This is a genomic window from Lentimicrobium sp. S6 (assembly GCF_013166635.1).
Classification (GTDB): domain Bacteria; phylum Bacteroidota; class Bacteroidia; order Bacteroidales; family UBA12170; genus UBA12170.
The window spans coordinates 1-49,802 of the sequence record NZ_JABKBZ010000040.1 but is presented as its reverse complement, the minus strand read 5'-3'; the positions used below and the strand labels follow the sequence as shown (position 1 = coordinate 49,802).

The 49,802-nt window shown below is 35.4% G+C and carries 31 protein-coding genes; 20 read left to right on the top strand and 11 right to left on the bottom strand.

Annotated elements, in window-relative coordinates:
- Positions 1 to 227: 227 nt before the first annotated feature.
- The 3 genes from HNS40_RS13630 to HNS40_RS13620 are packed head-to-tail and all read right to left on the bottom strand — an operon-like array spanning position 228 to position 3,646.
- On the bottom strand, positions 228 to 2,672 hold the full coding sequence (locus HNS40_RS13630; protein ID WP_172281721.1) for an ABC transporter permease: 2,445 nt from the start codon (positions 2,670 to 2,672) through the stop codon (positions 228 to 230).
- Between the two features lie 30 nt (positions 2,673 to 2,702).
- Positions 2,703 to 2,957, bottom strand: a complete 255-nt coding sequence (locus tag HNS40_RS13625) for a hypothetical protein (RefSeq protein WP_172281719.1) — start codon at positions 2,955 to 2,957, stop codon at positions 2,703 to 2,705.
- 2 nt (positions 2,958 to 2,959) lie between these two features.
- Positions 2,960 to 3,646, bottom strand: coding sequence for an ABC transporter ATP-binding protein (locus tag HNS40_RS13620; protein WP_172281717.1), 687 nt, complete (start codon positions 3,644 to 3,646; stop codon positions 2,960 to 2,962).
- Between the two features lie 246 nt (positions 3,647 to 3,892).
- Between HNS40_RS13620 and HNS40_RS13615 the strand changes: the two genes are divergently transcribed.
- The 3 genes from HNS40_RS13615 to HNS40_RS13605 all read left to right on the top strand — a co-directional run bounded on the left by HNS40_RS13615 (position 3,893) and on the right by HNS40_RS13605 (position 9,654).
- Positions 3,893 to 5,269 (top strand): sigma-54 dependent transcriptional regulator, encoded by a 1,377-nt coding sequence (locus tag HNS40_RS13615; protein WP_172281715.1) that lies wholly within the window; start codon positions 3,893 to 3,895, stop codon positions 5,267 to 5,269.
- On the top strand, positions 5,259 to 6,596 hold the full coding sequence (locus HNS40_RS13610; RefSeq protein WP_172281713.1) for a PAS domain-containing sensor histidine kinase: 1,338 nt from the start codon (positions 5,259 to 5,261) through the stop codon (positions 6,594 to 6,596). The genes HNS40_RS13615 and HNS40_RS13610 overlap by 11 nt, the downstream gene beginning before the upstream one ends.
- 61 nt (positions 6,597 to 6,657) lie before the next feature.
- Complete coding sequence (locus HNS40_RS13605) at positions 6,658 to 9,654, top strand: PAS domain S-box protein (RefSeq protein ID WP_172281711.1); 2,997 nt, start codon at positions 6,658 to 6,660, stop codon at positions 9,652 to 9,654.
- 83 nt (positions 9,655 to 9,737) lie between these two features.
- On the opposite strand, the gene HNS40_RS13600 is transcribed toward HNS40_RS13605, so the two are convergent.
- The 4 genes from HNS40_RS13600 to HNS40_RS13585 form a co-directional block, all read right to left on the bottom strand.
- Positions 9,738 to 10,889 (bottom strand): glycosyltransferase, encoded by a 1,152-nt coding sequence (locus HNS40_RS13600; RefSeq protein ID WP_216664174.1) that lies wholly within the window; start codon positions 10,887 to 10,889, stop codon positions 9,738 to 9,740.
- Positions 10,890 to 11,047: 158 nt separating this feature from the next.
- Positions 11,048 to 12,448: a hypothetical protein gene (locus HNS40_RS13595; protein ID WP_172281709.1), complete on the bottom strand. Its 1,401-nt coding sequence runs from the start codon at positions 12,446 to 12,448 to the stop codon at positions 11,048 to 11,050.
- Between the two features lie 44 nt (positions 12,449 to 12,492).
- The gene (locus HNS40_RS13590) at positions 12,493 to 13,551 is read right to left on the bottom strand and encodes a hypothetical protein (RefSeq protein ID WP_172281708.1); all 1,059 of its coding nucleotides are present in this window, start codon (positions 13,549 to 13,551) and stop codon (positions 12,493 to 12,495) included.
- Positions 13,552 to 13,567: 16 nt separating this feature from the next.
- A complete protein-coding gene (locus HNS40_RS13585) occupies positions 13,568 to 16,159 on the bottom strand; it encodes an SPOR domain-containing protein (RefSeq protein WP_172281707.1) in 2,592 nt (863 codons plus the stop codon).
- Positions 16,160 to 16,374: 215 nt separating this feature from the next.
- On the opposite strand from HNS40_RS13585, the gene HNS40_RS13580 reads away from it, so the two are divergent.
- On the top strand, positions 16,375 to 17,574 hold the full coding sequence (locus HNS40_RS13580) for a hybrid sensor histidine kinase/response regulator (protein WP_172281706.1): 1,200 nt from the start codon (positions 16,375 to 16,377) through the stop codon (positions 17,572 to 17,574).
- Here HNS40_RS13580 and ligA read toward each other — a convergent pair.
- Positions 17,571 to 19,616, bottom strand: a complete 2,046-nt coding sequence (gene ligA / locus HNS40_RS13575) for an NAD-dependent DNA ligase LigA (protein WP_172281705.1) — start codon at positions 19,614 to 19,616, stop codon at positions 17,571 to 17,573. The genes HNS40_RS13580 and ligA overlap by 4 nt on opposite strands.
- A gap of 154 nt (positions 19,617 to 19,770) precedes the next feature.
- Between ligA and HNS40_RS13570 the strand changes: the two genes are divergently transcribed.
- The 11 genes from HNS40_RS13570 (at position 19,771) to HNS40_RS13520 (ending at position 33,038) form a co-directional block, all read left to right on the top strand.
- Entirely contained in the window at positions 19,771 to 20,865 is a 1,095-nt protein-coding gene (locus tag HNS40_RS13570) for an AI-2E family transporter (RefSeq protein WP_172281704.1), read from the top strand.
- A gap of 41 nt (positions 20,866 to 20,906) precedes the next feature.
- On the top strand, positions 20,907 to 21,167 hold the full coding sequence (locus HNS40_RS13565; protein ID WP_172281703.1) for a YtxH domain-containing protein: 261 nt from the start codon (positions 20,907 to 20,909) through the stop codon (positions 21,165 to 21,167).
- Complete coding sequence (locus HNS40_RS13560; RefSeq protein WP_172281702.1) at positions 21,157 to 21,738, top strand: hypothetical protein; 582 nt, start codon at positions 21,157 to 21,159, stop codon at positions 21,736 to 21,738. Before HNS40_RS13565 ends, HNS40_RS13560 begins: the two co-directional genes overlap by 11 nt.
- Positions 21,735 to 22,745 carry a radical SAM/SPASM domain-containing protein gene (locus tag HNS40_RS23730; RefSeq protein WP_172281701.1) on the top strand — a complete coding sequence of 337 codons (1,011 nt, stop codon included), beginning with the start codon at positions 21,735 to 21,737 and terminating at the stop codon, positions 22,743 to 22,745. Before HNS40_RS13560 ends, HNS40_RS23730 begins: the two co-directional genes overlap by 4 nt.
- Before the next feature lie 135 nt (positions 22,746 to 22,880).
- Positions 22,881 to 26,039, top strand: a complete 3,159-nt coding sequence (locus tag HNS40_RS13550) for a S41 family peptidase (RefSeq protein WP_172281699.1) — start codon at positions 22,881 to 22,883, stop codon at positions 26,037 to 26,039.
- A 143-nt stretch (positions 26,040 to 26,182) separates the two neighbouring features.
- Entirely contained in the window at positions 26,183 to 27,397 is a 1,215-nt protein-coding gene (locus HNS40_RS13545) for an OmpP1/FadL family transporter (protein ID WP_172281697.1), read from the top strand.
- Positions 27,398 to 27,411: 14 nt separating this feature from the next.
- The gene (locus HNS40_RS13540; RefSeq protein ID WP_172281695.1) at positions 27,412 to 28,854 is read left to right on the top strand and encodes a G-D-S-L family lipolytic protein; all 1,443 of its coding nucleotides are present in this window, start codon (positions 27,412 to 27,414) and stop codon (positions 28,852 to 28,854) included.
- A 169-nt stretch (positions 28,855 to 29,023) separates the two neighbouring features.
- Entirely contained in the window at positions 29,024 to 29,977 is a 954-nt protein-coding gene (locus HNS40_RS13535) for a glycosyltransferase family 2 protein (RefSeq protein WP_172281693.1), read from the top strand.
- Between the two features lie 7 nt (positions 29,978 to 29,984).
- Entirely contained in the window at positions 29,985 to 31,199 is a 1,215-nt protein-coding gene (locus tag HNS40_RS13530) for a glycosyltransferase family 2 protein (RefSeq protein ID WP_216663628.1), read from the top strand.
- A 1-nt stretch (position 31,200) separates the two neighbouring features.
- Positions 31,201 to 32,409: a glycosyltransferase gene (locus tag HNS40_RS13525; protein ID WP_172281691.1), complete on the top strand. Its 1,209-nt coding sequence runs from the start codon at positions 31,201 to 31,203 to the stop codon at positions 32,407 to 32,409.
- Positions 32,410 to 32,420: 11 nt separating this feature from the next.
- Entirely contained in the window at positions 32,421 to 33,038 is a 618-nt protein-coding gene (locus tag HNS40_RS13520; RefSeq protein WP_172281689.1) for a DapH/DapD/GlmU-related protein, read from the top strand.
- Between the two features lie 91 nt (positions 33,039 to 33,129).
- On the opposite strand, the gene HNS40_RS13515 is transcribed toward HNS40_RS13520, so the two are convergent.
- The 3 genes from HNS40_RS13515 to HNS40_RS13505 all read right to left on the bottom strand — a co-directional run bounded on the left by HNS40_RS13515 (position 33,130) and on the right by HNS40_RS13505 (position 35,952).
- On the bottom strand, positions 33,130 to 33,726 hold the full coding sequence (locus HNS40_RS13515) for an HD domain-containing protein (RefSeq protein ID WP_172281687.1): 597 nt from the start codon (positions 33,724 to 33,726) through the stop codon (positions 33,130 to 33,132).
- Positions 33,727 to 33,782: 56 nt separating this feature from the next.
- Entirely contained in the window at positions 33,783 to 34,622 is an 840-nt protein-coding gene (locus HNS40_RS13510; RefSeq protein ID WP_172281685.1) for a universal stress protein, read from the bottom strand.
- A 118-nt stretch (positions 34,623 to 34,740) separates the two neighbouring features.
- On the bottom strand, positions 34,741 to 35,952 hold the full coding sequence (locus tag HNS40_RS13505) for a serine hydrolase (protein ID WP_172281683.1): 1,212 nt from the start codon (positions 35,950 to 35,952) through the stop codon (positions 34,741 to 34,743).
- A gap of 135 nt (positions 35,953 to 36,087) precedes the next feature.
- Here HNS40_RS13505 and HNS40_RS13500 point away from each other — a divergent pair, with 135 nt between their 5' ends.
- From HNS40_RS13500 to HNS40_RS13480, 5 genes are all read left to right on the top strand, one after another.
- Positions 36,088 to 37,257 (top strand): hypothetical protein, encoded by a 1,170-nt coding sequence (locus HNS40_RS13500; RefSeq protein WP_172281681.1) that lies wholly within the window; start codon positions 36,088 to 36,090, stop codon positions 37,255 to 37,257.
- A gap of 47 nt (positions 37,258 to 37,304) precedes the next feature.
- The gene (locus HNS40_RS13495) at positions 37,305 to 38,255 is read left to right on the top strand and encodes an MBL fold metallo-hydrolase (RefSeq protein ID WP_172281679.1); all 951 of its coding nucleotides are present in this window, start codon (positions 37,305 to 37,307) and stop codon (positions 38,253 to 38,255) included.
- Positions 38,256 to 38,265: 10 nt separating this feature from the next.
- Complete coding sequence (locus HNS40_RS13490) at positions 38,266 to 39,717, top strand: aminoacyl-histidine dipeptidase (RefSeq protein ID WP_172281677.1); 1,452 nt, start codon at positions 38,266 to 38,268, stop codon at positions 39,715 to 39,717.
- A 299-nt stretch (positions 39,718 to 40,016) separates the two neighbouring features.
- Positions 40,017 to 43,121, top strand: a complete 3,105-nt coding sequence (locus tag HNS40_RS13485; RefSeq protein ID WP_172281675.1) for a right-handed parallel beta-helix repeat-containing protein — start codon at positions 40,017 to 40,019, stop codon at positions 43,119 to 43,121.
- A gap of 388 nt (positions 43,122 to 43,509) precedes the next feature.
- Positions 43,510 to 49,802: PKD domain-containing protein (locus HNS40_RS13480; protein WP_172281673.1), on the top strand; the 6,293-nt coding region annotated here is incomplete at its 3' end.

The following is a 49,802-nucleotide window of genomic DNA, read 5'->3' as shown; positions in this document are numbered from 1 at the left end:
TAATAGTAAAAATTAAAGGGGAAATGATCGAAAAACAAGAGTATATAACACGTTAGAAATACAAATAATAGATAAAAAGCTAAAAAAACTGTCCATTTAAGGAATCCTTACGTTATGCAACGGTCTTGAAGTTTGAAGTTGGAAACGGATTAACCCAGCTAAGATCAGCATTGTTGAACGAAGTAAAACAAAATCAAGCTTATCATTTCTTAAGGTCTCAACTTTCACTACAAAATATCTGCCGGATTGGATTTGGTAGCGACCCATGTTTTTATGCTGATAGTGAATAAACCTATTAAAACAGAAATAATGGCAGTAGAGATAAATGGCCAAATAGAAACATCAATAGTGAAGGCAAAATCCTCTAGCCAAGTATTGATAAAATACCAAGCTGGAATCCAAGCCAATACATTAGAGAATAGGATTAATAACACAAATTCTTTAGACATGGTGAACATCAATCGGCCAATGGAGGCGCCCAAAACTTTTCTAATTCCTATTTCCGCTTTTCTTTGCTCTGAAATAAATGCCACCAAACCATACAATCCTAAAGCTGCTAAAAATAGCGCAATAAAAGTGAAGAAATAGAATATCCTACCTAACCTATTATCGGAGCGATACATTGATTCATAAGCATCATCGAGGAAATAATAATTAAATGGAGTACGAGGCAAATGTTTATGCCATTTTCGCTCCACCTCAGAAATAAGACTGGCATGTTGCTGCCTTTCAATTTTTATAATGACATAGCGATAAAATGGAGGAAATATGTGTATCATTAAAGGGTCAACCTCTTGGTGTAATGAAGCGAAATGAAAATCTTTAACCACTCCAATAATCTTACCAACCTTAGGCTCCTTTACAGCATAATTAAACACCACTTCTCTTCCTATAGGATCCTCAATTTGGTATTTTCTAACAGCGGCTTCATTCAATATAAAAGCATTGCTGTCAGAATACACATCAAAAGAAAAAGTTCTCCCTTGTTTGATCTCAAACCCAAAAGAACCTAAGAAATCATGATCGGCACATAACATTCTTACCCCTAACCATACCTTATGTTTCTTCTCGTCTGGCAAACTATCATTATCGCTATTCAACGAAGGCATGTTTATTCCATAATATCCAAATCGCTCACCAGGAACATTGGAACTTCCAGTTACAGAAACCACTCCTGGGATTTTCAAGAAATCCTCCTTCAAGTCCACTAAATGTTCGAGACCACTATCACCACTCAATGGAACCACTACTACTTTATCCCTATTGAAACCCACATCACGATTCTGAATAAAACGAAGTTGTTGAGCTACGATTATAGATGCAATGGAAAGAAATACTGCTATACTAAATTGTGAAATCACTAAAAACCGTCTCAGAATCAAGTTAATTTTATTGTTTTTTTGCGCATTCAAGCGATTTGACAATACTGTTAAAGGGTTAAATGTAGACATTAACAAACTAGGATAAAGCCCTGAAAGGAGGGTGAGTGAAATGGTGGTTACCATAAGAAAACTAAGAATCTCGTATGACCAAATCATATTAATAGACAAACTCTTTCCCACAAAAGCGTTAAAAGTAGGGAATCCTAGTTCCACAATTACTAGAGCCGTAATGGTTGAAGTGAGTACTAATATAAAAGCTTCACTAATAAAGTGGAAGAAAATATTTTTCTGATGTGCTCCAAGCACTTTTCTGACTCCAATTTCCCGAGCTCTGATTACAGAACTAGCGGTCGCCAAATTAATATAATTGATACTGGCCAGAAGTAGAATAAATATTGCTATGGTAAGATAAATGAGGATATATTCGTAATTCCCATTGGTCTGATATTCTTTTTCAGCATCGCTTTTCAAATGGATGTCTGCTAATGGAACAAAAGCAATCTCTGCTTTTAATTTGGTAAACTTTTCTTTAGTCTCTTCACTTTTTGCCATGAGTTTTTGAATCTCATTCTGCAAATCATCCTGAAGGTATTTTTGCAATCGTATTTTTGAGTTCAAGTCATGGGTTCGCACATAGGTATAAAATACCATCGGTCCTGATGAATCAATTCTAGCATAAGACTCTCTCATTAACTCCACGGAAAAGACCACATCAAAATTTAAATGTGAATTGGCTGGAACCTGTTCAAATATGGCGGAAATCTCAAATTGTTCACCATCAGCTTCTATCTGTTTACCTAAAGGAGAAACCTCTCCATATAATTCCTTGGCTATATTTTCGGAGATCATAATCTGGTTGGCAGAACCCAAAACGCTCCCTGTCACTCTTTCCACTACGGGAAAAGAAAATACATCGAAGAAAGTGGAGTCGGCAAAAATCACCTGACTATTTTCAGCGGAGCGAGCATTGGCAAACAGAAAGGGAGGATTATAATAACTCATGATTCTACAGGTTGAAACATCCTCTGGCCCATGGGCCATACGCAAGGCAATATTTCCATCACATGTAGCCCAAAACTGGGTATAATCGCCCCAATCGTATTTTTCTTGAACCCGATAAATATGCTCATAATCTTCATGAAACTTATCGTAGCTTAGTTCATCGGTGATATACAAAAATATAAGTATACTAGTGGCTAAACCAAGTGCAAGGCCCAATACATTAATTAATGTATAAACCCTATTCTTGCTTAAAAACCTAAAACTAGTTTTTACAATATTTTTCAGCATATCTTGTATAATTCTCTCCTAATTTAATCTCTATTGTCTTTTTCTTCGCAGCAACACAGGAATTTTCACTTCCCCTTCCAGTCCTACTTCTAATACTTCAAATTGTGGGTCTATATTTTCTATGCTTTCTTTTACAAACTCTGCCCTTGTACTTTTTGTTGCACCTTTGGGGTACACAAAAACCTCTAAACGGTAGGTCACCATCTCTTCTCCTTGGGAAACCACTTTAATGTCTACACTTTCGTTGTTATCGGTATCTGGTATCAAAATTTTAACTTCTCTCATGATTAGGAAAATTTTTGGAGGATGTTTTCATTAATAATCTGTCCGTCGAACAAACGCAAAACCCTATTAGAATAGGAAGCATCTCTTTGGGAATGGGTCACCATAATAACTGTAGTACCAGACTTGTTCACCTCATCTAATAATCTCATCACTTCTTCGCCATGAGCTGAATCTAGATTTCCTGTTGGCTCATCTGCAAAGACAATTCTAGGCTTACCAACAACAGCTCTAGCAACTGCTACACGTTGTTGTTGCCCACCACTCAACTGGGTTGGAAAATTAAATTTACGATGAAGAATTTGCATTTTTTCCAAAATCTCGTGAACTCTTTCTTTACGCTCCTCGGTTTTTACTCCCATATAAATTAATGGAAGCTCTACATTTTCATAAACATTAAGTTCCTCAATTAAGTTATAATTCTGAAAAACAAAACCCATATTATGCTTTCTGATTTTTGAGCGCTCCTTCTCGGACAACTTTGCTACAGCGATTTCCATAAAAGCATACTCTCCATCGGAAGGTTCATCCAATAGACCAAGCAAGTTTAATAAAGTCGTTTTTCCACAACCCGAAGGTCCCATGATAGCTACAAACTCGCCTTTTTTCACTTCTAAATTCACATTCAACAGCGCCAAGGTTTCCACCTCACTACTTCTATAGACTTTTGTTAAGTTTCGTAACTTTATCATAATTTGGGCGTCTTAATAATATTGAACCGTCTCATTTGGCTAAGATAATCAATTAGTCATTTTTAAGAAATTGATAATAAATTAATTAAACATGAAACATTCAGTATGAAATTTTGCTCAAAAGTAATGCCAGTAGATATAAAAGTCTGATTAGCTGAATATCATAGAATATTTATTCAGAATATAACAATAAATATTGTTCGCTGGCGTTCATTTTTTTGTACATTTACGAACAAAATAATTAGTATGACAAAATCAGAAGCCAAACTTTTAGTAGTAGACGACGATAGAGATGTTCTATTAGCAGCAAAGCTATTTTTACGTCAACACTTCACCATTGTCCACACAGAAAGCAACCCTGAACGCATTCCTGATTTAATGAGGAATGAGAACTACGATATATTTTTATTGGATATGAATTTTTCTAAAGACGCCACTAGTGGTAGAGAAGGATTCATGTGGTTAAATAAGATTTTGGAAATAGACCCTGCGGCGGTAGTTATCTTTATCACAGGATATGGAGACATTGAATTAGCTGTTCAAGGTATTAAGGAAGGCGCTACTAATTTTATATTAAAGCCATGGGATAATAAAAAATTATTGGCGGAAATCACTGCCAATATTCAAATTAGAGAATCCAAAAAAGAGCTAGAAAACCTAAAGAATAAACAACAACTATTAATCTCTGATGCCGATTCTTTATTTGGTGAAATTATAGGAAACTCATCAGCAATTCGTCAGGTTTTAAATACCGTTCAAAAAGTGGCTAAAACAGATGCCAACATCCTTTTATTGGGCGAAAATGGAACAGGAAAGGAGATGATAGCTAGAGCCATACATCGCGCTTCTATGCGCCAATCAGAAGTATTTGTGACCGTAGATTTAGGTGCTCTTACTGAAACCTTATTCGAGAGTGAATTATTCGGGTATAAAAAAGGTGCTTTTACTGATGCGAAGGAAGATAGAGCAGGAAGGTTTGAAGCTGCTAATCAGGGAAGTCTTTTCCTAGATGAGATCGGAAATCTATCCTATAATTTACAATCAAAACTACTTTCTGTATTACAAAGCCGAAAAGTAGTCAGGTTAGGCTCACACAAAGAAACAGATATTGATGTGAGAGTAATATGTGCCACAAATATGCCATTATATCAAATGGTAGAAGAAGGGAAATTTCGTCAAGATTTATTATACAGAGTAAACACAGTTGAGATTCAAATTCCACCACTTAGAGATAGAACTGACGATATTCCTGATTTGGTAGATCATTTCTTAAAAATGTATTGTAAAAAATACAAACTCGATACAAAAAGGCTAAGTGTTGCCGCAGCAAAAAGATTAAAAAAGCACAGCTGGCCAGGAAACATAAGAGAATTGCAACATACAGTTGAAAGAGCAGTGATAATGAGTGAAGGAAACACCCTACAAGCTCACGATTTCTTTTTAAGCAAGCCTATTCATAAGAATGCACTTCTGAATGCGGATAACTTAAATTTAGAAGACACAGAAAAAATCCTGATCAGAAAAGTGATTGACAAGCATGGAGGAAATATTACTAAGGCAGCACATGAACTTGGACTTACTCGAGCTTCATTATACAGAAGAATAGAAAAATATGATCTCTAATACTTTTCGAACTTCAGTAGTTATTCGATTGGTATTCATCGTTATTAATACCTTTCTATTTATTTGGCTTTTTGAAAGCCATAATTACATCACTTCTACTATTAGTTTTGTGGTGATGATAATACAAATGGTATTATTGATAAAATACGTAGAACAAACCAATAGAAAGCTGACGCGATTTTTCGATAATGTAAAATATAATGATTTCACCAGTAGCTTTGTTTCTGAGAATAAGGGAGAAAGTTTTAATAAACTTAATGAGAGTTTTAATCAGGTTATTCAACAATTTGTAAAAACTAGAGCCGAAAAAGAAGAACATCACAATCAGCTTCAAACTATTGTCCAGCATATCAGTATTGGAATTATTACCTACCGAACTGATGGCACCATCGATATCTATAATAATGCGGTAAAACAGCTCTTCAAAATCAATAATTTAAAACATATAAAAGAGTTGGGATCTATTGATCCAGATTTACCAGAGAAACTGCTGCAACTTCGTCAGGATGATAGCAAACTGATCAAAATCTACCAAGAAGATGAATTGATGCAATTGTCGATTCAGGCTACAGAATTTAAGAAAAAAGGGGAGGAATATTTATTAGTCAGCGTAAAGAATATTCACTCAGAATTAGAGAGGAAAGAGATAGAAAGTTGGCAGAAGCTGATACGAGTATTAACACATGAGATCATGAATTCCATCACTCCTATTTCATCTTTGGCTTCTACAGTACAAGAATTACTTCCAGAGCGAGTTGACCATGCCATGGACGAGGATGATTTAGATAGCATGCATCAAGCCTTAAGTACAATAAGCCGCAGAAGTAGTGGTTTATTAGGCTTTGTTGAGGTTTATCGGGACTTAACTCGAATTCCTATGCCTAACTTCCAAAGAGTGGTAGTAAAAGACTTACTCTTTGAAGCCAAGCTTATGCTACTCCACAAAACGAAAAATGCTAATATTGACATTCAAATAGAAACTACACCTGAAAACATTGGTATCATGGCAGATCCCAATTTGATTGAACAGGTTTTAATAAACCTCCTCATTAATGCTTTTCATGCTCTTGAATATCAAGAAAATCCGCAAATCATCCTCACTTCTCGATTCAATAAAAACGAACATATTATTATTGAAGTGGCGGATAATGGGAAAGGTATAAAGCCCGATATTTTGGACAAAATATTTATGCCTTTCTTTACATCGAAAAAAGAAGGCTCAGGAATTGGATTAAGCTTAAGCCGACAAATCATGCATTTGCATAAGGGAAATATTTTTGTGAAATCCATTCAAGACAAAGGAAGTGTCTTTACACTAGTTTTCTAAATTGTATTTATTGATTTTTTTCGTATCTTCATGATTGCAAATTAATCAAAGAATACTAATAATGCCAAATTCTAACAAGCAACTTCAAAGAACTTTAGAGAAATCAAAGAGTATACTATTCTTCACTCTAAATCAAGAAATGATTATAAAGTCTTATAATCAAAAGTTCCGTAAGCTTTTCGATCTACCAAATTGCTCCGACCTTTTAAATCCATATACATTTTCAGAACTAATAAATGCGGATAAAAACAATATCCTCATTGAGAATATCCAACAGTTTCTACTTGATAAAGAAATTCCAATTCAACTTGTTCTTAAACATCCTAAAAACGATTTTGAACTTGAAATAAATAAAATTGAGGGATGTTCAGGTCATCATTCAGAATGGATGATTATTGGCCATCAAATCGATAACTTAGAAATATTAGAATCCTCTGAAAACAATTCAAGTATTAATGAAACCGATCTATTTGATTTGGCGGGAGATGGCATCATCATAGGCAATCATCAAGCAGAAATCATAAAGGCCAATCAAAAAGCCTATGAAATGACAGGTTATCAAGCTTCCGAATTATTGGGCCATCACATTAGCTTCTTATTTGATCAACATCAACTAGAAAAAAATCCGCTTCTTTTTCACAAGGTAAACAAAGGAGAGGATGTTAAAAAGGAGAGGCTGATCAATAGGAAAAACCAAGAACCTCTAACCATTGAAATGGTTTCAAATAAAACCAACAAGGGATATATCAGTATCATGCGTGATATTCAGGATAGAAAGAATGCAGAAAACACCTTAAAGGAACTTAAAAACAGACTGCTTTTTGTTACTCAAATGGATAGAATAGGAATTATTGATATTAATACTTCAACACTCAACATACGTTTCAATGATGAAATGAAAGAGATTTTTGAGAAATCTACAAAAGAGAATAATAAATTAGAAGATTGGTTAAATCTGATTCACCCTGAAGATGTTACTAAAATAAATCAAGGGTTTGATGAACTAAGAAAAACAGGAAAAGTTTTTGAATTTATCTATAGATTAAGATCTGTTGGAGACAAGTACAAAACGATAAAAGCCTCTGCAAACCTTTCTAATTTCGATAGCAAAAGTGAAAGTTTAATCGTAAGCTCCATAGATATTACCAACTCTAATTGGATCAAGTCAAGATTAGAAGAATCGGAACAAACTTTCAAAGCATTAACAAACGCAGCTACTGCAGCCATATTTATCTATAGCCACAAGTATTTATACACTAATCATTCTTTCGAGAAAATTACGGGTTATTCTTTTGCAGAAGTTAAGAACAAAGCATTTTGGTTTTTGGTCTCTCCTGAGCATATTGAAGTGGTTAGAAATCGAGGTCTTAATCGACTTGAAAACAGCTCTCCATCTGATAGTTATGAATTTAAAATCATTACCAAATCTGGAATTGAAAAGTGGGTGGAATTTGCAGCCTCCCCGATTAATTATATGGGAGAACCTGCCGCTATTGGTTCCGCGTTTGATATTACAGAAAGGAAAAACTTAGAGATAGAATTAAAAACGAATATTGACAAGTTGACCATTGAGCGTCAGAAAGTAATTTACTCAGAGAAACAATTTAGAGATTATCTGGAACAGAATTCAGCCGCCATGTTGGCCATAGAACCTATTACAAAAAACATCACCTTTGCCAATTATGCTGCTGCAAAACTCTACAAATATAATAGGCAGGAATTAATGGAGATGAAAATATACGACATTAATACACTTAGTAAAGCCGAGCTTGATGAAAAAATAAATAGCGTTTCTGTAATTGAATCGGAAGAACATAGTTTTGTACATAGGACAAAATATGGCTCGGAGATCAATGTACATATCAACCAAAGTTTCATCATTTCCAATCAAGAACCAAGTTTATTACAAATTATCCATGACATCAGTGAGGAGGTCACAAATAAAAACAAACTAATAGAATCGCATAATACCTATAGAAACATATTAGCGAGCATTTCGGAGATGATATACATTTTAGATGAGGATGGGAATTTCAAATATGTTAATGACTCGGCCATTAAAACTTATGGTTATGAATTCTCCTATTTTATTGGGAAGTCACCTGCCTTTTTATCGGCTCCCGGAATGAATGACCTGAATATGGTACAAAATGCAATAGAGAAAGCTTTTAATGGTGAACAAAACACCATTAGTTTTTGGGGACTAAGAAAAAACAAAACCATATTCCCAAAAGAAGTAGTTCTATCTCCTGGGCAATTCTTCGGTGAAAAGGTTACCATTGCGGTGTCAAGAGATGTGAGTGAGCATATTAAAATTACCAATGAGTTAACTGAGGCCAAAAACAAAGCAGAAGAGAATGACAAATTAAAATCATCTTTCTTAGCCAATATGAGCCACGAAATCAGAACTCCAATGAATGCCATACTTGGTTTTTCTGAACTTGTAAAAGACCCAAGTACCGATGAAAACGAGAGAACCCAATTCCTAAACATCATCAACAAAAGCTCTCATCACCTATTGCACCTAATTAACGATATAGTAGATATTTCTAAGATTCATGCCAATCAATTAAAAATTAATCATAACCAATGTCACTTAAATGCTTTACTTCATGAGAAATACATCTCTTTTAGAAGTGATTTGGATTTACTAAAAAACAAAGACATAAAACTTGAACTACAGTTTGGGCTGACAAATGAAAATGATTTAGTGATTACTGATACCAATAGATTGGAACAAATATTAAACAATATCATAGGCAATTCGATTAAGTTTACCCATAAAGGCAAGATCACTATATGTTATGAGTTAATAGACCAAGAAATCATTTTCAGCGTTACTGATACAGGAATTGGAATAGATCAAAAACAAAGAGAAATCATCTTTGAGAGATTTATGCAAGCAGATACATCCATTGGCCGAGAGTTTGGAGGAACTGGACTTGGCCTGGCTATTTCAAAGGCTTGCACAGAACTATTGGGCGGAGAAATCTGGCTAGAATCTGAGTTGGGAATTGGCACCAAAATGAGTTTTAGTATTCCATATATCACTAAGTAACTATCTTCCGTATTGAGAATTGTTTAATTAGTTTCTGTAATCAAATGTAAGATATTAGAATTATTAACCGCTTATTGAAAATGTTACAATCCAAACTCCTGAGCCTTCTGAGAAGACTTGCTCGGATTCCATGGGTCTTTATATGATGAAAGGAAGAATATTTCTTTAATATATGCCATAGTTCTAATAATTCTCATATAATATCCATTATAAATCATCATTAATGGAATAAATACAATCAGTTTAATTTCTTGTCGCCATCGCTCTGACAAAATTAAAACCACAAAGAACTGAAGCAAACTAGCAGTACCATAAAGCATAATTTTCAATGGAATGATGAAAGCCAGAAACTCTGCATTCACAACAATTATATTGATGATATAAAAGAACCATACAATATCAAGAATTAGGTTAAAAAAGATATTCTCAAAGAGTGCAAAGAAATCACTGAAATTAAACCGAGCATCTGGCATAAAAACATCCTTATGCTTCCTCAACCTAAAACGGATTAATGATTTATTCCATCTAAGTCTTTGCTTGGATAGTATTTTGAATTTTTCAGGAACATTTGTTAAGCCAATTGCAGTATGTTCAAAGTCGATCTTATAACCAAGCTTTCTAATCTTAACAGTAATATCCCCATCCAATCCTGGTCCAATATCCCATCCTCCAATTCTATCAAGGATATCTTTTCTAAAGGCACCAAAAGCACCAGAGATAATTTTGTAGATACCTAAATAAGAAGTAACCATTCGTCCAATAGAAATGGTTTGAAGGTATTCGATAGCCTGAACTGAGGTACATATATTGGTATTATAATTTCGAACCTTAATATTTCCTCCTACCGCTCCTACTTTTTTATCCAAATAAAAAGGAAGAATTATATTTTCGATTGCAGCAGAATCAAAGGAGGAGTCCGCATCTAAATGCACTATAAATTTACCAGTGGCATAACGCAGTGCCAAATTCGCAGCAGAAGCTTTACCACCTCTATCATCATTTCGTAAAAAGATATCAATATACCCATTTTCGTATAAACTTTTACAAATGAGATAGGTATCATCATCGGAGCCATCATCCACAATTACAATTTGAATATTTCTATATGTCTGTTCATTTAGAGAGTTCACTAACTTGTAGATGTGCTTACCTTCATTCTTGCCAGGAGCAATAACAGAAATTAATGGATTTTCCATTAAAAATTCCCTTCGGGCATTTTCTCTGGCCACCTTCATGGAACTGCGTTTTCGCAAATAAACAAAAAGCACAACAAAGTCCATCAATAAAAACCGAGGTGCTTCCAATAAAAAGAAATACCAGAAGATATTGAAAACTTTCTCAAAACCATTTGAGTACCAATACCAAAAAAACTCATCCCAAAAGGTATAAATCATCAGCCAGCCCCATTATTAGTTAATAAGCTATTTATAAGGTCATTATGGTTTTTAGTACTGTCTATGTTTTCAGCTTTAATCTTCACCATGATATTGGCTTCATCAATATTACTATCTATCAGCTTCTGAACAGAATGGCGTATATTGTTTAACAAACTTTCCAAACGAAATTTATCATTGTCAGGAGAAATAATTAAAAAAGTATTACTATTGATGAAAGTAAGTATATCAGTAGCTAAAGTTGCATTTTTAATAAACTCAGCCACTTCTGTAACAACCGTATTATATTTCACTCCCAAAGAATTGCTGAGCGCTGCAGGAGTTCTTAAACTCAAACTACCTGCACTACTAGTTTTACCACTGTTTTTGATTCTCTCAATTTCGTATTTTAAAAAGATATTAAAAGTTGAGAATCCTATAAACCCAGCCATTTCAGCATCTTGCTTTTCACTTGGAACTAGACCTCCTATTGCAGATTCTTCACCTAAAGCTGTTAACTCATAATTATATATCTTTCTTTCGAGAAGACTATCTACATTATGAACAGACTCACAACTCATACAGAGAGCCTGCATTACGGATTCTTGAAAATGATGTCCACAATTATTACAAGTATATATTAGACTTGGCTTGTCATAATCAACTCCAATATGGCGCAGCATCCTATTACATTTATTGCAAACCATTTGATCACCATTGATAAAATCGCTTTCGGGAGCCACGTTTGCACAGACAAAGTGATGAATCAAATTCTCGGTATATAAATCTGAAGTACTACATTTTGGACATACTTCTCTATAATTTAAAAAACCAGAGTAGCAATTATTACAGAGATGCACTAAATCTTCGTAACGTGGTCGTAAAAATTCTTTACTCACCAACTTATCGAGTATTGAAAACTTTTCCTCAGTATTTACATTTTGATAATGCAGAGAAAGTAATGGAAATGAATACCCAGTGTGTGATTTAGCAGAAATAATAGGCTTCATTCTACTTTGTCGTGTATAATAATAACGTAGTATTTTATTTAGAATTTTTATCTCTTGATCTTGATTATTTGTGGATTGTAGTTGTCTAATTCTCTGCTCAATGGCTTGAAAAGGACCAATAAAAGCTTCTTCTTGAAGACTATGAACTGTTCCATCAGTCAAAGATTTCGTAAAAGAATCAACATCTTCGTTAATGGACAGGATAAAAACAGGCGTTAAATAAATAGATTCAACAAAAGAAGAACGTATCTGATTTAAAAACCCTCTGCAACCCTCTTTATTCGAGTAATCCAAAATAATCACATCAGTAATCACCACTTTCTTAATATCCAGATTTGAGAAATCCGAAATAAAGAAAACTTCTTTATTACTCTGCGTTTGTACCTTTTTTCCAAATTGATCGTTAGCCATAATTCATTAATTTGAGAGTGATAGAAATATACTTAAAAAAGCATCTAGAAGTATCTGGTTTTAGAAATCCGTACTTCATAAAGATGGCGTTTTTTCCACTCATCTGCTACTTCTTCATTCTCTGGTACCAGACGAACCACTACTTTTCTTGAAAATCTAGCCTTATCTTCCACAAAATCTAGCGGTAACTCTTCTGTATTTATATAAAATTTATCTATGATTCCTTCACTCATGTCTCCATCTGCAAAGTTAACTGTTAAAGACTCCCCAAGTTCAAAATATTTAATGTCTTTTTGGTCTATATATCCTAGAATAAAAATTTCTTCAAAATCGTTGATCAGCATGACTATATCTTTCTTATAGGTAACCTCCTCCGCATCTTGATAGATCTTGCTTACTACACCATCCACAGGACTTTCATAATAATTCCAAAGCAGAACATCACCATCACCAGTATTTATAATTGGTTGATTCAATTTAGCTTGCTGCTCATAATAATTTAGGAGACTTAAATATTTCTTCAAATAGGTAATTTCACCCTCTGTTTTTTCAATATTCACATAAAGCTTGTCTATCTCCAAAATTGATTTCTTCAATTCTGCTTGAGGATAAACATCTAGATAAACTTCTTTTCGGGTTTTTTCTAATTCTTTCTCAATTCTTGCGATATTATTTTTAAAATCGCCAATTTCAATATAGCTTAGGTTGATCTTTTTCTGGGTTTGAAGCCGCTCTTTCAAATACCAGTCAGCACTGTTATTAGTAATAACAGCAGCAACTGCTGCATTAGCATTATCATCTTCTAAAAGATTCAAGCGATAATAAAACAAGGTATCTCCCTTATCAACTGTATCATGTTCTTGAACAAAATAATCAAAAACTGAAACATCTTCAGGAAATCCCACACTAAACTGTTCAGTGTGAACATGGCCCAACACATTCACATAAAAACTTTTACTAATGGCATAGTAAATTATTGAAATGAGTATGACGATAAACAGAATTAAATATATAATTCTATCCCAATTTATTCTTTTTTTAGGTGCTTCTTCTTTAACCCCTTTAAGAACTGTTGCTTTCGTTTTAAATTTAAACGGCTTCATGCGGCTAGGTTTTAATTTAATAAGTAACTATAAATGCTCCAACATTGCCCGATTCAGATCTATATCTGTCTAGAGCTTTTGTTGCATCATCTTCCGATGTATAGCTACCAATTGTGTATTTATAATAACCATTTATTGCTATTTCTCGAATATCTTTAGCTTTGAATTTCTCCAATTTGCTTTCAGTAAGTTTTACTTTACTTGCTGCTATCTGTATGCGATAAAAATTGATAGCCTCATTTTTATCTTGTGTTTTTTCTTCTTCAGTACCAGCTAATACTTGGCTTTTGGATTTCAACTGCAATTCTTGTTTTGCTATCACTTCCTTATCTTCTATATGGTAAATTTGAGCTCTAACACTCGCAACTAATTCCTCAGGTTGCAAGTCTATTTCATATCCTTTTTCGAATGTTTTAAAATCAACACTCATCATACTTTCATAATCAGAGAATGCAAAATTAGTAATACCTGTATTTTCAAATAAATCAGCCATATAATTCTCCAAATGCATTCGGTCAACAAAATCATTTCCCCTTAAAGAAAGTACCAACCTGTTTTTATCAAGATTCAATTCTGAAGCATAACTCTGCTCTACTCTATTTCTATTTGGAACGCCTAATTCATGAACATAAACTAAATCGAATTTATCGAAAATCCTATTCAGTAAACTCACATTTAAACCAGATGGAATACCAATACTTAATCTTACTTGTCCACTACTTGCTTGGGGAGTAATACTATTTACCCAATCACTCACAGCTACTTCGCTAATCTCGTTTAAACTGTCTTGCAGTAATTCCATTTCGTAATGCAAACCAATAATACGAGGATGGTTCCATTCTAATATTCGATTAACATCCTGGTTGACATTTGGGTATTCGCTATTAAGAGGAACTCTTTTCATAACAGAGAAAAATGTATTGGCCAGTTGAGTCTTCTCTAGTAATGTTGTAAGGTATAAAGGGATAGTGTCCTGTTCAGATTCTATCATCACATCAACAAACTCGTTTTTCCAAAGGTAATTGGCGATAGCAACTGGGCTGTGCTTTTCAACATCTTTTGTAGTAACAAACATTTTTACATTGCCATTATATCTTCCAGTGAAATCTTGAGGTGTTAGTACCGTAATAAAATCTGTTGGAGTTCGGTCTTCAAGATAAAAAGATAAGCGCACCAAATTAATGTACATTCGTTTTTTTAAATCAATGATTTCTGCTTCAATAGCTTTCTTGTCATCAATTAATCCCAAAGTAATAACCGGATTAAAAGCTACATCTCTATATTCTTTCTTCACTAACTCTTTACGAATCAACTCATCATTAACCATCTTTCTATAATAAAGGTCTTTGATTTGCTTAAGTTTAAATCCAAATTCAGCATAAATATTAACTAACTCATTATCGCCACCTTCTAATTCCTTCATTTGCTCAGACTGATAAACATTCTGTTGAGCTTTAATGAGCTTACCTTTATTATGAAATCGCAAAGGCACCCTTAAGGTAACTCCAGCGGAACCATAATTCTTAAAAGTATTAAACTCATCCATATACATATTGTATCTAACAAATGGTTTAAGTGTAATATCTTTCCACCATTTTAGATTATCCTTATATATGGCCAGTTTAATTTGAGTCACTGTATCTTCCGCATGATGATTATAATATATTCTCATCAAACTATCCAGGTTAACATCAAACAAAGGCAAATCATCAGCGGTCATAGGATTCGCTAATAAAGTATCAGGAATATTTGCTGGGATATGTTTATTAAAATTCTGCAATTGAAAAACCTGTTGATCTATATCTTCTAACTTAGCCTGATATTGGAGTACTTTTTCCCAACCCACATAGCGCAAATGATATAATTCCTTAGTAAACTCCAACTGTTTCTTCACTAGGTTTTTTCTCTCCTCAAGCACCTTTACTTTTCTAACATTAAATATATAGTTGATATAATTAAATAGGTAGCGGTAGTTTTCTTGCTCAGCATATTCCAAAGTTTCATACTCCTTAAGAATGGCTTGCATCTTCATTTGATGTATTTGATTATTGGCATCGAATAAACCACCTTTTATAATATCCCATTCCAAACCTACATAAAACCTTCTTTTAAAGGTAAGATCTTCGTCAACGGATATCCCTGGAGTAAAATTTTCAGTATAATCACCTCTCATATTTAAGCCCACATCACCTCTCTTGGCTTTAATCTGCTGATTCAAAGCTTCCTGATAAGCCTGCCCTACATCATTGGAAGTATAATTTGAAATAAAAATTGAATTTAATAGAGTTACATCGCCATGAACATCATGATAAACTGAGCCATTGATCGCATTCATAAATATTTCGCTTACGTCTTTTGCAATATGAAAGACATTAACAGTATCTGGAAGAAAATCACCATCATCTGGCATCAGGCTCTCAAGGTTTGGATCCTTATCAAAATCTGATTCCTTAGCCCATGTTCCTTGAATAGAAACAAAGGTTAACAGAACAACCAAAATAATATATTTTTTCAACTCAATCATAGCTTCAGTTTTCTTACCATCTATTTGTTTACTAGATGGTACTATTTCGCATGTATCAAATCTACTTATTCCATTTCTTAGCATTAAAGAATCTTCAATAGAGTATTAACAAAGTTTTAAACACAGAAATAGGTTATATGGCTGATTTTATGCGCCTTACATATTTTTTAACATTTTTCACTATTCAACATCAACAAGCATAAGTGACTATTAGCCAATCCACAAATAGATTTAATTAGTACATTCTTAAATATAATTCAATCAAAATTATTAGTAAATTTGGACCAAAATAAAGGCAAATGTTCGAGAAAAAAATATCCATATACGTAGCTGAAGATGACCCATTATCTGGAAAGATGATGAACATCACCGTCAAAAGAATAGGTTTTGAAATGGTTGGTCTTGGAACCAATACCGATACCGTTATTAAGGAGGTTGGCGAATTAAGACCAGATATGGTACTCATGGATATAGATATGCCGGGTTCAACAGACGGTATCGGAGCTGCTGATATCATCACTCGAGACTATAACATCCCAGTGATATACGTTACAGCTAATTCGGAAGACTCTGTTTTTGACAGAGCCTTGAAAACCGCACCTTTTGGCTATGTATTAAAACCCGTAACCCGAGATACATTGAGAACCGTTGTCCAAATGGGCTATTCAAGGCATTTGGTTGATGTAGAATTGAAAGAAAAGCAAGAGGAACTGGCTCAATTAAATGACGCCTTGGAAGTTAAAGTTCAGGAGAGAACCAAGGAAATTGAAGATAAGAACAAGCAGTTAGAAAAGTCTCTATCGAGGGAAAAAGAGCTCAATGAGTTTCAAAGTAGAATCGTAACCACCATATCTCACGAGTTCAGAACCCCTATGACCACTATCATGAGTTCTGCTGAAATCATGGAAAGCCTGATCAATCGTGATAAACCTAAAGAGAAAGTATTTCGCCATACCAAGCTCATTAAAACAAGTGTTCATGAATTACTAGAGTTATTGAACGATGTCTTAATCATCGAAAAATTTGACTCAGGCCGCTATGAAGTAATGAAAGATGAATTTAGTCTCGATAGCTATTTTGAGGAATTAAAATTCAAACTAGAAATTGGAATTGGTAAGAATCACGCTATAGATCTTCAGGTACAAGAGAAAATGGATGATATCTCGACAGATAAAAAGCTATTCTCTCAGGTATTAAACAATATCCTCTCTAATGCCTTTAAATATTCCGAAAAAGAAACTACTGTTCATATTCATGCCCATGTAGCCAATGGATTATTCCACTTTAAAGTTACCGATGAAGGAATTGGAATGACTGAAGAAACGCTACAGATGATATTTGATTCATTCTACCGCGCTAGAAACGTGACCAATATAGAAGGTACAGGAATGGGCCTATCCATTCTTAAAAAATCGGTGGATTTACTGAAAGGAGAAATCAAAGTCAGTAGTACACCAAATATTGGAAGCACTTTTGAAGTTACTATTCCAATGAATTAAGAAATCATGGCATTAAATTCTTCTTCTGTGAGGATTTGAATCCCTAACTTTTCCGCTTTTGTTTTTTTGGCTGGCCCCATTTTATCACCAGCTAAAAGATAATTGGTCTTACCTGAAAGTGCTGAAACATTCTTTCCTCCAAATTCCTCTATAAGAGATTTGAGCTCATCACGGTTGCGAGAAAACACACCACTCACTACGAAAGACTTCCCGTCCAACTTATTATCACTCACCTCAAAAACCTCTTCAACTTGTTCCATCTGAAGACCTGCAAAATCCAGCCTACCAATTTCATACACATGTTCCTCGTTCTCGAAATACTTGACTAATGACTCCGCAATTTTCTTTCCAACCTCCTCTACTTTAAGCAACTCTTCCAAATCAGCTTTCATTAAAGCTTGCATACTTCCAAAATAATTGGCTAGCTTTTGAGCAGTGGTAGCTCCTACATATCGTATTCCTAGGGCAAATAAAACACGACTAAAAGGAACCTCTTTTGATTCTTCTATTCCCTTCAATATGTTGGTTACTGTTTTTTCTTTAAAGCTCAATCGTCTAGATTTACCATCCTCCGTTTCCATTACTTTTTCCAAACCAAATAAACTTTGATAGTTCAAATCATATAAATCGGCCACATTGGTCAATAGTCCTTTATCAAAAAGCAATTCTATCTTTCCTTCTCCCAAACTATCAATATTCATAGCTTTTCGACCAATAAAATGCTCTATCCTACCTTTAATTTGAGGAGGGCAGTGATCAATATTTGGGCAATAATGATGAGCTTCTCCTTCGTTTCTGGTCAATTCAGTATCACATTCTGGACAACGAGTAATATAATCAAATGGAGTAGCATTGGCAGGTCTGCTATCCAATTCTACACCTACAATCTTCGGAATAATCTCTCCTCCTTTTTCCACTTGAACCATATCCCCAATTCGTAAGCCCAATTGCTCAATGATATCAGCATTATGTAATGAAGCTCTTCTCACAATAGTGCCGGCTAAGGCTACGGGATCCAATTCCGCAACCGGAGTAATCGCTCCGGTTCTTCCCACTTGAAAAACAATATCAATCAATCTAGTTACACCTTGCTCTGCTTTGAATTTATATGAGATGGCCCAACGAGGGCTCTTTGCAGTAAAACCCAATTCTTCTTGCTGAGAATAATCATTTACCTTAATTACAATACCATCCACATCATAAGGAAGCTGATGTCTGGCTTCGTCCCACTCTTCGATAAATCCAAATACATCTTCTATATTGGAATATCTTCCCATCTTATCTGCTACGTTAAAACCCCAGCTTTTTATCAATGCGAGACTATCGTAATGAGTAGTCACATTTGGCAAATCTCCTAGCGCATAATAACAAAAACACTCCAAAGGACGCTTGGCCACCTGTCTACTGTCTTGCATTTTAATACTACCACTGGCCGCATTTCGAGGATTAGCAAAAGCCTCTTCTCCATTGGCTATTCGTTGCCTGTTAATCTTTTCAAATCCCGCATGAGGCATCACAATTTCTCCTCTTACCTCAAAATTTCTTGGGAAACCCTCCCCTTTCAATTTCAATGGAATAGAATGAAGAGTTTTAATATTGGCCGTCACCACATCTCCCTGAACCCCATCACCACGCGTCACGGCTTTTTCTAATTTACCATCTTCATACCAAAGAGAAATAGCTACGCCATCAAATTTCAATTCACAAACATATTCCACTTCTTCTTGGCCCAGCATCTTCTTCACTCGCTGATCAAATTCAGCCAACTCTTCCCTATTATAGGTATTCCCTAGGGAGAGCATAGGATATTGATGTTTTATTTGAACAAAATTCTTGGATATACTCCCTCCCACTCTCTGACTTGGACTATCCATCCTTAAAAGTTGAGGGTATTCTTTTTCTAATTTGATAAGCTCAACAAGCAGTTGATCATATTCCAAATCAGAAATCTCTTGTTTAGATTGATCATAGTATAATTGATTATGATGTTCTATTTCATAAGAAAGTTCTGATATTCTTTGCTTTGCTTGCTCTTGAGTCATTGAAAATATTTTGTGATTTACGCTGCCAAATATAATACCAAAATCTCTATTTTCACTCCCCATAATAAAGAAAACGGTATAAGGTTTCGTTAAATTCGGCTACTATCAGTATTATTTATAAATTAGCTTTCTTTTAATAAGAACAATTAATTCTATGAGCAAAATTACTCGTATCGTCGTTACTGTTGTTTTCACCCTACTCTTGGCACTATCTCTTTGGTATTTTAGTAGTTTAGTGACATCTTTAATTATTTCACTAGTATTATCACTCATTGGAAGACCATTAGTGAGAGCCCTAAGGAAAGTAAAAATCGGAAAACATCGAATATCAAATGCTTTAGCTGCGGTTATGACCCTAATCACACAAGTCGTTCTCATGGTTTCTATCATTCTCATTTTCATACCTATAGTAAGTTACCAAGCCACAGTAATCTCCAATATTGACAACAAAAGAGTATCCAATAATTTGAACAAAACCATACACAATATCGATAAGAGACTATTGGAATATGGTCTTATCCAACCCGACGAACAATTGGAGCTACTTATTGATGAAAAGATTACACAAATAGTAAATGTGGCCACTTTTTCTAATATCATCAAAAACCTATTGAGCTTTACGGGAAACTTTTTCATTGGATCCTTTTCTGTATTGTTTATGACTTTCTTCTTCCTAAAAGATGAAAATCTCTTCGTTAATATGGTTTTAGTTCTCACTCCCTCTCAACACTCTAAAAAGATAAAAAACATACTCCGAAAAACTAGAGAATTGCTAGCTCGATACTTCATTGGGTTAATGATAGAAATAGCGTCTATGATTACACTCCTCATCTTAGGACTTACCTTCCTAGGAGTTCCAAGCTCTGTGTTAATTGGATTTTTTGGAGGCACCATGAATGTCATCCCCTATTTAGGACCAGTGATTGGAGCATCAATAGGAACAGTATTAGGCGTTTTAGGCGAACTGGGTGCGGGTAATTACTTAGACTTTTATTTGGTAAGCGGAAAAGTAGTTTTGGTTTTCTTGGCCGCCAACTTAATAGACAATATTATTCTACAGCCACTCATCTATTCCAACTCAGTGAAGGCCCATCCTCTCGAAATCTTTATCGTAATTATGATGGCTGGTTCTTTAGGTGGTGCCATAGGAATGATTTTAGCCATCCCAACCTATACCGTGCTTCGTATTATTGCAGGTGAATTTTTAGGTGAATTTAGGCTGGTACAAAGCCTCACAAAAAAAATATAACTTATTTTGGTTTTCTGCGTATAAAAGTCAAAACCGAAGTTATGAGCGAAAATTCTTCAACAACAAAAGTATTACTAGCCCTATTGGCAGGAGCGGGAATTGGTGCAGCAATAGGAGCGGGAGCAGCTTTATTATTGACCCCAAACGATGGTAAAACCAATAGAAAAAAGCTAAAGAATAAAATCAATCAAATGTCTTCTGATTTTCATGAAACTGCCGAAAACATTATGGATGAAATAGAGGACGGGATTGAAGAATTGACCAAAAGTCAAACTGAAAAACCAGCTGAAGATGGACAATAATCCTGCTTTTAAAACTGCCGATTTAATGAAGAATTATGTGAATCTTAGGATTGACATTACTCTTCTTGCTATAAGTAATAAAATGAGTCATGCTGCGGGATACTTTGTATTCGCTATCATCATGGGTTTTTTAGCGTTATTTGTAAGTCTATTTTTATCTTTAAGCCTTTCTGAATGGTTAGCAGACGTTCTGAACATGCCCGGCATGGGAAACCTCATCGTCAGTCTTTTTTATATCATTCTTGGATTCATTCTCTTCATCTTTAAGAAGCCATTGATTTTAGATCCCATCCATAAGAATATAGGAGGCTTGGTAGATATGAGTGATTTAAATAGTGCCAGTGCTATTCAAGAAGATCTAGGCTTAGAAGGAACCCTAGAGCATCTAAAACAAAATTTAAGAGATACAGAATCCTCTTTCGATCAAAACATTGTAGACATTAAGGATTATTATTCTTTTGAGCAATTGAAAGATAGATTTATCACTTCCATAACATCAAATCCTCAGAATATCTTAAATGGCCTGCTAATTTTGCGAGAAATTATTGTTAATCGCAAAAGAAAGAAGTGAGAAAAAAAATAGCCTATTATTTTGGTTTTATAAGCGTATTAAGTTTTGCCAAAATTAAAAACTTAGCCGTCTTATATTCTAGCTATTATATTTCCCTATTAAAGAAAACCCCAATTCATAAAGGAGAACCCTGGAGTTTATCCCTAGAAACTGGCACTTTCTGCAACCTTTCCTGCTTGGAATGCCCATCCGGACAAAAACAATTTACTCGTCCAACAGGCACTATGAATTATGATGATTATAAATCCATCATCGAAAAGCAAAAGAAATATCTAATATGGCTTATCCTCTATTTTCAAGGCGAACCATATTTGAATAAGCAGTTTTTTAAAATGGTGGAATATGCTCATTCACAAAGAATATTCACCTCCACCTCTACCAATGGCCATTTCTTAAATCATGATAATGCCATAAAAACCGTAAATTCGGGATTAAACAGAATCATTATTTCATTGGATGGCCTCGACCAAGAAACCTACGAAAAATATAGAGTTGGCGGACAGTTTAAACAAGTTATCCAAGGCATAAAAAATCTAGTCCAAGCTAAAGAAGAACTCAAATCTGCCACTCCTTTTATCGTGCTTCAGTTTATTGTTTTTAAAACCAATGAGCATCAATTAAAGCTTCTTCAGCAATTCAAAGCTGATATAGATGCCGACAAAATTGAAATCAAAACCGCTCAAGTTTATTCAAAAGAAGATAAAAACCATTTGATTCCAAAGGATTCCAAACACAGAAGATACCAGCAAAATAAAGATGGAACATGGGCCATCAAGAAGAAACTACCCAATAAATGCAAAAGGATGTGGCGAGCTAGCGTTATCACCTGGGATGGACAAGTGGTACCCTGTTGCTTTGATAAAGATGCGGACCATCAAATGGGCAACCTATTAGAGGATTCTTTCCAAAACATCAAAAGCAATAAAAAATACACAAACTTCAGAAATCAAGTTTTTTCTAATCGTTCAACCATTGAAATTTGCAAAAATTGCTCGGAGGGATTATAAAATTACTATTTTTGAAGCTTCAAAATGAGATTTCCTGTAAAACCAAATATATCATGAAATAGCTTTGAGCTCATTTGATGATCATAAGCCGGAATAAGCCGCAAAAATCAATTCAAAAATTTAATCTTTCTTATCATGAAGAAATGGTCATTATTAGCATTACTTTTTATTACAACTTTTACCTTTGCCCAAAGCAGCTTACTTCGCTTTCCCGCTTTAGATCCCAGTGGCGAAAACATAGCGTTCACCTATCAAGGTGATATCTGGGTAATGAATTTAAAAAATGAAATCCCCGTCAGGATTAGTATCCACGAAGCCTACGACGCTTATCCAACATGGTCTCCTGATGGTAATCAAATTGCCTTCTCATCTAATAGATATGGCTCGGAGGATGTCTTCGTCATCAACAAAAATGGCTCCGGATTAAAACGTTTGACATTTCACCCTTCAAATGATAAAGTAAATTCTTGGGCTATAGCCGATAGAATTGTATTCGAGACTAGAAGAATTTCAGCTCAGGTAGAAAGAGATCAAGAAATATTCTATGTTTCACCAGAAGGAGGAAATCCAACAAAACTGATGGAAGCATTAGGAAGTAATGCTATTGAATCTCCAGATGGTAAACAAGTAGCTTTTGTAAGAGGTAGTTGCAGAATAGCTCGTCAGGCTTATCAAGGATCTGCTAACAGAGACATTTGGATTTTCAATAAAAAAGACAAGAGCTATACTCAAATCACCGCAGAGAACTATAATGAGTTTTATCCTATTTGGGAAAATGACGAAAGCTTATTCTACATCAGTAGCAACGGAGCTCAGATTTACCAACTCAACCACATTTTCCTTCCAACAATGAAAATAGAAACCAAAACTTCATTTAAAGACTTTGGTTTACGCTACTTCTCTTATGCACCAGAGAAAAAATTATTGGCATTGGAAAGCGGAAACCATATTTATCTGCAAGAAAGCAATTCCACTAAAGCCATGGCTTTAAATTTGAAAATGGATTTTGAAAACAGAAAAAACAATATTAAACACGAAACATTTACTGGCGAAGTAAATGCTTATCAAGTATCTCCAAATGGAAAATATTTAGCATCCAGTATCAAAGGAAATATCTTTATCACACAAGCCAAAGATAAAGACAACTTCACCAAAACATTAAGCAACGATTCATTTATTAATTCTGATCCTGTATGGTTAAATGATACTTGCTTACTATTTATCAGCAATAGAAATGGTGTAAATGAAGTTTTCTCTTTAGCATCCTCTGATGAAAAAGAAGTAAACTTATTTAAATCTTTGAAGCACGAAATTAAGAAAGTCATCTCAGCTGAGGAAGACATAAATAAACTCGTTCTATCTAATGAAAAGACCAAAGTAGCCTACCTTATCGGAGATGGCCAATTAGTTGTAGCCGACATCAATGAAAAGGGATCGACCAAAAACGAAATTACACTACTAGATACTTGGGCAGAGCCTTCAGGAGTTTGCTGGAGTCCTGACGATCAATACTTAGCTTATTCAAAATCTGACTTGGATTTTAATAGAGAAATTTACATTCACAAAGCTGACAACAGCATGGCCCCAGTAAATGTGAGTATGCACCCCAGAACAGATGCCAGTCCGTCTTGGAGTCCTGATGGTAAAAAGCTAGCCTTCTCCTCCATCAGAAACTATGGCAATTATGATATTTGGTATGTTTGGTTGCAAAAGAAAGACTATGAAAAAACCATGACAGAATGGAAATTAGAGGATTCTGAAGACGATGATAAGAAAAAAGACGAAGATAAAGTAGAAGTAAAAATAGATTTCGATCAAATTTATAATCGATTGTTTCAATTAACCTCTCTTCCTGGAAACGAAGGAAGCCCTATATTTTCTGAAGATAGTGATTTCATCTATTTCACCTCTAATAGCAATGAAGATGGCAAAACCGACCTTTACAAAATCCGTTGGGACAAAAAAGAAGTGAAAGCCATTACCCAAAAAGGGAAGGCTGGAAGAGGAATGCAATTAAGTCCAGATGGCAAATATCTTTATTTATTGAATAAAGGAGGAAAACCAGGGAGACTAAAACTCACAGGTGATAAGATGGAAAACATTCCTGTTAAAGCAGTTGTGGATGTAGATTTACAAGCCCAGAGAGCACAAGTTTTTGAACAAGGATGGAAAGCCATCAACCAAGGTTTCTACGACCCTAAATTCCACAGAAGAGATTGGAATCAAATAAAAGACATTTACCAATCCATAGCTTTAAGTGCTAGCACCGATGAGGATTTCAGAGAAATATTCAATTGGATGTTGGGTGAAATTAATGCCAGCCATATGGGCTTATATGGACCTAGAAGCAAAGAGAAAAAAGCGGAAAGTGCTGCTTTATTAGGTATAGAATTCAGCTCTAATAATAATGGAATTCAAATTGACAGAATCCTCAAAGGAAGCCCTGCAGATAAAGAAGAAAGCCAATTAATGCCAGGTGATATCATCACAGCCATCAACCAAGAAGAACTTTCTGAGGAATCTAATCTTTATGAAATACTTGCCAACAAAACCAACCAAGCCACTATTCTTAATGTAGATAGAGAGGGCAATGATAAAGAAATCGTCATCCGTCCAACATCAGACCTAAACACCGAGAAATATAATGATTGGGTAGAATTCAATAGAAATTTAGTGGACGAATTGTCCAATGGTGAATTAGGATATCTCCATATTAAAGCCATGGGTTGGCCCAGTTTCGAGCTTTTCGAAAGAGATTTAATGGCTGCAGGATATGGTAAAAAAGGTATATTAATTGATGTTAGATATAATGGTGGTGGATGGACTACAGACTACTTAATGGCTGTTTTAACGGTGAAACAACATGCTTACACAGTACCTAGAGGCGCTACAAAAGATCTAGAAAAAGAGCATAAAAACTTCAGAGAGCATTATGCATTTGGTGAAAGACTTCCTTTTGCCAGCTGGACTAAGCCAAGTATTGCATTATGTAATCAGAACTCGTATTCCAATGCAGAAATCTTTTCACATGCCTATAAAAGCAATAACCTTGGTACTTTAGTTGGAACACCAACATTTGGTGCAGTTATCTCAACTGGAGGTAAAGGCTTAATTGATGGTGGCTATATCAGATTGCCATTTAGGGGATGGTATGTAAAAGAAAGTGATGCCAATATGGAGTTGGTTCCTGCTACTCCAGATATCATCGTTGATATAAAACCCGATTCGCGAGCGAATGGGAAAGACGAGCAATTGGAGAAAGCTGTAGAAATTCTTTTGGAGCAGATTCAATAGAAATCTAAGTCATAAATAATAATAATAATAAGGGTGTTGCAGTTAAATGTAACACCCTTTTTATTTTTAACTAATTACTAAGAAATCACAATTTCACGCTGAAATTTAGAATGTTACCTTTGCAGTAACAAATACATCAATTTATGAGAAATATAATAATCATCAGTATCTTTCTGATAGGAATGAGTATATCTTTATTCGCAGGAGGATATCAAGTTCGATTGCAAGGACAAAAACAAACAGGAATGGGCCTGATTGGAACTTCAACAAATTTTGGAGCCAGTAGTATTTTCTATAATCCTGGAGCCCTGTCCATGATGAAAACAGAATACAGCTTCCAAGTAGGCGCCAATTTCATCAATAGTAATGTGATTTATCAATCTACCACCTCTAGCTACACCGCGGAAACCGATAATCCCTTAAGCACTCCAGCTTACCTTTATGGTGCTGCAAAATTAAGCGACAAATTAACTCTAGGAGTTGGATTTTACACCCCTTATGGATCCTCAGCCAAATGGGATAAAGATTGGGCAGGTAAAAACTTAATCCAAGAAATCTCTTTACAAGCTTTCTATATTCAACCAACCCTTTCTTATAAAATCAACGATAAGCTTGGTATTGGAGCGGGATTGGTCTTAGTACAAGGAAATGTAGATCTGCAAAAAGCTTTACCCTATAGCGAACAGTCATATACAAGATTAAAAGGTAGTGATTTTGGTGCCGGTTTTAATATTGGAGTCTATTATCATGCCACTCAAAAATTGAATATCGGTATCGCCTACCGCAGTCAAATTACCATGAAAGTGGATGGAGGAACAGCCATTTTCCGTATTCCAGAGAGCCTAGAATCCATAGTGGCTCCCAATAATAAATTTAGTGCAGAACTTCCTCTGCCAGCTAATTTAGACTTTGGAATCAGTTATCAAGTGACAGAGAAATTTTTGGCAGCCTTGGAAATAAACTATGTATTTTGGGGAAGCTATAAAGAACTTAGCTTCACATTTGAAGAAGATGGAGATATACTTAACAATATCAACACTAGAGAATACTCTAATACTTTGATTCCTAGATTGGGTCTAGAATATAAACTTAACAACATGTTTATTTTTAGAGCTGGTGGATATTTCGACCCTACTCCTACCAACGAAAAATATTTTACTCCAGAAACCGTAAGCCTCGATACTTGGGCCTATACTTTTGGCCTCAGCATCATGGCCTATAAGAACCTTAGTGTCGATTTAACTTACCTAGGAACTCATGGAAAAGAAAGCGTAAAAATGTATGAGCCCGATAATTTTGAAGGCAGATACAAAACAGCAGCTTCCATATTTGGTATTGGAATCAATTATAACTTTTAAGGAAAGGAATGAAGATGAAAAATAAATATATATTCTTGGCTGCAATAGCCTTAGGCCTATTGTCTTGTAAGCCAGAAATTAACGATGGATTTGAACCCAGTGCCGGAAAAGCAGACTTTTCAAATTATGTGGCACTAGGAAATTCACTAACGGCAGGTTATGCCGATGGCGCTTTATACCGCAGAGCACAAGAGCAATCGTGGACTAATTTATTGGCTACTCAATTTAAAGAAGTTGGTGGTGGAGAATTTGTTCAACCAGCTGTTATGAGTGAACAAGGTATTTTACCGGGGAAACTCAAATTAGCAGTGGTAAATGGAAGTCTAGCTCCAGTTCCTGCCGAAGATGGTGACTTAGAAGCTTTCTTTCCACCCTTAAATTATACAGTTAATAACCTTGGTGTTCCAGGTGCTAAAGTGAGTCATCTCTTAGCCCCAGGTTATGGAAACATAGAGAATTTAGCAGCTGGCTTAGCTAATCCTTATTATATCCGTTTTGCCACAACACCAAATACCACTGTTATTGAACAAGCTCTCGCAATGAACCCCACTTTCTTTTCTTTATGGATAGGAAATAATGATGTTCTAGGGTATGCCAGCTCTGGTGGAGCCGGTGATTTTATCACTCCTCTTGCAGACTTCACTAATTATTATGGTGCTTTAGCCCAAACCTTAGCTTCAACAGGAGCTAAAGGTGTTTTAGCTAATATTCCAGAAATAACTAGTGCAGCCTATTTTAATACCGTCCCCAATAATGCCTTGGAAATTGATGCAACTACTGCTGCCCAAATGAATCTAGGATTGAGTTTTATCGAGGGGCAAATGAACGCTATCCTCTCACAGGCTGGCTTACCTGAATTTTCCTATAATATCGAATTTAAACCTGGAGCCAACCTCTTTCTTATCGAAGACAATAACTTTATATACGGAGACCTCCTTGATGCTATTGCTGATACAACTACTGACCCACTTAACAAGCTATTGATGCAAAGAGTTCAGTTCAGACAAATGACTGCCAGTGAACTTTTAACATTAAGAACACCACAAGATAGTTTAGCCATGGGAATGGGAAGCTTCATGGCTGTTGATGGAATTGCTCTACCTTTGCCTTTCGGCATTCCAAATAAATATGTTTTAGATGCTGATGAAATGCATTTGGTAGCCACAACAATAAATTCCTACAACACAGTAATTAAAAACACAGCCGAACAATACGATTGGGCCTTGGTAGATGTTAACAGTATTTTTAATGAAGTTAAAGATGGAATTACTGTTGATGGAATCAACCTAAATGCTGATTTTGTATCAGGTGGTGTATTCAGCTTAGATGGAATTCACCTTTCCCCTCGTGGGAATGCCATGGTCAGCAATTACTTTATACAGGCCATCAATAAAAAGTATAATTCAGCCATTTCCACTGTAAATATTTCAGCGTATAATGGCGTTGAATTTCCTTAAAATGAATTTTAACAAAGAATAATGAAGCGGCTTACGGCCGCTTTTTTTGATCCAACTCATTTCATGATATCAATTTTATTTTGTCCAAATTCTGAAATATTTAAACAAAACTTTGATTTGGCTCTAATTTTTACTATTTTTATAATTAGAAACAATTAAATCTAATCTAATGGAGAATTCGAACAATTCACAAAATAACCTTCCTCTTGTAAGCATTGTTTCTGTGCAATATGGTCATGCAGACGTGACTATTGAAATGGTTAAATCATTGAGAAAAATCACCTATCCCAATATAGAAATCATCATTGTTGACAATGCAAGCCCCGACGAAAATCCGAAACAAGTAAAAGAAGAATGCCCTGAAATTATCTATATTGAAAGTAAAGAAAATTTGGGCTTTGCTGGCGGAAATAATTTAGGAATCAATGTGGCTAAAGGGAAGTATATTTTGATGCTAAATAATGATACAGAAGTGGAACCAGACTTCTTAGAACCATTAGTAGCCAAAATGGAGAGCGATCCAAGTATTGGAATTGTTGGTCCAAAAATTAGATTTTTCCATTCACCCGACACCTTGCAGTATGTGGGATACGAACCTATTAACCCCATCACACAACGGGGAGGAGCTAAAGGTTTTGGAGAAAAGGATGTAGGACAATATGAAGAGGATTGTGAAGCTAGCTATGGACATGGCGCCGCAATGATGGTATCCATGGAAGCCATAAATAAAGTTGGACTGATGGCTGATATCTTTTTCCTCTATTATGAAGAACTGGATTGGGCACATAGAATCAAAGACGCTGGATATAAAATATATTACGTTCATAATTCATTAATATATCACAAGGAATCTATTTCTACTGGAGGAAGAGTGAGCCCTTTACGAGCTTATTATATGACTCGAAATAGAATTCTATATTTAAGACGAAATTTTTCTGGTATGACTTATTTTTTAGCTATCTTGTACCAGCTTTTCGTGGCAGTACCAAAAAACTCGTTGATGATTGCTATCAAAGGAAATCCGAAATATATTAGAGCCTATAATAAGGGGGTATTATGGCATCTAGCACACCTATTTGATAAGAAAATAAAACTAAGCCCTCGCTTAGAAGAATCAAAATAATACGGCTATGGACATTATCTTAACAATATTAAACATCATCCAATGGGTATTTTTCGTCTATCTACTCATCACAACCTTGTATATCTTCATCTTTGCTTTGGCAGGTTTATTTAAATATAAAAAACCCAAACCCATTGATGATAAAAAGCGTAAATATGCTGTTATGATTCCTGGTTATAAAGAGGATGAAGTTATTGTAGAAGTTTGTGAGGATGCGCTACATCAAGATTATCCTAAAGAATTATACGATGTAATAGCTATTTGTGATTCCTATCAACCAGAAACCATTGTTGCCTTAAAAAAGCTACCCATCAAAGTGATCGAAGTATCTTTCGATAAAAGCACAAAGTCAAAAGCTCTGAACAAAACCATGGAAGTTTTAGGCGACGACTACGATGTGGCTTTAATTCTAGATGCCGACAACCTTATGGAAGAAGATTTCATTACTAAAATGGATGAAGCTTTCAGAGCTGGATTTAAAGCAGTACAAGGACATAGAGTTGCAAAGAATACAGATTCGAACTTCGCCATTCTCGATGCCGTAAGTGAGGATATAAATAACCACATCTTTAGAAAAGGCTCCAGAATCATGGGCGTTTCCAGTGCCATCATCGGTTCTGGAATGGCTTTTGAATACACCTTTTTTAAGAAGATGATGAGTGAAGTACATGCCATTGGTGGTTTTGATAAAGAAATAGATTTAAAGATGTGTAGAGACGGCATTACCATTGAATATATAGAAGATGCCTATTGCTATGATGAGAAAGTGCAAAAAGCCGAAGTTTTTCAAAACCAAAGAAGAAGGTGGCTTAGCGCTCAAATCGTTTACTTCAAAAGATTTTTCTTTAAATCTTTCTTGGCATTAATCACTAAAGGAAACATAGACTTCTTTAATAAGGCCTTTCATACTTTCTTGCCTCCCCGTATTCTCTTATTAGGATTCATGGGAATAATATTCTTCATCTCTCTGTTTTTCTACCCCCACCCAATGGCCATACTTTGGATCAAACTATTTGCTTTGGTATTTATCACTTTTGTGATTTCTGTACCTAGGAAATTCTATAATAAACAAACTTTAAAAGCGATTATTTCACTACCAAAAGGATTTTTCCTCATGTTTTTATCATTATTGAAAGTTAGAGGAGCCAACCAAAAATTCTTACATACTAAGCATACGAGTACCGGAACAAATATTAAAAATATTAAGAACCAAAAAAAATAAAATGATTGGACGAGACATTATTGTCATAGGGATTCAACCTTGGGACATTGAAATCGGTAGCAATTGTAAAAATATTGCTGAGGAAATGTCAAAGTACAACCGAGTACTTTATGTAAATTCTCCTTTAGACAGAAACACGAAAAAAAACAAAGCCTCGGATGAAAGAACTCAAAAAAGAATCCGAATTTGTGAAGGAAAAGAAGATAATCTAGTACAACTTTCTACCAACATGTGGAACTTATATCCACACCGTATGATAGAATCCATCAATTGGCTTCCTGATGGCAAACTTTACGACTTTATCAATAAAAGGAACAATAGAAAATTTGCTGCAGATATTCAAGAAGCTATAGACCATCTTGGATTTAAAGACTTTATCATCTTTAATGATAGCAACATGTTTACAGGCTTACATCAAAAAGAGCTTTTGAAGCCCAAAACCTACGTTTATTATATGCGGGATTACCTCACCAAGAATCCCTATTGGAGGAAGCATGGTTTAAGGATTGAGCCTAAATTGGTTGAAAAAGCGGATGTGGTTGTGAACAACTCTACCCTCTATGCAGAATATGGCCGCCAGTTTAACAAGCATAGTTATATGGTTGGACAAGGCTGCGACGTGAGTCTTTTTAGAGATGCAGATGGAAGTATTCCTATTCCTGAGGATATGAAAGAATTTAAAAGTCCTGTAATAGGATATGTTGGTTTCTTATCGAGTAGAAGATTAGATATTGATTTATTAGTCTTTATGGCCAAAAAAAGGCCAAAGTGGAGTATCGTTTTAGTAGGGCCGGAAGATGAGAAATTTGAAGCTTCAGAATTACATAAATTAGAGAATGTGCATTTCTTGGGAAGCCGCGATAGTAGCCAGCTTCCATCCTATATTAAAGCTTTTGATATAGCCATGAACCCTCAGTTGATTAATGATGCTACCATTGGAAACTACCCTAGAAAAATAGATGAATATTTGGCCATGGGAAAACCAACCATTGGCTCCGCAACTAAAGCCATGGATTATTTTAAAGACCATACCTATTTGGCTTCTACTCATGAAGAATGGGTCGCCGTCATTGACAAAGCCTTAAATGAGGATTCTAAAGAACTACAAAAGGAGCGCATATCTTGTGGCACAAGTCACTCTTGGGAAAATAATGTAAAAGAGATATTCAAATATGTAACTGCTTTTGAAAATGGCTGGAAAGACCTTTAAATGATAAGACTATGGGACTAAAAGAAAAACTAAAATCTGACCCCAGATTAAAAAGATTGGTGATGTGGATGATTCATCCTCCTCGTCGTCCTCGGCCTAGGTTGTGGATTCGATTATTTGTGAATCCTTTCTTTCATAAAAAAGGCAAACATGCCTTAATCAGAAGACGACAATCAAGAATCGATGTGATGCCTTATAATAAGTTTGATGTTGGAGCCTACTCTACGGTGGAAAGCTTTACCACTGTCAATAACGGGTCAGGAGATGTGATTATTGGTGATAGATGCCGAGTTGGTATTGGAACAGTTATCATTGGACCTGTCACCATGAAAAGTGGCTCTGGAACTGGTCAACATGTTTTTATGGCTGGCTTTAATCATGGCTATAAAGATGGGACCCAAAACTCTTCAACTCAAGATTTAGATGTGAGAGGAATCACCATTGAAGAGGATGCTCATATTGGAGCCAATTCAGTGATTGTAGCAGGAGTTACCATTGGTAAAAGATGTCAGGTGGGCGCAGGCAGTGTGGTTACTAAAGATATTCCACCATACAGTGTTGCTGTAGGAAACCCAGCAAGAGTGATTAAGAAATTTAATCATGAAACTAATGAATGGGAAAAAGCTTAAACCTTTTCATACCCATTTTTACATATATATTGAATACTGCTGCTTTAAGCAATATTTATAGGCTAGTGCACAGGGCGAGAATAGTAGAACACTACTCTAAATTTTTCTTGCAAATATTTTTCAATTGCTCTAAATTATCTAACTTCCCAGCATCCCTAAGTTCTCGTGCTTCTCTTGAAAAATACTGATGTGACTTTAGAAATCCTTTTTCGAAGCCTATCCATTCATCAAAAGCAATATCTTTAACTCCTAACCTCCTCCATTCTAATTGCAACTTGGAAGCCAAAATAAAGAAATCATCACGACCTAAATAATCTAAATCAGCATCACATAAAAACTCCTCTAAAACAGTTTTTGGTGATTGTGGCAATTTAGTAGCTTGAATCATATTAGCCACCATTTCGACATCTTCAGAAGAATAACCAAACCCAGGCAATACTTTTCTTACTATCTCTATACTCCTATCTTCATGGCCATCAAAAACATCTATCAATCCCACATCGTGGTATAATGCTGCTGTTTTCAACAAGGTTAATTCATGCTCCGCTAAGCCATGCATTTTACCATAATTAACCGCTGCTTGAACAACGTCTAAGGTATGGGCTAAATCGTGATATAAAAAATCCTTACTGAGATCTGAACCCAATTCATTGAGTATATATTGCTTGGCGCGAGAGAAATCTATCATATAGAAAAAAGGGGCCGAATAAAACGCCCCCTATATTTTTTATTTAAATATTAACCTTAGTACTGTACTATCTTTTCCCAGTTAAATTTTCTAGGATTGATACACATGGTTGGAATTTGAGAGGTATTGAAAATCATATCTTCATCATAAGAACCTAAAAGATAATTAGTCCAATTAGTATCAGGATTAGTCATAATCATGATTAAATCTGAGTTGATAGAAGTAGCATAATCAATTACTTTCTGTGAGAAATCGCCACTCTTAGGAGCCACATTCACTGAATATTTCACACCTTCTTCTTCAAAATGCTTTGTCATGGTCTGCACAGCAGCTTCTATGGCTTCACCTTCTATTTGATAAATTTCAATGGAAGCTTTAAATTCTTTAGCAATAAACGTGGCCCATTTTGTTTTCTCCCATGGTCCGGCATCGCTGGTAATTGGTAGAACAATTTTACTAAATCCTTTTTCGAATTTACGTTTTTGAACCACAACTACAGGGACAGGAGAGCTGGTAATCACTTTTAAAGCAAAACTACCGGTCAACTTCTGAATACCTACTTTACCATGAGTTCCTAAATAAACAAGGTTGGCTCCAATTTCTCTGGCAACATCAGCAATGGTGGTAAAAATATCGCCTTCTTTAGTTAAAAAGCTTACTGTAACACCAAATTTCGCATTCAATTCATTGGCAATAGCTTGCATTCTAATATCAATGCTTTCAGCTTGTAAATTCTCTTGCTTTAAAAATGCTTTGGTATTTTTATCGATAACATGAAGTAATCTTACTTCATAATTAATAGAAGCGGCGGCTTCAGCAGCCTGATTACTTGCATTATCTGTAGCTTCTGAAAAATCTACTGGTACCAGAATAATATTATTCATCTTATCTTCCATAGGTAGCTTATTTATTGTATTTCAATTTGATTCGTTTATTGGAAACAAAGATAAAAATAAAATATTGTCTATAAAGGAATATGAAAAAAAACTATGAAGAGAATTATTCCAAATGATATTATATATCTAATGCCTGCAGTCTTTTAGGCTCAATGGGGTCGATTTCATCGGGTTGAAGATCGAATTTGGAGAGCTCTGAGATGGAAAGATTAATCAAATCATTTCGAATAGATGAAATGGAAGCGGTTGTATTATTCAACAGCACAACTGTGATATCATGGTCTATTTCACGAGTTAAAGTAGTGGAAAAGCCATGCCATAAACCATTATGGTATATCAGGTTACGTCCATTATCATTTTTAAATCGCCATCCATAGCCGTAATTGAAGGATCGAGAATATCTTGAATTGGTTTTACCTTTAGTATAAGCCTCCTCTAGAGTTTCTGATTTTACCAATTGGCCATCATTTAATGCGCGTTGATAATTAAACAAATCTACCACATTTGAATAAACCGATTTATCGCCCAAAACCATATCGTTAGGTTCAAAATCATAACGATAAAGCCTCCTCCCCTTTCTATTATAGCCCATTACTCTATTTCCTAGGGTATCCATAATATCATGGCTATAAGTAAAAGTATGATTCATCTTTGCTGGTTTAAAAACCTCTTCGGCTAAAAATTCATTAAAATCTTGCCCACTCACACGCTCAACTAAAAGGGCTAAAATGGCATATCCTGTATTAGAATAAATAAACTTCCTACCTGGCCGATTATTCAAAGGAAGGTCATGCTTAATCAAAAGGTTTAAAATATCCTCATTACTAATTAAGCTATCATTATCCCAATAATTATCTACCAAATACATATAATTCTGAAGTCCTGCAGTATGTTGCAAAAGCTGCTTCACAGTAATATCTTCATAAGGAAATTCAGGTATAAATTTTGTTACTGTATCTTGAAAAGAAAGCTTCCCTTGGTCTTTAAGTAGCATAACAGCGGTTGCTGTAAATGACTTGCTCACCGATGCCAACTGAAAGCTAGATGCTACCTCTATCTTATCCTTGGTTCTATAATTACTATATCCATTGGCGTAGGTCATCAATATCTGACCTTTATAAGCGACCAAAGCAGTTCCTCTAAAACCATTTATTTCCAACCTCCTATGCAGCACACTGTCAACATGATGAAGCTCTTCTCTATTTAGGTATTGAGGTTCTTTTTCAATGTATTCGGGAGCTAACTCTACAGCCTCGGTGGTCCCTATCCCAATAGGAAAGGCGATAAATAAAAATGTAACAATATAAAATATAAACTTAGTAAACCCCATTAAATACTACTTTCTCCAAAGTTAACGCATGTTGTGCCGACAAAAGTATACAAAAATACAAGTTTTCAACATCAATTTTTTAATTACCTATCAACAGTATTTCTTATATTTGTCAAAGTATTTAGCTATCAAACGATGAGTGAAGAAAACAAATTAGCATTCCCACAAAAGATTGACATTGATTCTTTTCCTAAAGAACAAAAGAAAAAGCGACGCAGAAAAAAATCTGGCATCAGATATAAAATAAGGAAAAAGTATAAAAATTGGCAAGAAGAACGTGAATGGAAAAAATCACAAAAGAGTAAATACAAACCTAGCTTGGGAGAGAAAACACTCATTTTCCTATTGGCTCCAATTGCTGATTTCATGGACGACATCAGAAGGGAAAGAAAAATCAAAGAATCTCTCCATAAAGAAAAGAGGCCCAATTTCTTTGTGAGATTATACCTTATGTATAAAGAAAACCAAGAGGAGGCCAAGGAAAGCAAATTCTTAAGTAGAAAGATTAGAAAATCGTTAAGCTTCGATTTAGATCAAGACAAAAGAGTTTTCAGCTTTAAGGATGAATATTTACATATGAAGGACACTTGGAAAATCCTACCATGGAACAAAAGTCGTGAATTAGAGAACATGTTTGCTTCCACTTTCACCATCCTTCTGGCATTTAGCCTTAACTACCTATTAATTCAAGGAGCTAAATATGGTATTGCTCGATTTTTTCATATTCCAGCGCTTTGGCAAGATGGCAGAATCATATTCAATATCCCTGACCCATCGCCACTATGGACCTATTCCAGTGTGATGAGTGTTTATATTATTGGACCTTTTTTAGTTTTTGTAGTTGCTATGGTATTTAATAGCTTGCACAATAAAACCAAAGATAAAAGCTCCTTTAAAGCCTTATTATATTTATGGCTTAACTTAACAGCTTTCATTCTTTTCTTTGGAACATTTGTTGCCGGAATATTTACGGACAGGGGATTTGGCTACGTACTGGGATGGCTCTACATACCTAAATACATTGAAATTCCTTTAGGAATATTTTCGGTATTTATGATATGGATGATTGGTTTCTCAGCTGGAAAAAAGTTAATTGCATTCGCTCCTCAAAGAGCTTTCTATACGAGTGTTCTTCCCCAGTTTTTTATCAAAATACTGTATATATACATCCCTGTAATTCTCAGCATCTCTATTTTATTATTAATAGGATTTAATAATAGGGACTTCACCATACAATTAGTCTATATATCATTTATAGGAATGCTCACCCCTACCCTTAGGTTTATACCTGAAAGAATGGAATAATTATGAATATGAAAACGATCTGTATCATTTTACTAACTTTGCTGTTCATGAATGGCAAATCACAAGATAACTTTGAATTAATAGTCCTTGGAAGTGGTGGAGGAACTGATGAGAGCAATCTATCAGCCTATTTAATTGCCGCAAAAAACAGCGATAAATACCTTTGTCTCGATGCCGGAACCTTAATGCATGGTTTAAATTTAGCAGCCAAAGCAGGTCATTTTGATCATTTAGAACATTCAAATCATCAAGAAGAACTTCCCGCTCACATACTCCACAATAATATTGATGCCTATGCCATTAGCCATACTCATCTCGACCATATTACTGGAATGCTCATTGCTGCTCCTTTTGATAATAACAAAAAGATATTCTGTTCTCCAAAAACCGGAGATGAATTGATGAATTATATCTTCCTCTCCCCTCTTTGGGCCAATTTTACTACAGAAGGAAAAGGGGCCATAGGCAAATGGGAACTCAACAGAATGAATAATAAGGAATGGTATCAAATCCCAAATAATCAATTAGAATTAAAAAGCTTCGACCTTTGCCATTCTTGCCCCAATACCTCTTCCGCTTTTTTGGTGAAGAATAAAAATGCATATGCTTTATACTTTGGCGATACTGGAGGCGATATTATTGAAGGAGAAAACAAACTAGAGAAGATTTTTAAAGAAATCACTCCGCTTATTCAAAAGAAAAAATTGAAAGCTATATTCATTGAAGTTTCTTTTCCTAATGCGCAGAAAGACCAGCAGCTATATGGTCATCTAAAACCTTCTCTATTAGAAGGAGAGCTAGAGAAATTAGCTTCTTTGGTTAATCCGAAAGAAAAAGAACAGGCCTTAATAGGAATAAAAATTTTCATCACCCACCTAAAGCCTAATTATTCAAAAGAAAACAATAGCCTTCCATTAATAGAGAAGGAAATCATGAAGATGAAGCATTATGGAGCAGAAATCATCTTTGCTAAACAAAGTGAAAAACACACATTTTAAAACATAAATTATGAGTGATAATATCAGAAATTTTGAACCAAAAATACTATGGGAATTCTTTGATGACATTTGTAAAGTGCCACGCCCGAGTAAAAAAGAAGAAAAAATAATTGCTTTCCTGAAAGAGTTTGGAGTCCAATACAACCTAGAAACCCTACAAGATGAAATCGGAAATATCCTGATTAGAAAAGGAGCCACCAAAGGAATGGAAAACAAACCTTCTGTAGTTTTACAAAGCCATATTGACATGGTGTGTGAGAAAAACTCCGATGTGGAATTTAATTTTGATGAAGATGCCATTATCCCTAGAATTGATGGTGAATGGGTAAAAGCCACAGGAACTACTTTAGGTGCCGATGATGGGATTGGAGTAGCAGCACAAATGGCGATTTTAGCTTCTGATAATATTGAACACGGACCCATAGAGTGTCTTTTCACAGTAGATGAAGAAACAGGACTTACAGGTGCCTTTGGATTAAAACCAGGATTTGTGAAGAGTGAGATTTTGCTCAACCTAGATTCTGAGGATGAAGGTGAATTATATATCGGCTGTGCCGGAGGAATCGACACCTTAGTTGAAATAGAATATGAGACAGAGGCTGTAGAAGGAGAAGTTCAGTTTTACGAGCTGACTGTAAATGGGCTCAATGGTGGACATAGCGGCGACGAGATTCAAAAAGGATTGGGAAATGCAGTAAAGATCATGAACCGAATTTTATGGGAAGCCACCAATAAGCATGGGTTACGATTAGCCAATTTCAAAGCAGGAAATCTAAGAAATGCCATTGCTCGTGAGGGTTTTGCCACCGCTTGTATTCCTTTAGATCAAAAAGAAAACTTCGAAACTTTCTTTACCAAATTAGCTAGTGATATAAAAGCTGAATATGCCATCACAGAAGAAAATCTAAACATCACATTTACCACTTCAGAAGACAAAGCAGAGGTATTGCAAGCAGAATATCAAAATGCCATCCTCAATTCACTTTATGCTTGTCCTCATGGCGTTATTGCATGGTCACAGAGCATAGCTAATTTTGTAGAAACCTCTACCAATTTGGCTTCTATTACTATGAATGACAACACTGCCTATATCACCACCAGCCAACGTTCTAGTGTAGAATCGGCGAAAGATGATATTGCCAATATGGTAGCTGCCAATTTCAGAAATATAGGAGCTTACGTAGCGCATGGCGATGGATATCCTGGCTGGACTCCAAATACCAAATCCAAAGTATTGGCTCAAACTTCAGCATCTTACGAAAAGCTATTTGGCAAAAAACCAAAGGTTTTGGCCATACATGCAGGATTAGAATGTGGATTAATTGGCGAAGTATATCCTAAAATGGATATGATTTCATTTGGTCCAACCATTAAAGGAGCCCACTCCCCCGACGAAAGAATAAAAATTGACACGGTGAAGATGTTTTGGGATTTGACTTTGGATGTGCTGAAGAATATCTAAAATTCAAATTCTAATATAGCAGACTCTGGTTTTTTTGCTCCCTTTAGGGGAAGGGGCAAACAAAAAAACATAACAAGCAAAATACGACAAAACAAACCCATCAAAAAGCGGATTCTTACTCCAAAGAATCCGTTTTTTGTTTTCTCAATAAAATCAAGTCAAACACAAAGTTCATATAACGGTTATCAACACTTGTTAATAATTAAACACTAATCTCCTATTTTTGTTTCAATTACATACGTATCAATTCTCTAATATTGCTATGTATTTAATATTTATTAATTTCTTAAAATAAAAACATGAAACATTCAATTATCAAAAGATTCTTATTTATTTCGATTCTAATGGCATTTGCTTCCTTTTCGGGGCATGCTGGTATTATTTATGTTAATAGTAATTTAACAGCTATTGGTGATGGCAACTCGTGGCCCACTGCTTACAAACACTTACAAGATGCGCTAGATGCTGCAGTGAGTGGTGATGAAATTTGGGTAGTTCAAGGAACTTATTATCCTGATTTAAGAAGTAACAATGGATTAACTATTGATAGTAATGACCCTTTAGATAGTTTTAATATGATAACAGGGGTACAGTTATTAGGTGGATTTATTGGAAATGAAAACTATGCCTACCAAAGAACCCCTGACCCAACACTAACTATCTTCAGTGGACAGATTAATACAAACTTAAACTCATATCATGTAGTATCAGTTGATAATGCTGAGAATGTGATTATTGATGGATTAACAATTAGAGATGGTTTTGCCAAAAGAATCGATAATGAAACTATTCCGAATGGGGGAGCTATAATTATGGATAATGAGTCCTCGGTTTACATAAATCAAGTTTATTTCACAAATAATAAATGTGAATATTGGGGAGCCGCAATTCAAGTCAATGGTGTTAGTTATGCTAATATTAACAATTGTATTTTTGAAGATAATAATTCAGAATACATTGGTGGAGCTATTAGTATTTATAAAGAATCCAAAGCAAACATTTCAAATTCGACCTTTACTAACAATAGTTCTAGAGGTAATGGTGGGGCTATTCATGCATACAGTATTACCCTTACTGAAAACAACCCCATTACAATAGATAATTGCACATTTACAGGTAATAAATGCAAATACCCTGGTACAGGAAAAATTGGATGGGGTGGTGCAATTGATTTAAATGCAACAATTACAGGAAGTGAAATTTACCCACAATATATTGTTTCAAATTGCAAATTTTACAGTAATGAAGCAACAGGACCAGGAGGTGCTGTTTCATCTCATGGCTCAGCACGAATAGAAAATTGTCTATTTGTTGGAAACGAATCAGAACAAGATGGAGGGGGATTATATGTAAGAATCTATTGGGCATATGAAAAGAAAAACAGAGTTAACAATTGTACTTTTTTTAATAACACTGGTGCCAATGTTAATAGCATGTTTATAAATTCAGATAACCCATCAGTACCTGTAAAAATAACAAATTCAATATTATGGGGTTCAGATTCGAACCCACAAATTGGTTCAAATAACCCAGATAATATTGACATTACCTACTCTAATATAAAAGGTGATTATGAAGGTATTGGGAATATAGATGATGACCCACAGTTAACAATGGATTATCATCTTGCTGGGAATTCTCCATCTTTAAACACCGGAAATAACTATGTAGAAAACCTACCAGAATTTGACCTAGATGGTAATGATAGAATTATTTGTTCTGCTGTTGATATGGGAGCTTATGAAACAGTTATATCAGAATGTGATGTAATTCATGTCAATTGGGATGTTGGTATAGACCCTGAATATCAAGATGGTGATGGTTGGCTTTCAGCCTATGACAATTTACAGTCAGCCCTAGATGAAGCAGAAGATGGTGATCAAATTTGGATCGCTGCTGGTACATACAAGCCAAGTACTCAGTATTCAAAAAACAAAGAAGATTTTTTGAAACACTTGGACTTATTTGAACCAGAAATATTCTCTCAGATCAAATCAAATCAAATTCCAATAGGCGAATTAATGGAGGATCCAAGAAGAAATACATTTAGACTAGATAAATCAATAGCTATTTATGGAGGTTTTTATGGTGACGAAATCAGTATTGATGAAAGAAACCAATATGCCAATGAAACAATCCTAAGTGGGAATATTGATAACCAAAATTCTCATTTAGACAATTGCTATAGTGTTGTAAGTATTTATAATGATAATTCAACACCTCTTATTGATGGTTTAACTATTAGCGATGCTTGCAGATTTAATCAGGACGCAGGAAGCATACGCTTTTTTGGAGCAAATTTGTTCATCAATAATTGTAAAATTACTAATAATTATACTACTGGTATAGGTTGTCACAGTGCTAGCAATTTAACAATCCAAAACTCTATTATCAACTACAATAATTACCATGGAATAGGAGCAGGATTAAGAATTTACAGAAGTAATGTATTGATTTCAAATTGTAAATTTGAACATAATTATAGTGAAGATGGAGGTGGAGCACTCCGTTTGTGGGGAGATAATGATATAAGTCAACTTCCATTAAACAATATTAAAATTAACCATACTATCTTTGCAAATAACATTGCTGATGGTTTTGGTGGAGCAATAATCAATAGCACTTGTAAATTTGAATTAGACCACTGTACATTCTATAATAATATTGGGAAAAACGGTAATGGCAATGCAATTTGGAATGACGATTTCAAAGATGAGGAATGTATCATAAAAAACTCGATTTTTTGGAATCCAACAGCAACGGAGCAACTTCATGGTTCACAAGAGGAATATACAGTAAAATATTCAGATGTTCAATTATTAAATAATGATCCACTTGTTACATTCCCAGGAACCGAAAATATAAACACAGATCCTTTCTTTGTGAATGCTTCGAATAATGATTTTCATCTTCAAACAAATTCATTTTCTTCTTTTGGTACACCATTGTTATCTAATGAGTGTAGCCCTTGTATTGATGCTGGAAACCCTTCTTCTCCATATGATAATGAACCATCAAATGGAAATAATTCAAGAGTGAATATGGGAATATATGGGAATACAGAGTTCGCAGCAAACCCATGTGTTTCAAATAAGGAAACAAAATCAGCCAATGCGGCACTAAATGAGAGTATTTCAAATTCCGAAATATCAATTTCACCAAACCCATTCTCAGAAAATATGAATTTCAATATTACTTCAACCGAGGATTCTAATCTAGAAATCTATATTTACAACAGTTCAGGACAACAAGTAAAATCAATTTCATCGCAAATAAGAGAAGGCCAAAACCAAATCAATTGGGATGGAAATTCAGAATACAGTTCACAACTTCCAAAAGGGATATACTTGGCAAAAATTAAATTGCAAAATAAAATAACAACCAAAAAAATAGTCATCAACTAGTTTTTTTTTTACAAGGTTTAAAATAGGACCAAATACTATTCTTCAAAAGCGGATTTCGTATTATCGAAATCCGCTTTTTTCATAAAAAACTTTATAAAAATTTCCATACCTAAAAATCCGTAAATCCACGTATTAGCTACTATTTGCATTATATGTAGTGCTCCGACTTTTTAAAATCAGACAACCATTTGCATTTTCTCTTGGTCTTGATGATTATTACCTTATTAACAGTATTTTATTTACTTTAGCGTTCACAATTTACTGTTGATAAAATTGTAAAACCAGTACACAAACCAACAATCACAATATGCGGGGGGCAACCATTTTTTCGTTTAAGCTATCCAAGCAAATACTTATTGCTTTTAGTATTCTTTTTATTTTATTTTTTTTGTTAAAGACAACAAATGCACAAGGGGATTCTTGCTATTTATCCCAACCATTTTCTACTTCAACAACTGCTACATTTCCTGCAGGAGTTAATACTCCAGATGGTGAAGATGGCCCTAATTATGATTGTCTAGGGTGGGTTAGAAATCCCGCCTGGTATTATATGAGAATTAGCGTGGCTGGTGATATTATCATCCAAATGACTAATGATGGGACAAATTCAAATGAGGGTAACGATATTGATTTTAATTTATGGGGTCCTTTTAACGATCCTCATACTCCATGTACAGCAGAGTTAACCAGTGATAAATTTGTTGACTGTAGCTTTTCCCCAGGCCCAATAGAAACTTGTGTAATTCCAAATGGTATTGTGGGTGAGTATTATATTTTAGTGATAACAAATTACTCAAATGATCCTTGTAACATTTCTTTTGAAAAAATCGGAGGAGAAGGCGAAACAGACGAAACCATCATCAATACCCAAGCAGAGAATAATGGCCCTTTATGTACTGGAGAAACTTTAGAATTAACGGCCGAAACAGTTGAAGGGGCCTCCTATCATTGGACGGGACCAAATGGATATAGCTCTAATGAACAAAACCCAACCATCCCTAATATGTTAGCTAACATGGGAGGTCTGTATTTCTTAGAAGTAACCCTAGATGATGTAACCGCTACCTATAATACCAATGTAATCTTTATTGAAGGAACCGACTTTGACATAACAGATCTGGATGGTAACCAACAAAGTACCTATGAAATTTGTTATGGAGAAAGCATTCAGTTTAAAGCTCAAGGAATTCCTGCCTTTTGGACCACCGATTGGAATGATGGCTCTACAACTACTACATCTGGTGAATATTCTGCTAGTGGAGAAATTAGTGTTACTGTAGAAAATTTCTTCGAATGCCCTACCACCAGAACTGCCACTTTAATTGTTAAAGACGAAACCAGCATTTCTCTTGATATAGATAATTTTTGTGAAGTGGAAACAGGTCTAATTTCTTTAAATGACAAAGCTAGTCCTGCAGGAGGAGTATTTACAGGACTAGGAGTAAGCGAAATCGGAGGGAATTATACCTTAGACCCCAGCTTAATCCCTGCAGGTGGGATAACAAATATACATTATGAAATAATAGATGCCAGTGATTGTGCTGCCGACAAAACCATTACTGTCAATAGATATGCCACTCCCGTGGTTACTTATTCTCCTGGAATTCCTGCCCTATGTGTGGATGCTTCAACCATAAACTTATCAGGAGGGGCACCTCCTAATGGAATATACTCATATAATGGAAATCCTGAAACAACATTTAACCCAGCCACATATGGGGTCGGGAGTCATACTATAGATTATTTTTATGAAGACCCTCAGGGTTGTTCAAATTCAGCCAGCTCAAGTATCACCATTAATGATTTGCCCAATGTAGTATTTGATGCTGTTCCTCCTGTGTGTCAAAATACTGGGATTGCCTATATTGATCAAGGTAGCCCCTCCGGTGGAACTTATGCTGGAACAAATATAAACGGTTTGGGTTGGTTTAACTCAAGTATTGCTTTGGGTGTCTATAATGTTAATTACACCTATACCGATGCCAATGGCTGCGATAATATAGATTACCAAACCATAGAAATCATATCTGGCCCTCAAGATCCTATAAGCATCAGTGCAAGTCAAATCACCTATTGTAGTGCAGAAGCTCCCACCGATTTAACTTTGGAGTGTACAGGCCCGGATGATACCTATTTCTGGTATGCCAATGATTATACAGGCACAAGTATCGGAAATAGTAAAATATTAACGATTCCCGCACCTACCGAAACAACCACCTATCTAGTACGAAGCGAAACCAGCTGTGGCAATTCCAACGAAAAAAGCATCACGGTACATGTAGATCCAAGTCCAGAATCCTATTTTGAAACTTTAGATGTTTGTGACGGTGTAAACATCTCTTTCACCGATGAATCCAACAACAATGGTGTTCCAATAACTTCTTGGAATTGGAATTTTGGTAACGGAAACTCTTCAACCCTTCAAAACCCAAGCTATACTTATACCCAAAGCGGTACTTACACCATTTCTTTGCAAGTATCTAACGGAACTTGTAGCACAACACATCAGCAAGATATTAATATCGGCGCCTCTCCCAAACCACCATTAAGCATCACACCATCAATGGAATTTTGCTCTGCTGAAACACCAAGTCAAATTAGCCTTTCCTGCACAGGACTTGATGATGCCGATCATTATTTTTGGTATGCAAATAATACATCAGGCTCACCAATTGGCAATAATAAAACCATTTCCATCAACCCACCTAATGCTACAACAAAATATTACGTTAGAAGTGAAAGCGGCACTGATTGTGGCAACTCTGCAACTTTAATGACAACAGTTACCATTAACCCTAGCCCAGTGGCCCAGTTTTCTGCTGCCAATACTTGCCAAGGGGTAAGTCAAACATTCACTAATTCTTCTTCTTCAGTTGCAAAAACATGGGATTGGAATTTTGGCGATGGAGGAACATCCTTCGTTAAAAACCCAAGTCATATCTATACACAAACAGGAACATTTACGGTTTCACTTACAGCTTCAACTAATGCCTCTTGTGAAGATACTCATACAGAAACCATAGAGGTGTTCCCAGCAGCAAACCCTCCAACTGATATCAGTGCAGATCAAACGGAATATTGTAGCAATGAAATTCCAGATGAAATAACACTCACAGTAGAAGGTATTGATGACCAATACATATGGTATAAAGGAGACCTTAATGGCACCGCTATTGGTAATTCCAAAACACTGACGATAACAGCTCCAACTGAAACATCAGAGTATTTTGCCAGAAGCGAAAGTATTAATTGCGGAAACTCTCCTGCCCAAAGTATAGTTATCACAGTTCACACAAGCCCCATCGCTGATTTTACAGTATCCAATGTTTGTCAGGAAGAAGCCATTTCAATTATTAATAATTCCTCTTCTCTTGTGGATGCCATTGATGAATGGAGTTGGGATTTTGGTGATGGAACATCTTCAACTGAAGAATCGCCAAGCCCATCCTATTCAAATTATGGAAACTATGATATCAGTTTAACAACAACAACCACCAATGGTTGCTCTGACAACATCATACAAGCCATTGAAGTTTTTGATAATCCAACAGCCAATTTCACAATGGATGAAAATTGTTTTGGCGTTGAAACCAAACTAACTAGCACCTCTACTAGTCCCATTAGTAGCATTGATTCCTATTCATGGCAATTTGATAGTCAATCTTTTAATACAAATGAGGTTTTATACAACTTCCCTTCTGAGGGTACATTTAATGTGATTCTTGAAGTGGAAACTAATAATGGATGTTCCAATATTATTAATACTGATATTGAGGTATGGCCAAGACCCGAATCTGCTTTTGAATATCTTAACCCTTGTCAATCCAATGTGGTAGAACTCACCAATAATTCATTGCCATCTACAGGAAGCACAATAGATTCCTACCTATGGGATTTTAATAATGGTGATTTTTCTACTGATGAAGATCTTACTTATATTTATCCAGTCGCTGGAATTTATGAAATCACTTTAACAGTTACCGATATCAATGGCTGTTCACATGAATTAAATCAAGATAATATCATTGTTAGTCCCACATTTGAAGTTGGAATCACCACCAGCCCTTTATGCGCAGGAGAAATGGCTAGTTTTGAAGGTGATCCCATTCCTGATTTTCTTCCTATCGACGATTATAAATGGGTGTTCCCTGATGGTAGCGAAACACATGGTAAAATCACCAATTACAACTTCTCTAATTCAGGAACATTTACAGTAGACTTAATTGGTACGTTTGGTACTTGTGAAGCTGGTAAAACAGTTGAAGTTGAAGTTTACGAACTACCAACTTCTAGTTTCTTATCGGAAGGGCTTTGCCTAAACTCTCCTATTAACCTAAGCGACCAAAGCACTGGTGATGGAGTAGCTATCACTTCATGGTCATGGGATTTCGGTGATGGAAACACCTCAACAGAAACCAATCCTAGTATCACCTATTCTTCAATAGGAAATTATTCAATCAATCTTTCTGTAACAGATGAAAACAACTGTGTAAATTCAAGTACTCAAAATATCAATATCAATCCACTCCCTATTGCTAGTTTTAGTCCACAGGCTCCCTATTGCGAAGGAGTAGACATCAGTTTTAATAATACCAGTACTTCTATTGGAAATTTCTCTGGTTATTCATGGGATATGGGTGATGGAGGAGTCTATACAACTGAATCTGCCAATCATATATTCACCAATTCTGGAGATCAAAATATTGAACTAACAGTTATTGATGAGTGGCTATGTAGTACAAGCATCACCAATACCATCAGTATCACACCCGACTTTAGTCTTGACATTACTGATTTGGGGCTCTGTGACAATATTGCTTCCACATTAAATGGCGAAGTTATCGGATCCGTAGTTACTCCAAACGATTGGTCATGGAGTTTTGATAATGGGCAAACTGCCACCGGCCAAAGTACTTCATATCTCTTCAATGGTGCTGGATCACATGATGTTATTCTGAATGCAAGTAAAAATGGATGTGAAGAAACCATCACAAAATCATTTAATGTAAACCCTGCTCCTACTGCTGAGTTTAGTAATTCTGAAGTCGCACAAAATGATCCTGTTGATTTCTCAGACCTTAGCTATACCAATGGAGGAGGCTCTTTAAGCACATGGACTTGGGATTTCAATGACCCTACAAGTGGCCCTGACAATACTTCAAACCTTCAAAACCCTAGTCATAACTTCTACCAATTAGGAAGCTATACAGTAAATCTATCCTTAGAAGATGCCAATGGCTGTTTGAGTAATTTCAACCAAACTCTTGACGTCTATGCTCCACCTGTAGTTGATTATTCTTGGGGAGCCAGCTGCGATGGTGATCTTGTACAATTTACTGATGAAAGTTCAACATTAAATGGAAGCATCACCAATTGGTGGTGGGATTTTGGGGACCCAGCCAGCGGTGTCAATAATGCTAGCACCACTAAAAACCCAAGTCACACTTTCTCTGGGCCTGGAATTTACGAAGTTCAATTGGTTGCCAAAGCCTATGGTGATGATACAATAGTAAAAGAAGTTACCGTTTATAACAACCCTATTGCAAGCTATAACTTCACTACTCCTTGTGAAGGCGATAATGTCTTATTCACAAGTACCGAAACCCTCGGAGATGCACCAATTGCTGCTTGGTCTTGGGATTTTGGAGATGGAAATGTAGCTGTTTCAGCATCCCCACAACATTTATATTCTAATGGCGGTCAGTTCACCGTGGAATATACAATTGTAGACAATTATGGTTGTTCAAATACCATATCACAAGATGTTGATGTTTGGGAGAACCCTATTGCCAATTTTAATAATAATAGTGCATGTATAGAGAACCTCACAGAATTCTTTGATATTAGCACCAATGGCGATGCCACCATTCACCAATGGAATTGGAATTTTGGAGAAGCCAGTTCTGGAGTTGAAAACACATCTACCCTTCAGAATCCAAAGCATGAGTATGGCAGTTCTGGTGACTTTACCATTACTTTAGAAGTAGAAGATTTAAAAGGATGTAAAAATATTCTAACCGAAACAGTCAATATTGCCCAAAGCCCAGTTGCCGATTTTAATGTAAACTCACTTTGTTTTGGAGAAACTACTCAGTTCTTAGACCTAAGCACTGGAGTAGATCAACCTTTAACAAATTGGTCATGGAACTTTGGCGATGGTCATGTTTCAACATCTCAGAACCCAAGTAATGATTATACTACAGATGGAGATAAAACCATTCAATTAATCATCACTGATTCCAGAAATTGCCAAGATACAAGTGAACAAACTTATTATATCACTCCAGATTTCCAATTAGACTTTATCTCTAACAATTTATGCGATAACTCTGAAGCTTTATTAAGTGCAAATGTAATAAATCCTATATTAAATCCTGATTCATGGTCATGGAGTTTTGAGGATGGACAAACAGGAGTTGGACAAGTAGTGAGCCATAGTTTTACAAGTTCAGGAAACCAATTGATAGAATTATCTGCTATTAAGAATGGTTGCGAAGAAACATTTAGCAAAACTATCTTTATCAACCCTCATCCTATATCAAACTTCAGTAATACAGAAGTGGCCCTTGGCACACCAGTAGATTTCACCGACTTGAGCACTCTCAATGGCGGAGCAGCTATCGTAAGCTGGGAATGGGATTTTGATGACCCAGCCAGTGGAACTGATAATACTTCAACACT

Bases quoted from the DNA above. Each gene is read 5' to 3' on its own strand.
- HNS40_RS13540 (WP_172281695.1), top strand. From the start codon at position 27,412: ATGAAAAATAAATATATATTCTTGGCTGCAATAGCCTTAGGCCTATTG.
- HNS40_RS13570 (WP_172281704.1), top strand. From the start codon at position 19,771: ATGAGCAAAATTACTCGTATCGTCGTTACTGTTGTTTTCACCCTACTC.
- HNS40_RS13580 (WP_172281706.1), top strand. From the start codon at position 16,375: ATGTTCGAGAAAAAAATATCCATATACGTAGCTGAAGATGACCCATTA.
- HNS40_RS13515 (WP_172281687.1), bottom strand. From the start codon at position 33,726: ATGATAGATTTCTCTCGCGCCAAGCAATATATACTCAATGAATTGGGT.
- HNS40_RS13495 (WP_172281679.1), top strand. From the start codon at position 37,305: ATGAATGGCAAATCACAAGATAACTTTGAATTAATAGTCCTTGGAAGT.
- HNS40_RS13520 (WP_172281689.1), top strand. From the start codon at position 32,421: ATGGGACTAAAAGAAAAACTAAAATCTGACCCCAGATTAAAAAGATTG.
- HNS40_RS13545 (WP_172281697.1), top strand. From the start codon at position 26,183: ATGAGAAATATAATAATCATCAGTATCTTTCTGATAGGAATGAGTATA.
- HNS40_RS13610 (WP_172281713.1), top strand. From the start codon at position 5,259: ATGATCTCTAATACTTTTCGAACTTCAGTAGTTATTCGATTGGTATTC.
- HNS40_RS13525 (WP_172281691.1), top strand. From the start codon at position 31,201: ATGATTGGACGAGACATTATTGTCATAGGGATTCAACCTTGGGACATT.
- HNS40_RS13585 (WP_172281707.1), bottom strand. From the start codon at position 16,159: ATGCTAAGAAATGGAATAAGTAGATTTGATACATGCGAAATAGTACCA.
- HNS40_RS13530 (WP_216663628.1), top strand. From the start codon at position 29,985: ATGGACATTATCTTAACAATATTAAACATCATCCAATGGGTATTTTTC.
- HNS40_RS13535 (WP_172281693.1), top strand. From the start codon at position 29,024: ATGGAGAATTCGAACAATTCACAAAATAACCTTCCTCTTGTAAGCATT.
- HNS40_RS13615 (WP_172281715.1), top strand. From the start codon at position 3,893: ATGACAAAATCAGAAGCCAAACTTTTAGTAGTAGACGACGATAGAGAT.
- HNS40_RS13590 (WP_172281708.1), bottom strand. From the start codon at position 13,551: ATGAAGCCGTTTAAATTTAAAACGAAAGCAACAGTTCTTAAAGGGGTT.
- HNS40_RS13505 (WP_172281683.1), bottom strand. From the start codon at position 35,952: ATGGGGTTTACTAAGTTTATATTTTATATTGTTACATTTTTATTTATC.
- HNS40_RS13600 (WP_216664174.1), bottom strand. From the start codon at position 10,889: ATGAAGGTGGCCAGAGAAAATGCCCGAAGGGAATTTTTAATGGAAAAT.
- HNS40_RS13620 (WP_172281717.1), bottom strand. From the start codon at position 3,646: ATGATAAAGTTACGAAACTTAACAAAAGTCTATAGAAGTAGTGAGGTG.
- HNS40_RS13625 (WP_172281719.1), bottom strand. From the start codon at position 2,957: ATGAGAGAAGTTAAAATTTTGATACCAGATACCGATAACAACGAAAGT.
- HNS40_RS13605 (WP_172281711.1), top strand. From the start codon at position 6,658: ATGCCAAATTCTAACAAGCAACTTCAAAGAACTTTAGAGAAATCAAAG.
- HNS40_RS13565 (WP_172281703.1), top strand. From the start codon at position 20,907: ATGAGCGAAAATTCTTCAACAACAAAAGTATTACTAGCCCTATTGGCA.
- ligA (WP_172281705.1), bottom strand. From the start codon at position 19,616: ATGACTCAAGAGCAAGCAAAGCAAAGAATATCAGAACTTTCTTATGAA.
- HNS40_RS13630 (WP_172281721.1), bottom strand. From the start codon at position 2,672: ATGCTGAAAAATATTGTAAAAACTAGTTTTAGGTTTTTAAGCAAGAAT.
- HNS40_RS13595 (WP_172281709.1), bottom strand. From the start codon at position 12,448: ATGGCTAACGATCAATTTGGAAAAAAGGTACAAACGCAGAGTAATAAA.
- HNS40_RS13490 (WP_172281677.1), top strand. From the start codon at position 38,266: ATGAGTGATAATATCAGAAATTTTGAACCAAAAATACTATGGGAATTC.
- HNS40_RS13510 (WP_172281685.1), bottom strand. From the start codon at position 34,622: ATGGAAGATAAGATGAATAATATTATTCTGGTACCAGTAGATTTTTCA.
- HNS40_RS13560 (WP_172281702.1), top strand. From the start codon at position 21,157: ATGGACAATAATCCTGCTTTTAAAACTGCCGATTTAATGAAGAATTAT.
- HNS40_RS13500 (WP_172281681.1), top strand. From the start codon at position 36,088: ATGAGTGAAGAAAACAAATTAGCATTCCCACAAAAGATTGACATTGAT.
- HNS40_RS13550 (WP_172281699.1), top strand. From the start codon at position 22,881: ATGAAGAAATGGTCATTATTAGCATTACTTTTTATTACAACTTTTACC.
- HNS40_RS13485 (WP_172281675.1), top strand. From the start codon at position 40,017: ATGAAACATTCAATTATCAAAAGATTCTTATTTATTTCGATTCTAATG.